Source organism: Actinomadura sp. NBRC 104425 (assembly GCF_030269545.1).
Taxonomy (GTDB): Bacteria; Actinomycetota; Actinomycetes; order Streptosporangiales; family Streptosporangiaceae; genus Spirillospora; species Spirillospora keratinilytica.
In genome coordinates this window covers 1-56,429 of record NZ_BSTN01000005.1, presented here as the reverse complement: position 1 = coordinate 56,429, position 56,429 = coordinate 1, and the positions used below count along the sequence as shown (strand labels likewise).

At 75.0% G+C, this 56,429-nt stretch carries 48 protein-coding genes, 1 rRNA gene and 1 pseudogene (1 of these 50 running past the window's edge); 20 read left to right on the top strand and 30 right to left on the bottom strand.

Annotated features, from left to right (window positions below):
• The 6 genes from QSK22_RS09980 to QSK22_RS09955 all read right to left on the bottom strand — a co-directional run.
• A protein-coding gene (locus tag QSK22_RS09980; RefSeq protein ID WP_285493768.1) for a PQQ-dependent sugar dehydrogenase crosses the window boundary here: on the bottom strand, window positions 1-2,087 show its 5' portion. 451 nt of this gene lie to the left of the window's left edge; 2,087 of the gene's 2,538 nt are visible here — the first part of the coding sequence; it begins with the start codon at window positions 2,085-2,087; its stop codon lies beyond the left edge, outside the window.
• A gap of 193 nt (window positions 2,088-2,280) precedes the next feature.
• A complete protein-coding gene (locus tag QSK22_RS09975) occupies window positions 2,281-3,483 on the bottom strand; it encodes a Gfo/Idh/MocA family protein (RefSeq protein ID WP_285493767.1) in 1,203 nt (400 codons plus the stop codon).
• Between the two features lie 45 nt (window positions 3,484-3,528).
• Window positions 3,529-4,590, bottom strand: a complete 1,062-nt coding sequence (locus QSK22_RS09970) for an ABC transporter substrate-binding protein (protein ID WP_285493766.1) — start codon at window positions 4,588-4,590, stop codon at window positions 3,529-3,531.
• 81 nt (window positions 4,591-4,671) lie between these two features.
• The gene (locus QSK22_RS09965; protein ID WP_285493765.1) at window positions 4,672-5,790 is read right to left on the bottom strand and encodes an ABC transporter permease; all 1,119 of its coding nucleotides are present in this window, start codon (window positions 5,788-5,790) and stop codon (window positions 4,672-4,674) included.
• Window positions 5,787-7,325 carry a sugar ABC transporter ATP-binding protein gene (locus QSK22_RS09960; protein WP_285493764.1) on the bottom strand — a complete coding sequence of 513 codons (1,539 nt, stop codon included), beginning with the start codon at window positions 7,323-7,325 and terminating at the stop codon, window positions 5,787-5,789. Before QSK22_RS09960 ends, QSK22_RS09965 begins: the two co-directional genes overlap by 4 nt.
• Before the next feature lie 245 nt (window positions 7,326-7,570).
• Window positions 7,571-8,758 (bottom strand): ROK family transcriptional regulator, encoded by a 1,188-nt coding sequence (locus QSK22_RS09955; RefSeq protein ID WP_285493763.1) that lies wholly within the window; start codon window positions 8,756-8,758, stop codon window positions 7,571-7,573.
• A 384-nt stretch (window positions 8,759-9,142) separates the two neighbouring features.
• On the opposite strand from QSK22_RS09955, the gene QSK22_RS09950 reads away from it, so the two are divergent.
• Genes QSK22_RS09950 through QSK22_RS09920 form a run of 7 tightly spaced genes read left to right on the top strand, consistent with a single transcriptional unit; the run spans window position 9,143 to window position 16,077 of the window.
• Window positions 9,143-10,291: an inositol-3-phosphate synthase gene (locus tag QSK22_RS09950; RefSeq protein ID WP_285493762.1), complete on the top strand. Its 1,149-nt coding sequence runs from the start codon at window positions 9,143-9,145 to the stop codon at window positions 10,289-10,291.
• The gene (locus QSK22_RS09945; protein ID WP_285493761.1) at window positions 10,288-11,202 is read left to right on the top strand and encodes an SCO3242 family prenyltransferase; all 915 of its coding nucleotides are present in this window, start codon (window positions 10,288-10,290) and stop codon (window positions 11,200-11,202) included. The genes QSK22_RS09950 and QSK22_RS09945 overlap by 4 nt, the downstream gene beginning before the upstream one ends.
• A complete protein-coding gene (locus QSK22_RS09940) occupies window positions 11,199-12,029 on the top strand; it encodes a sugar phosphate isomerase/epimerase family protein (protein ID WP_285493760.1) in 831 nt (276 codons plus the stop codon). Before QSK22_RS09945 ends, QSK22_RS09940 begins: the two co-directional genes overlap by 4 nt.
• Window positions 12,026-12,694 carry an EboA domain-containing protein gene (locus QSK22_RS09935; RefSeq protein ID WP_285493759.1) on the top strand — a complete coding sequence of 223 codons (669 nt, stop codon included), beginning with the start codon at window positions 12,026-12,028 and terminating at the stop codon, window positions 12,692-12,694. The genes QSK22_RS09940 and QSK22_RS09935 overlap by 4 nt, the downstream gene beginning before the upstream one ends.
• Window positions 12,691-13,545: a TatD family hydrolase gene (locus QSK22_RS09930; RefSeq protein WP_285493758.1), complete on the top strand. Its 855-nt coding sequence runs from the start codon at window positions 12,691-12,693 to the stop codon at window positions 13,543-13,545. Before QSK22_RS09935 ends, QSK22_RS09930 begins: the two co-directional genes overlap by 4 nt.
• A gap of 19 nt (window positions 13,546-13,564) precedes the next feature.
• On the top strand, window positions 13,565-14,713 hold the full coding sequence (gene eboE, locus QSK22_RS09925; RefSeq protein WP_285493757.1) for a metabolite traffic protein EboE: 1,149 nt from the start codon (window positions 13,565-13,567) through the stop codon (window positions 14,711-14,713).
• Window positions 14,710-16,077 carry an alkaline phosphatase family protein gene (locus QSK22_RS09920; protein ID WP_285493756.1) on the top strand — a complete coding sequence of 456 codons (1,368 nt, stop codon included), beginning with the start codon at window positions 14,710-14,712 and terminating at the stop codon, window positions 16,075-16,077. The genes eboE and QSK22_RS09920 overlap by 4 nt, the downstream gene beginning before the upstream one ends.
• Window positions 16,078-16,104: 27 nt before the next feature.
• Here QSK22_RS09920 and QSK22_RS09915 read toward each other — a convergent pair whose 3' ends face one another.
• Complete coding sequence (locus QSK22_RS09915; RefSeq protein ID WP_285493755.1) at window positions 16,105-16,725, bottom strand: carboxymuconolactone decarboxylase family protein; 621 nt, start codon at window positions 16,723-16,725, stop codon at window positions 16,105-16,107.
• 163 nt (window positions 16,726-16,888) lie between these two features.
• Between QSK22_RS09915 and QSK22_RS09910 the strand changes: the two genes are divergently transcribed.
• Both QSK22_RS09910 and QSK22_RS09905 read left to right on the top strand, forming a co-directional pair.
• Window positions 16,889-17,890, top strand: coding sequence for an alpha/beta hydrolase (locus QSK22_RS09910; protein ID WP_285493754.1), 1,002 nt, complete (start codon window positions 16,889-16,891; stop codon window positions 17,888-17,890).
• A 112-nt stretch (window positions 17,891-18,002) separates the two neighbouring features.
• Window positions 18,003-18,998 carry a helix-turn-helix domain-containing protein gene (locus tag QSK22_RS09905; RefSeq protein ID WP_285493753.1) on the top strand — a complete coding sequence of 332 codons (996 nt, stop codon included), beginning with the start codon at window positions 18,003-18,005 and terminating at the stop codon, window positions 18,996-18,998.
• A 29-nt stretch (window positions 18,999-19,027) separates the two neighbouring features.
• Here the strand turns inward: QSK22_RS09905 and QSK22_RS09900 are convergent, their stop codons facing one another.
• A complete protein-coding gene (locus QSK22_RS09900) occupies window positions 19,028-20,341 on the bottom strand; it encodes a phosphodiester glycosidase family protein (protein WP_285493752.1) in 1,314 nt (437 codons plus the stop codon).
• A 211-nt stretch (window positions 20,342-20,552) separates the two neighbouring features.
• On the opposite strand from QSK22_RS09900, the gene QSK22_RS09895 reads away from it, so the two are divergent.
• The 4 genes from QSK22_RS09895 (at window position 20,553) to QSK22_RS09880 (ending at window position 24,024) form a co-directional block, all read left to right on the top strand.
• Complete coding sequence (locus QSK22_RS09895) at window positions 20,553-21,191, top strand: AAA family ATPase (protein WP_352231436.1); 639 nt, start codon at window positions 20,553-20,555, stop codon at window positions 21,189-21,191.
• A 201-nt stretch (window positions 21,192-21,392) separates the two neighbouring features.
• Window positions 21,393-22,478 (top strand): S-(hydroxymethyl)mycothiol dehydrogenase, encoded by a 1,086-nt coding sequence (locus tag QSK22_RS09890; protein ID WP_285493751.1) that lies wholly within the window; start codon window positions 21,393-21,395, stop codon window positions 22,476-22,478.
• Complete coding sequence (locus tag QSK22_RS09885; RefSeq protein WP_285493750.1) at window positions 22,478-23,119, top strand: MBL fold metallo-hydrolase; 642 nt, start codon at window positions 22,478-22,480, stop codon at window positions 23,117-23,119. Before QSK22_RS09890 ends, QSK22_RS09885 begins: the two co-directional genes overlap by 1 nt.
• A 122-nt stretch (window positions 23,120-23,241) precedes the next feature.
• On the top strand, window positions 23,242-24,024 hold the full coding sequence (locus QSK22_RS09880) for an RlpA-like double-psi beta-barrel domain-containing protein (protein ID WP_285493749.1): 783 nt from the start codon (window positions 23,242-23,244) through the stop codon (window positions 24,022-24,024).
• Here the strand turns inward: QSK22_RS09880 and QSK22_RS09875 are convergent.
• Window positions 24,021-25,619 (bottom strand): adenylate/guanylate cyclase domain-containing protein, encoded by a 1,599-nt coding sequence (locus tag QSK22_RS09875; protein WP_285493748.1) that lies wholly within the window; start codon window positions 25,617-25,619, stop codon window positions 24,021-24,023. The two genes, QSK22_RS09880 and QSK22_RS09875, sit on opposite strands and share 4 nt — an antisense overlap.
• A gap of 213 nt (window positions 25,620-25,832) precedes the next feature.
• On the opposite strand from QSK22_RS09875, the gene QSK22_RS09870 reads away from it, so the two are divergent.
• Window positions 25,833-26,192 (top strand): SPW repeat domain-containing protein, encoded by a 360-nt coding sequence (locus tag QSK22_RS09870; RefSeq protein ID WP_285493747.1) that lies wholly within the window; start codon window positions 25,833-25,835, stop codon window positions 26,190-26,192.
• A 76-nt stretch (window positions 26,193-26,268) separates the two neighbouring features.
• Window positions 26,269-26,859 carry a TetR/AcrR family transcriptional regulator gene (locus QSK22_RS09865; RefSeq protein WP_285493746.1) on the top strand — a complete coding sequence of 197 codons (591 nt, stop codon included), beginning with the start codon at window positions 26,269-26,271 and terminating at the stop codon, window positions 26,857-26,859.
• Between the two features lie 65 nt (window positions 26,860-26,924).
• On the opposite strand, the gene QSK22_RS09860 is transcribed toward QSK22_RS09865, so the two are convergent.
• Entirely contained in the window at window positions 26,925-27,422 is a 498-nt protein-coding gene (locus QSK22_RS09860) for a winged helix-turn-helix transcriptional regulator (protein ID WP_285493745.1), read from the bottom strand.
• A gap of 100 nt (window positions 27,423-27,522) precedes the next feature.
• On the opposite strand from QSK22_RS09860, the gene QSK22_RS09855 reads away from it, so the two are divergent.
• Window positions 27,523-28,929, top strand: coding sequence for an MFS transporter (locus QSK22_RS09855; RefSeq protein WP_285493744.1), 1,407 nt, complete (start codon window positions 27,523-27,525; stop codon window positions 28,927-28,929).
• A gap of 28 nt (window positions 28,930-28,957) precedes the next feature.
• On the opposite strand, the gene QSK22_RS09850 is transcribed toward QSK22_RS09855, so the two are convergent.
• The 3 genes from QSK22_RS09850 to QSK22_RS09840 are packed head-to-tail and all read right to left on the bottom strand — an operon-like array spanning window position 28,958 to window position 31,664.
• Window positions 28,958-30,349 carry a vWA domain-containing protein gene (locus tag QSK22_RS09850; protein ID WP_285493743.1) on the bottom strand — a complete coding sequence of 464 codons (1,392 nt, stop codon included), beginning with the start codon at window positions 30,347-30,349 and terminating at the stop codon, window positions 28,958-28,960.
• 5 nt (window positions 30,350-30,354) lie between these two features.
• Window positions 30,355-31,248: an AAA family ATPase gene (locus QSK22_RS09845; RefSeq protein WP_285493742.1), complete on the bottom strand. Its 894-nt coding sequence runs from the start codon at window positions 31,246-31,248 to the stop codon at window positions 30,355-30,357.
• Window positions 31,245-31,664 carry a hypothetical protein gene (locus QSK22_RS09840; RefSeq protein WP_285493741.1) on the bottom strand — a complete coding sequence of 140 codons (420 nt, stop codon included), beginning with the start codon at window positions 31,662-31,664 and terminating at the stop codon, window positions 31,245-31,247. Before QSK22_RS09840 ends, QSK22_RS09845 begins: the two co-directional genes overlap by 4 nt.
• Before the next feature lie 137 nt (window positions 31,665-31,801).
• On the opposite strand from QSK22_RS09840, the gene QSK22_RS09835 reads away from it, so the two are divergent.
• Window positions 31,802-32,215: a hypothetical protein gene (locus tag QSK22_RS09835; RefSeq protein WP_285493740.1), complete on the top strand. Its 414-nt coding sequence runs from the start codon at window positions 31,802-31,804 to the stop codon at window positions 32,213-32,215.
• 65 nt (window positions 32,216-32,280) lie between these two features.
• Here the strand turns inward: QSK22_RS09835 and QSK22_RS09830 are convergent, their stop codons facing one another.
• The 11 genes and pseudogenes from QSK22_RS09830 to QSK22_RS09780 form a co-directional block, all read right to left on the bottom strand.
• The gene (locus QSK22_RS09830) at window positions 32,281-34,476 is read right to left on the bottom strand and encodes an acyl-CoA dehydrogenase family protein (RefSeq protein WP_285493739.1); all 2,196 of its coding nucleotides are present in this window, start codon (window positions 34,474-34,476) and stop codon (window positions 32,281-32,283) included.
• A 67-nt stretch (window positions 34,477-34,543) separates the two neighbouring features.
• The gene (locus tag QSK22_RS09825; protein WP_285493738.1) at window positions 34,544-35,566 is read right to left on the bottom strand and encodes a TerC family protein; all 1,023 of its coding nucleotides are present in this window, start codon (window positions 35,564-35,566) and stop codon (window positions 34,544-34,546) included.
• A gap of 309 nt (window positions 35,567-35,875) precedes the next feature.
• Window positions 35,876-37,084: a glycosyltransferase gene (locus QSK22_RS09820; RefSeq protein ID WP_285493737.1), complete on the bottom strand. Its 1,209-nt coding sequence runs from the start codon at window positions 37,082-37,084 to the stop codon at window positions 35,876-35,878.
• The gene (gene murJ, locus QSK22_RS09815) at window positions 37,081-38,691 is read right to left on the bottom strand and encodes a murein biosynthesis integral membrane protein MurJ (RefSeq protein WP_285493736.1); all 1,611 of its coding nucleotides are present in this window, start codon (window positions 38,689-38,691) and stop codon (window positions 37,081-37,083) included. The genes QSK22_RS09820 and murJ overlap by 4 nt, the downstream gene beginning before the upstream one ends.
• Before the next feature lie 145 nt (window positions 38,692-38,836).
• Window positions 38,837-39,805, bottom strand: a complete 969-nt coding sequence (locus tag QSK22_RS09810; RefSeq protein ID WP_285494041.1) for a hypothetical protein — start codon at window positions 39,803-39,805, stop codon at window positions 38,837-38,839.
• A 47-nt stretch (window positions 39,806-39,852) separates the two neighbouring features.
• Entirely contained in the window at window positions 39,853-40,809 is a 957-nt protein-coding gene (locus tag QSK22_RS09805) for a copper transporter (RefSeq protein WP_285493735.1), read from the bottom strand.
• Window positions 40,806-42,041 carry a putative cytokinetic ring protein SteA gene (gene steA, locus QSK22_RS09800; RefSeq protein WP_285493734.1) on the bottom strand — a complete coding sequence of 412 codons (1,236 nt, stop codon included), beginning with the start codon at window positions 42,039-42,041 and terminating at the stop codon, window positions 40,806-40,808. The genes QSK22_RS09805 and steA overlap by 4 nt, the downstream gene beginning before the upstream one ends.
• A gap of 393 nt (window positions 42,042-42,434) precedes the next feature.
• Entirely contained in the window at window positions 42,435-44,144 is a 1,710-nt protein-coding gene (gene recN, locus QSK22_RS09795; protein WP_285494040.1) for a DNA repair protein RecN, read from the bottom strand.
• A gap of 294 nt (window positions 44,145-44,438) precedes the next feature.
• Window positions 44,439-45,305 (bottom strand): annotated as a pseudogene (locus QSK22_RS09790) (NAD kinase); the annotation flags it as partial.
• Between the two features lie 219 nt (window positions 45,306-45,524).
• Entirely contained in the window at window positions 45,525-46,334 is an 810-nt protein-coding gene (locus QSK22_RS09785) for a TlyA family RNA methyltransferase (protein ID WP_285493733.1), read from the bottom strand.
• Entirely contained in the window at window positions 46,331-46,753 is a 423-nt protein-coding gene (locus QSK22_RS09780) for a hypothetical protein (RefSeq protein ID WP_285493732.1), read from the bottom strand. The genes QSK22_RS09785 and QSK22_RS09780 overlap by 4 nt, the downstream gene beginning before the upstream one ends.
• Window positions 46,754-46,868: 115 nt before the next feature.
• Between QSK22_RS09780 and QSK22_RS09775 the strand changes: the two genes are divergently transcribed.
• Window positions 46,869-47,210 carry an SCP2 sterol-binding domain-containing protein gene (locus QSK22_RS09775; RefSeq protein WP_285493731.1) on the top strand — a complete coding sequence of 114 codons (342 nt, stop codon included), beginning with the start codon at window positions 46,869-46,871 and terminating at the stop codon, window positions 47,208-47,210.
• 47 nt (window positions 47,211-47,257) lie between these two features.
• On the opposite strand, the gene QSK22_RS09770 is transcribed toward QSK22_RS09775, so the two are convergent.
• The 3 genes from QSK22_RS09770 to QSK22_RS09760 form a co-directional block, all read right to left on the bottom strand.
• The gene (locus QSK22_RS09770) at window positions 47,258-48,358 is read right to left on the bottom strand and encodes a glycerophosphodiester phosphodiesterase family protein (protein ID WP_285493730.1); all 1,101 of its coding nucleotides are present in this window, start codon (window positions 48,356-48,358) and stop codon (window positions 47,258-47,260) included.
• A gap of 396 nt (window positions 48,359-48,754) precedes the next feature.
• Window positions 48,755-49,759 carry an HAD-IIA family hydrolase gene (locus QSK22_RS09765; RefSeq protein ID WP_285493729.1) on the bottom strand — a complete coding sequence of 335 codons (1,005 nt, stop codon included), beginning with the start codon at window positions 49,757-49,759 and terminating at the stop codon, window positions 48,755-48,757.
• Between the two features lie 47 nt (window positions 49,760-49,806).
• On the bottom strand, window positions 49,807-50,250 hold the full coding sequence (locus tag QSK22_RS09760) for a tetratricopeptide repeat protein (RefSeq protein WP_285493728.1): 444 nt from the start codon (window positions 50,248-50,250) through the stop codon (window positions 49,807-49,809).
• A 73-nt stretch (window positions 50,251-50,323) separates the two neighbouring features.
• Between QSK22_RS09760 and QSK22_RS09755 the strand changes: the two genes are divergently transcribed.
• Window positions 50,324-51,643 carry a DUF1015 family protein gene (locus QSK22_RS09755; protein ID WP_285493727.1) on the top strand — a complete coding sequence of 440 codons (1,320 nt, stop codon included), beginning with the start codon at window positions 50,324-50,326 and terminating at the stop codon, window positions 51,641-51,643.
• A 325-nt stretch (window positions 51,644-51,968) separates the two neighbouring features.
• Entirely contained in the window at window positions 51,969-52,907 is a 939-nt protein-coding gene (locus QSK22_RS09750) for an MBL fold metallo-hydrolase (protein ID WP_285493726.1), read from the top strand.
• Between the two features lie 76 nt (window positions 52,908-52,983).
• Here QSK22_RS09750 and QSK22_RS09745 read toward each other — a convergent pair whose 3' ends face one another.
• The 3 genes from QSK22_RS09745 to rrf form a co-directional block, all read right to left on the bottom strand.
• On the bottom strand, window positions 52,984-54,159 hold the full coding sequence (locus QSK22_RS09745; RefSeq protein WP_285493725.1) for an alkaline phosphatase PhoX: 1,176 nt from the start codon (window positions 54,157-54,159) through the stop codon (window positions 52,984-52,986).
• Between the two features lie 134 nt (window positions 54,160-54,293).
• Window positions 54,294-55,427: a tetratricopeptide repeat protein gene (locus tag QSK22_RS09740; RefSeq protein ID WP_285493724.1), complete on the bottom strand. Its 1,134-nt coding sequence runs from the start codon at window positions 55,425-55,427 to the stop codon at window positions 54,294-54,296.
• 875 nt (window positions 55,428-56,302) lie between these two features.
• Window positions 56,303-56,419 (bottom strand): 5S ribosomal RNA (rrf, locus tag QSK22_RS09735).
• Window positions 56,420-56,429 lie beyond the last annotated feature (10 nt).

The window sequence follows — 56,429 nt, the reverse complement described above, 5'->3', positions numbered from 1 at the left end:
CCGCTGTCGGTGTACTCGGCCGCCCACACCCCGTAGGTGTTCTCGGAGGGGCCGTGGTCGCCGTCGGCCGGGGTCTGGAGCGTGCCGGAGCAGCCGGTGGCCTCGGCCAGCGCATGCGAGTGCGTGGCGTGGCCCAGCAGGTAGGTCAGCTTGACCCTGTCGCAGTCGATGCGCTCGTCGGGGTCCTTCACCCGGATCCGGTACGGGACGGCGTCGCCGAAGTCGGCCAGCTGGCCCTCCCTCGGCAGCTCGATGGTCACCGTGGGCGCGGTGTTGCCGACCGTGACCAGCAGGCTGTCGGTCGCGGTCTTGCCGCTCTCGTCGGTCACCGTCAGCGTGGCGGAGAACTGCCCGCGCTTGGTGTACCGGTGGGTGGGGTCGGGCCGGGTGGACGTGGCGCCGTCGCCGAAGTCCCACCGGTAGGTCAGCGCGGTGCCGTCGGGGTCGTGGGTGCCGGCGGAGGAGAACCGCACCGTCAGCGGTTTGCCTCCGGAGGTGCGGTCGGCGCTGATGCCGACCTCGGGGCGGCGCCCGGTCGTGCCGATGTGCTCGATGCGGAACAGGCCGGCGTGGTCGTCGGTGCCGAAGTAGGACTCCCCGTAGGTCAGGACGTACAGGGCTCCGTCGGGGCCGAACTCCAGGTCCATCACCTTGTAGCCGAGCGGCCAGGGGAACGGCGACACCGTCCCCTTGAAGCCGTCCTCGCCGACCTGGACGGTTTTGATCCAGCGCCGTTCGTACTCGCCCAGGAACAGCAGCCCGTCGTACTCCTGCGGGAACTTGACCTGGGAGGCGGACTCGGGGTCGTAGTGGTAGACGGGGCCCGCCATCGGGGACTCCGACTGCGAGCACCCGTCCGGCGGGTTCATCTCGGCGTTGTCGCAGCCGCTGTAGCGGATCCATGCGGGGACGGGCTTGGGCAGCCGCGTGATGCCGGTGTTGTTCGGCGATGTGTTCTCCGGGCCGTTCTGGCAGTCGAATTTGGGCCCGACGGTCCCGGTGGCGAAGTCGTAGTCGGCGTAGGTGTCGTCGGGGGTGTTGGCGCCGGTGCAGTACGGCCAGCCGTAGAAGCCGGGGCCGGTGACCCGGTTGAACTCGACCTGGCCTTTCGGCCCGCGGGCGGGGTCGTTGTCGTCGCCCTTGTCGGGGCCGTACTCGCCCAGGTAGACCGCGCCGCTCGCCGGATCGACGGAGATCTTGAACGGGTTGCGGAAGCCCATGGCGTAGATCTCCGGGCGGGTCCGGTCGGTGCCCGGCGGGAACATGTTGCCGTCCGGGATCGAATACGTGCCGTCCTCGTTGACCTTGATGCGCAGCAGTTTGCCGCGCAGGTCGTCGGAGTTGGCCGAGGTGCGCTGCGCGTCGAACACCGGGTTGCGGTCCGGCCGCTCGTCGATCGGCGCGTAGCCGTCGGACTGGAACGGGTTGCTGTCGTCGCCGGTGGCCAGCAGCAGGTTGCCCTGGGCGTCGAACTCGATGTCGCCGCCGACGTGGCAGCACATGCCGCGGTCGGTGGGCACCTGCAGGATCTTCTGCTCGCTGGCCAGGTCGAGCTCGCCGGACTCGCTCAGCTTGAAGCGCGACAGCTGGTTGTAGCCCTTGAACGGCTCGAAGTCGGCGGGCGTGCCGGTCTCGGGGGCGTCGCCGAGCGGGGTGTCCAGCCGCGGCGCGTAGTAGAGGTAGACCCACCGGTTCTCGGTGAAGCCTGGGTCGACCGCGACGCCCTGCAGGCCGTCCTCGTCGTGGGTGTAGACGTTCAGCTGGCCCGCGACGGAGGTGCGGCCGTTGGCGTCGGTGAGGCGCAGCACGCCGTCGCGCGAGGTGTGCAGCACCGAGCCGTCCGGCAGGGGCTCGAAGGAGATCGGCTCGCCAACCTCGTCGGGGCCCTTCGCCAGCGTGTACGGGTAGAAGTGGTCGTCGGGCACCGCCGCGGCCGGGGCCGCCGCCGCGACGGGGACGGCCAGTGCCGCGGCGGTCGCGACGGCGGTCGCGACCGCGGTGGCGATGCGTCGCCCGCGCCGGGTGCGGTCACGGTGGGAACGGGGGGAATGGGGGTTCGTGCGGCCTGGAGGGGTGGGGGTCTCCATGCCTTTCCTCCTCGCCGGGGGGAGCAACGGATCGGCAGAAGGTCGGGTACTGGGTCGGTGTCTTCCTCTCGGTGATCCCGGGGACCGGCGCGCCGGTCCCGGACGCACGCGGGACCCGGGGTGTCCGAACCCCGTCCGCGCGTGGGTTCGCAGGGTGAGCGGGGTCTCGGGTGCGGTGTCCGCGTGGCGCGGGTCAGGTCGCGGCGGGCTGGGGCTGCTCGACGGGGGTCCAGCCGCTGCCGGACGCGGCGCTGCGCGCGACGGCCTCCAGCACCCGCTGCACCTGCAGCCCGTCCTCGAACGACGGCGCCGGGTCGGTGCCGTCGGCGATGGCGGTGAGCAGGTCGGCGACCTGGTGGGTGAAGGTGTGCTCGTAGCCCAGGCCGTGCCCGGCGGGCCACCACGCGCCCGCGTAGGGGTGCTCGGGCTCGGTGACCAGGATCCGGCGGAAACCGGCGGTGGCCGGCTCGGCGGTCCGGTCGTGGAACCACAGTTCGTTCATCGCCTCGAAGTCGAACGCCAGGCTGCCGGCCGAGCCGTTGACCTCGATCCGCAACGCGTTCTTGCGCCCGGTGGCGAAGCGGGTGGCCTCGAAGGACGCCAGCGCTCCCCCGGCGGTGCGGCCGATGAACAGCGCCGCGTCGTCGACCGTGACCGGGCCGCGCGCCGCGCCGTCCGCCGCGGCCGCCAGGCCCGCCGCGCCCGCCGCCAGCGGCCGCTCCCTGACGAACGTCTCGGTGAGCGCGCTGACACCGACGAGCAGGTCTCCGGTGATGTACTGCGCGGTGTCGATGATGTGCGCGCCGATGTCGCCGAGCGCGCCGGACCCGGCCCTGCTCCCGTCCAGCCGCCACACCAGCGGGTACTCCGGGTCGACGAGCCAGTCCTGCAGGTACTGGGCGCGCACGTGGCGGATGCGGCCGAGGCGGCCGTCGGCCACCAGCCGCCGCGCGAGCGCGACGGCGGGCACCCGCCGGTAGTTGAACCCGACCATGGCGCGCACGCCGCGGGCCCGGGCGGCCCGTGCCGCCGCCGCCATGGTCTCGGCCTCGGCGACGCTGTTGGCCAGCGGCTTCTCGCACAGGACGTGCTTGCCCGCCGCCAGCGCCGCCACCGCGATCTCGGCGTGCGAGTCGCCGGGGGTGCAGATGTCGACGAGCTGGACGTCGTCGCGGCGCAGCAGGTCCTTCCAGTCGGTCTCCACCGCCGCCCAGCCCAGCGCGGCCGCCGCCGCGGCGGCCCGCTCCCGGGATCGGCCGGCCAGCGCCGCCATCACCGGCGTGTACGGCGGGTCGAAGAACGCCGCGACGCTGCGCCAGGCCTGCGAGTGGGCGCGCCCCATGAAGGCGTGGCCCACCAGGCCGATCCCGAGGACGGGCTTGCGGTCTTCAGTCATCTGTCTTCCCCCTGTCGAAGCGCTGCGGGCGGGCCTGCCCGCCGGTCAGGACTCGAATCCGAGCGGCAGGTACTGGTCGACGTTCTGCCTGGTGATCGTCTCGGAGGCCAGTGTGATGGACTGCGGGACCTGCCGTTCCACCAGGTCGGACATGCCCTTGCCCTGCGCGATCAGCCGTGCGATCCGGATCGCCGAGGACGCCATGGTGGGGCTGTAGGTGACGGTGGCCTCCAGCACCCCGCCGCTTTTGATCTCGCGCATGGCGTTGGCCGAGCCGGCGCCGCCGACCATGAAGAACTCGTTGCGGCCGGCCTGCTTGATGGCGGCGAGCACGCCCACGCCCTGGTCGTCGTCGTGGTTCCACAGCGCGTCGATCTTCTTGTGCGCCTGCAGCAGGTTGCTGGCGACCTGGTTGCCGGTCTCCACGGTGAACTTGGCGTCCTGCTTGGCGGTGACCGTGAAACCGTAGGTCTTCAGCGCGTCGGCGAAGCCCTTGCTGCGCTCCTGGGTGAGGGGCAGGGTGGCGATGCCCTGGATCTCCACGATCACCGGGTTGGCGACGTTCTTCGACTTCAGCTTGCCGCCGATGTAGTGGCCGGCGGCCACGCCCATGCCGTAGTTGTCGCCGCCGATCCAGGTGCGGTACGAGAGCTTGTCGGGGAAGACCCGGTCCAGGTTGATGACGGGGATGCCCGCGTCCATGGCCTTGCGGGCGACCTGGTTGAGCTGCTCGCCGTCGTTGGGCAGCAGCACCAGCGCGTCGACCTTGCGGGAGATCAGCGACTCGACCGCCGAGATCTGCTGGTTGATGTCGTTGGTGGGCTCCACGGGCTGGAAGTCGACGTCGGAGTAGCGCTTGGCCTGCGCCTCGGCGTTCTTGGCGATGGCGGCGATCCAGCCGTGGTCGGCCTGCGGCGCGGAGAACCCGATGGTGACGCGCTTGCCCGGCTTGTCGTTGTCGCCCCCGGCGGCGGCGACGTTCTGCCCGGCGGCGCCCTCGTCGGCCTCGGGGTCGTTGCTGGTGCACGCGGCGGCGAGCGCTCCCGCGCCGACCACCGCTCCGCCGACGAGGAATCCCCTGCGGTCGAGGCGGCTGCTGTCTGCCATTGGTCGCTCCTGGAATGCGGGGAGGTGGGATGGGATGGGGGTGTGCGCGGGGCGCCGGCCCGGTGCGCTCGGCGGACGGCGCTAGGTGCGCGCCTCGAGGCCGCGCCGCTGCAGCAGCACGGCGGCGACGATGATCGCGCCCTTGGCGATGAGCTGGTCGCTGGTGTCCAGCCCGTTGAGGATGAACAGGTTCGTGATCAGGGTGAAGACGAACAGGCCGAGGATCGACCCGACCAGGGTGCCGCGGCCGCCGGTCAGCAGCGTCCCGCCGATGATGACCGCGGCGATGGCGTCCAGCTCGTACAGGTCGCCGTGGGTGCTGGAGCCGGTGGTGGTGCGGGCCATGATGATGATCGCGGCGATGCCGCAGCACAGTCCGGACAGCGCGTACAGCAGCAGGGTGTGCCGCCGGACGTCGATGCCGGCCAGCCGCGCCGCCTCGGGGTTGCCGCCGACGGCGAAGGTGCGCCGGCCGAAGGTGGTGCGGTTGAGCAGCACCCATCCGGCGGCGGCCACCGCGGCGAAGATGAACACCACCAGCGGCAGGCCGAGCACGCGGGTGGTGGACAGCGCCTCGATGGCGTCGTTCTCCGGCCGGACCAGCTGGGTCCTGCGGTCCGACATCCGCTGGGCCAGGCCGCGCGCGGCCACCAGCATGGCCAGGGTGGCGATGAACGGCACCATCCGGCCGTAGGCGATCAGCAGCCCGTTGACCAGGCCGGCGCCGGTGCCGACCAGCACCGCGCACAGCGCCATGACACCGGGTCCGTAGGACTGGGTGGCCACGGTGGTCGCCCACACCGAGGCCAGCGCCATCACCGCGCCCACCGACAGGTCGATGCCCCCGCCGATGATCACGAAGGTCATGCCGACGGTGATGACGCCGATGGTGGCGGCCAGCGACAGGATGCTGACCAGGTTGTCGGAGGTGGCGAAGTTGCCGGGCTTGGTGACCAGGCCGATCACCGCCAGCAGCACCAGCGCGGCGACCAGTCCGGCGTGCCTGCTGTCCACCAGCCGGGCCAGGCCGCCGGGCAGCGGCAGGGGTCCCTTCGCGCGCCGCCCGGCGGTCTTCGCGGCGGCGGCCTCGACCCGGGCCTGCTCGTCGGCCGGCGGCCGGTCGGCGGCGGTGTCCGCCGGGGCGGTGTCGGCCGGGGCGGTGTCGGCCGGGCGGGCGCCGTGCCCCTTGGCCTCGCTCATGGCGTCCCCACCGTGCCCATGGCGCTCCCTTCCGTGATCATGTTGAGTACGGCCTCCTCGTCCAGCTCGGCGCCGGGGGCCTGGTGGATGACCCGTCCCTCGCGCAGCACCAGCACCCGGTCGGCCAGGCCGAGCACCTCCGGCACCTCGCTGGAGACCAGCAGGACGGCGATGCCCTCGTCGGCCAGCCGCCGGATCAGCCCGTACAGCTCGGCGCGGGCGCCGACGTCCACGCCGCGGGTGGGTTCGTCCAGAAGCAGCAGGCGGCGCCGGTTCAGCAGCCAGCGGGCCAGGACGACCTTCTGCTGGTTGCCGCCCGACAGCGTGCGCACCTTGCGGGCGGGGTCGTGCGGCCGCACGTCGAGGGCCTTGAGCTGCTGGGCGACCTCGGCGAGCTCGCGCCGCCGGTCCAGCCAGCCCAGCGAGGAGAAGCGGCGCAGCCCGGCGAGGCTGACGTTGCGCGCCACCGACTCCTCCAGCAGCAGCGCCTGCGCCTTGCGCTCCTCGGGGGCCAGGCCCATGCCGAGCCGCACCGCGTCGGCGGTGCTCGCCCCCTTCACGGGACGGCCGTCCAGCAGCACCCGGCCCGCGGTCGGGCGGCGCGCGCCGTAGACGGCCTCCAGGATCTCCGAGCGGCCCGACCCGACCAGCCCGGCCAGCCCGACGATCTCGCCCGCGCGCACGGTGAACGACACGTCGTGGAAGTGCCCGGGGAGGGTGAGGCCCTCGACGCGCAGCACCTCCGGCGCGTCCTCGCGCGGGCCCGGGCGCGGCGGGAAGACGTACTCGACGGTGCGGCCGGTCATCAGCGTGACGATCTGCGAGGTGGGGGTGCGGTCGGCGGGCAGGCCGACGGCGACGGTGCGGCCGTCCTTGAGCACGGTGACCCGGTCGCCGATCTCGCGGATCTCCTCCAGCCGGTGGGAGATGTAGACGACGGCGACCCCGGCGGCGGTCAGCTCGCGGATGATGCGGAACAGGTTGGCGACCTCGTCGTGGGCGAGGGCGGCCGACGGCTCGTCCATGACGATCAGCCGGGCGTCGTGGGACAGCGCCCGGGCCATGCTGACCACCTGCCGTCCGGCGGCGGGCAGCCGCCCGACCTCGGCGGTGGGCGGGATCTCGCCGTGGCCGAGCCGCTCCAGCAGCCGCCGGGCGGCCCGGTTCATCTGGCCGCGCCGGGTGAAGCCGAACCTGGCCGCCTCGTGCCCGAGGAAGATGTTGTCGGCCACCGACAGCCCGTCCACCAGGTCGAGCTCCTGGTAGATGGTGGCGATGCCGAGCCGCATCGCGTCGGTCGGTCCGGCCGGGCGGACCGGGCGGCCGGCGAAGCGGATCTCGCCGGCGTCGGGCCGGTGCGCCCCGGACAGCACCTTGATCAGGGTGGACTTGCCCGCGCCGTTCTGCCCGAGCAGGCAGTGCACCTCCCCCGCGCGGACCGCCAGGTCGACGCCGTCGAGCGCCCGCACGCCCGGGAACTCCTTGACGATGCCGCTCATGACGAGCAGGGGGCCGCCGTCCGCGGTGGTCTCCATCCGCGCCGCGCTCCTTCCGGGTGCCGGCTGAGGGCCTGGCGCGAAGGTAACCCACTTTCGATGACTTTGAGAAGACCTTTTCTCGGATTACGTGCAGCTTTCGACGCTCAGAGGACAAACTCTGCCGTGGCGGCGGCCGGTGGCGCTGCGCGAGGGGGCCGCCACGGCACGCAGCGGTCGCAGGGCGGCCACGGGCATGGCGCATGGGGGGCGACCGCGGGAGGCGGAAGAGGCGTTCGTGCCGGTCAGGCGGTGGAGAAGACCTGGTCGCTGATCATCCGGGCGGCGCCGATGACGCCGGCCGCGGCCCCCAGCTCCGACAGCACGATGGGCAGGTTGCCGGTGGCCAGCGGGGCGGAGCGGCGGTACACGACGCTGCGGATCTCGGCCAGCAGGGTGTGGCCGAGCCCGGCCACGCCGCCCGCGATGATGACCAGCCCCGGGTTGAAGAAGCTGACCAGGCTGGCCAGCACCTGGCCGACGCGGCGGCCGCCCTCGCGGATCATCTCCACCGCCACCGGGTCGCCGGCCTGGGCGGCGGCGGCCACGTCGGCGGCGGTGACCTCGCCCGCCTGGGCGAGCCGCTCGGCCAGAAACGGCGAACGGGCCGAGCGCGCGGCGACCGTCGCGTCGCGGGCCAGCGCGGCGCCGCCGAAATAGGCCTCCAGGCAGCCGATGTTGCCGCAGGCGCACACCGGCCCGGCGTCGTCGACGCGGATGTGCCCGATGTCGCCCGCGCAGCCGGACACCCCGCGGTAGATGCCGGAGTCGACCACGATGCCGCAGCCGATGCCGGTGCCGATCTTCACCAGCAGGAAGTCCTCGACGGACCGGGCCAGTCCCGCGTGCAGCTCGCCGAGCGCCATGATGTTGACGTCGTTGTCGACCAGCGCGGGGCAGCCCAGCTCGCGGCTGATCACCTCGCGCACCGGGTAGCGGTCCCAGCCGGGCATGATCGGCGGGGCGACGGGCACGCCCTCGCGGAAGCTGACCGGGCCGGGCACGCCGACCCCGGCGCCGTGGATCTCCTCGTACAGTCCCTGCTCGCGCAGCTTGCCGAGCAGGTCCAGGGCGCGTTCGAGCACGACCTCGGGGCCCTGGCGGATGTCGCACGGCTCGGCCAGGTGGCCGAGCACCTCCATCTCGCCGTTGGTCACGGCCACGTCGATGGAGGTGGCGCCGATGTCGATGCCGGCGAAGCGCAGCCGCGACGACAGCCGGACGATGCCCGAGCGGCGCCCGCCCCGGGACGCGGCCAGCCCGGCGGGCTCGACCATGCCCAGCTCGATCAGCCGGTCGAGCTCGACGGCAAGCTTGGACCGCGACAGCCGCACCACGTCGCCGAGCTCGGCGCGCGAACGCGGCCCCTCGTCGCGGAGCAGGCCGAGCAGGCGGGCCTGGTGCCCGTTCTCGGGCCGAGCCATCGTCCGCATCGCCTCGATCCCCCGCGTGACCCCCGTGCTTTCGTTCTTAATGCTAGAACCTTCCGTCCGTGAAAGGCCGAAGCCGTGGCGGGTCGGCGGCCGACGCCCACATCACGCGCCCGGGTGGACCTGTTTCGTTCCGGAGACTAACCACTTTCGCAGAACCCTAAAAGCATTCGGCCGACTCTGTGACTAACTTCTCTCACTCTCTGGACAAAGTCGTTCTCCTGACCGATCGTGAAGGACGCGGGCCCCGCACCGAACCCCCGACAAGCCGACTCCCGACAAGCCGAACCCGACGAGCGGACCAACTCCCGACTGCGTCCCCGACATCGCCGAACCCACCCCCGCGTTCCCTGCCGGAACGCGGCACCGAGCGAGGAGCGGTTGACCATGAGCGGAACCGGCGTCTGGCTGGCGGGCGCCCGCGGATCGGTGGCGACGACGGCCGTCGTCGGCGCGCTGGCCGTCCGCGCCGGGCTCGCCGAGCGCACCGGATTCGTCTGCGAGGCCCCCGGCTTCCCCGGCGCCGGGCTGCCCGCGGTCGGCGACCTGGTGTTCGGCGGCCACGACCTGGCCGACGTCCCCCTGCGGAAACGGGCCGAGCAGCTCGCCGACGCGGGCGTGCTCCCGCCGGGCCTGCCCGCGCGGCTGCGCGGCGAGCTGGCCGCCGTGGAGGCCGACATCGTCACCGGCGGCGCCGACGGCCGCACCCGCGACCCGGCCGGGACGCTGCGCCGCCTGGCCGACGACATCCGCGCCTTCCGCGACCGGCACGGCCTGGACCGGGTGGTCGTGGTGAACGTGACGGCGACCGAGCCGCCGACCGCGCCGCGTCCCGAGCACGCCACCCTGGCCGCCCTGCGGCGCGCCCTCGACGCCGGCACGATGGTGCTGCCCGCCAGCGCCTGCTACGCCTACGCGGCGTTCGAGGCGGGCTGCGGGCACGTCGACTTCACCCCGTCGGTGGGCGCGCGGCTGCCCGCGCTGGCCGAGCTGGCCCGTGAACGCGGCGTCCCCTACGCGGGCAACGACGGCAAGACCGGCGAGACGCTGGTGAAGGCGGCGCTGGCGCCGATGTTCGCCGGCCGGAACCTGCGGGTCGGGTCCTGGGCGGGCACCAACCTGCTGGGCGGCGGCGACGGCGCCAACCTGGCCGACCCGCAGGCCGCCGCCAGCAAGCTGGAGTCCAAGCGGCGCCTGGTGGCCGAGACGCTCGGCTACCCGGTCGACGGGCCGCTGCACATCGACTACGTCGCCGACCTGGGCGAGCAGAAGACCGCCTGGGACCACGTGGCCTTCCGGGGCTTCCTGGGCGCCCGGATGACGCTGCAGTTCACCTGGCAGGGCTACGACTCGGCGCTCGCCGCGCCCCTGGTGCTGGACCTGGCCCGCCTGGTGGCCGCGGCGCACGCGGCCGGGCGCGCCGGGCCGCTGCCGGAGCTGGCCTACTTCTTCAAGGACCCGATCGGCGCGACGACGCACGACCTGGCCGCGCAGTACGACGCGCTGTGCGCCTTCGCCGCCCGGGGCTGCCGATGAGGGCGCTGGCGGAGCTGGTGCGGGCGCCGGCCGCGCTGTCGGTGCCCGGCGACGTGCTGTCCGGCGCGGCCGCCGCCGGCGCCCTGCGGGGCGGACTGCGCGGCGGATGGCGGGGCGGGCGCGGGCCGGCGGGCCTGGCGGCGGCGTCGGTGTGCCTGTACTGGGCCGGGATGGCGCTCAACGACTACGCCGACCGGCGGCTGGACGCGGTGGAGCGCCCCGAGCGGCCGATCCCGTCCGGGCGGGTGCGGCCCGGCACGGCGCTCGCGGTGGCGGCCGGGCTGACCGGCGCGGGCCTCGCGCTGGCCGGAACGGCGGGCGGCCGCCGGTCGCTGCGGGCCGCCGTGCCGCTCGCCGCCGCCGTGTGGGCCTACGACCTGCTGCTCAAGCCGACGCCCGCGGCTGCGGCCGCGATGGCGCTGTGCCGCGGACTGGACGTCCTGCTCGGCGCCACGGCCGGGGGCCGGGGGCGGTGGCGGGCCGCGCTGCCCGCCGCGTGCGCCATCGGCGCGCACACCTTCGCCGTCACGCTGCTCAGCCGCGGCGAGGCGGCCGGGGCGACGCCCCGCCGGGTCGGGCTGGCCGCCGCGGCCGGCGCCCCGGTCGTCCCCCTGGTGCTGGCCGAGATCGCCGGCCGCACCGGCGGGACGCACCGGTCCCGCGCCGCCGGGCGGGCGGTGGCGGCGGGGCTGCTCGGCGCGTACGCCGCCGCGGTCGGCGGCGCGCAGGCGGCGGCGGTGCGGGAGCCGAGCGCCGAGCGCATCCGCCGGGCGGTCGGCGCGGGCGTCCTCGGGCTGATCCCGTTGCAGGCCGCGCTGACCGCCGCGCGCGGGCATCCGCTGGCGGGGCTGGCGCTCGTCCCCGCCCATCCCCTGGCCCGCCGCCTGGCACGGAAGGTGTCGCCGACATGACGCTGCGGTTCGGCTACGGCACCAACGGCTTCCCCGACCACCGGCTCGACGACGCGCTGGCGGTGCTGGCGGACCTGGGCTACGACGGCGTCGCGCTCACCCTCGACGTGCGGCACCTGGACCCGTTCGCCCCCGACCTGCCGCGGGCGGTCGGCCGCCTCGCCGCCCGCCTGGACGAGCTGGGCCTGTCGGTGGTGGTCGAGACGGGCGCGCGGTACCTGCTGGACCCGTGGCGCAAGCACCAGCCGACGCTGCTGTCGCGGGACGGCGCGGACCGCCGCGTCGACCTGCTGCTGCGGGCCGTGCGCGTCGCCGCCGACCTCGGCGCGCAGGCGATGTCGTTCTGGAGCGGCGCGGCCGCCGGATCCGACCCGCCGGAGGTGCTGTGGGATCGGCTGACGCGGGGCTGCGAGCGGGTGCTGCGGCTGGCCGACGAGCGGGACGTGACGCTGGCGTTCGAGCCGGAGCCCGGCATGTTCGTCGACACCATCGGCGGCTACGAGCGGCTCGCCGCCCGGCTCGGCGCCCCGCCGCGCTTGGGGATCATGCTCGACATCGGGCACTGCCGGTGCCTGGAGCCCGAGCCGGTGCCCGACTGCGTCCGCCGGGCCGGGCCGCGGCTGGCGGGCGTGCAGATCGAGGACATGCGGCGAGGCGTGCACGAGCACCTGGAGTTCGGCGCCGGAGAGATCGACTTCCCGCCGGTGCTGAAGGCGCTGGACGAGACGGGATACACGGGGCTGGTGTCGGTGGAGCTGCCCCGCCACGGCCACGACGCCCCCGGCGCCGCCCGCCGCTCACTGGAGTTCCTCAGGGAGGTCTCATGACGCGGGAGGAACTGCGCGTGACACGGGAGGAACTGCGCAAGGAGCTGACGGAGGCGCTGGCGCCGGTGCTGGACGCCGAGGCGTCCACCTGGCTCGCCGGCGCCCGCGAACGCGTCGGAGGCGACGCCGGCGCGGCCGCCGTGCTGCTGCCCGCCGTCGGCCGCCGCTGCGGCCGCGGCCCCCTGCCCGTCAGGGGGACGCTCCGCCGCGGCCGCCCGGCTTCCTGGACCGTGGACGACGCGGCGCGGGTGGTGCTGCTGCTGGAGCTTCCCTGCACCGGCGAAGCGCTCACGGCGCGGCTCGACGACCTCTACCGGCACGGCGACGCGCACGAGCGGCGGGCCGTGCTGCGGTCGCTGGACGCGCTCGGCGCCGAGGTGGGCGGGGCCGCGCTGCCGCTGCTGCACGACGCGCTGCGCACCAACGACACCCGCCTGGTGGCCGCCGCCGTCGGCCCGTACGGGGCCGCGCGGCTGCCCGCCCCGGCGTGGCGGCAGGCCGTGCTCAAGTGCGTGTTCACCGGCGTGCCGCTGTCGGTGGTGGCCGGTCTGGACGACCGCGCCGACGCCGAGCTGACCCGGATGATGACCGACTACGCGCGCGAGCGCACCGCCGCAGGCCGCGACGTCCCCGCGGACGTGGCCCGTTTCCTGGAGGTCCGGTGAGAATCTTCGACCCGCACATCCACATGACCTCGCGCACCACCGACGACTACGAGCGGATGTACCAGGCCGGTGTACGCGCGCTGGTGGAGCCCGCGTTCTGGCTCGGCCAGCCGCGCACGTCGGTCGGCTCGTTCGTCGACTACTTCGACGGGCTGGTGGGCTGGGAGCCGTTCCGCGCCGCGCAGTTCGGCATAAGGCACCACTGCACGATGGCTCTGAACCCGAAGGAGGCCAACGATCCGCGCTGCCGTCCCGTCCTGGACCTGCTCCCCCGCTACCTGGAGAAGGACGGGGTCGTCGCGGTGGGCGAGGTCGGGTACGACTCGATGACACCGGAGGAGGACGAGGTGTTCGCCCGGCAGCTCGCCCTCGCCGCCGAGCACGACCTGCCCGTGCTGGTGCACACCCCGCACCGCGACAAGGCGGCGGGCACGCGCCGGTCTCTGGACGTGGTGCGCGAGTCGGGGCTGCCTCCGGAACGCGTCGTCATCGACCATCTCAACGAGGTCACCGTGGGGCCGGTGGCCGACTCCGGCTGCTGGATGGGGTTCTCCATCTACCCCGACACCAAGATGGACGAGGACCGCATGGTGGCGATCCTGCGCGAGTACGGCACCGAGCGGATGCTGGTGAACTCCGCGGCCGACTGGGGGCGCAGCGACCCGCTCAAGACGCGGCGCACGGGCGAGGCGATGCTCGCCGCCGGCTTCACCGACGACGACGTGGACCAGGTGCTGTGGCGCAACCCCGTGGAGTTCTACGGGCAGAGCGGGCGGCTGGTGCTGGACGTGCCCGCCGACGCCGGGACGCTGTTCGAGGGCAACTCGGTGCTGCGCGGCACGCCCGCCTGACGCCCGCGGAGGACGCGCCATGCGGTTCCGGCATCGCGACGGCACCCTGGTCCATCTCGCCTACTGCGCCAACGTCCATCCCGCCGACGACCTCCCCGGCGTCCTCGACAGCCTGCACCGGTACGCCGTGCCGGTGCGGCGCCGCCTGGGCGTGCCGCGCCTGTCGGTGGGGCTGTGGCTGCCGCGCCCCGTGGCGGCGGAGCTCGCCGCCGATCCCGGTGCGCTGGGCAGGCTGCGCGCCGCCCTGGCCGCGGGCGGCCTGGAGGTGGTGACGCTCAACGGGTTCCCCTACGCGGGCTTCGGCAGGGCCGTCGTCAAGACCGACGTGTACCTGCCCGACTGGAGCGACCCCGACCGGCTCGCCTACACGCTGGACCTGGCCGCGGTGCTCGCCGCGCTGCTCCCCGGCGACGTCGTGCGCGGCAGCGTCTCGACGCTCCCGCTGGGCTGGGCCGCGTGGTGGGACGGCGAGCGGCACGACCGGGCGCGCCGCCACCTCGACGCGCTGTCCGCCGGGCTCGCCGACCTGGAGAGGCGCACCGGCCGGGCGGTACGGGTCGGCCTGGAGCCCGAGCCGGGTTGCGCGGTGGAGACCACGGCCGATGCCGCCCGCCTGCTGTCCGGTGTCGACACCTCGCGGGTGGGCGTCTGTGTGGACATCTGCCACCTTGCGGTCGAGTTCGAGGAGCCGGGCGAGGCGCTGGCCCGGCTGGACGCGGCGGGGCTGCCGGTGGTGAAGACGCAGGCGTCGGCCGCGCTGCACGCCGCCGATCCGCGGGCCGCGCGGCGGCGGCTCGAGGCGTTCGCCGAACCGCGCTACCTGCACCAGACGCGCGCGCACACCGCCGGGGGCGTCCGCCGGGTCGACGACCTGCCGGACGCGCTCGCCGGCGGCCTGCCGGGCGACGGGCCGTGGCGCGTCCACTTCCATCTTCCGCTGCACGCCGATCCGCCCGCCCCGCTCGCCGCCACCCGCGCCGACCTGCGCGCCGCGCTGGCCGCCCTGCTGGGCGGGCCGGCGGCGCGCACCGACCACGTCGAGGTGGAGACCTACACCTGGACGGTGCTGCCGGGCGGCGGTGCGGACCTGGTCGGCGGCATCGCCGCCGAGCTCGCCTGGACGCGCGCCGAACTGGTCCGGCTCGGCCTCATCGAGGAGGACGCATGACAACGCCGCTCGTGGTGCTGGACGTCGTGGGGCTGACCCCGCGGCTGCTGCCGCACATGCCCAACCTCGCCAAGCTCGCCGCCGACGGCTTCCAGGCCGAGCTGGGCACCGTGCTGCCCGCCGTGACGTGCCCGGTGCAGTCCACCTTCCTCACCGGGGAGCCGCCCAGCGGGCACGGGGTGGTCGCCAACGGCTGGTACTTCCGCGATCTGGGCGAGGTGCTGCTGTGGCGGCAGCACAACGCGCTCGTCGGCGGGGAGAAGGTGTGGCACGTCCTTCGGGAACGCCATCCCGGCTACACCGTCGCCAATGTGTGCTGGTGGTACGCCATGGGCGCCGACGTGGACTGGACCGTCACGCCCCGCCCCATCTACTACGCCGACGGGCGCAAGGAGCCCGACTGCTACACCTTCCCGCCGTCGCTGCACGACCGTCTCACCTCGCGCCTGGGCGACTTCCCGCTGTTCACCTACTGGGGGCCGCGTGCCGGGCTGCCGTCGTCGCGGTGGATCTGCCGGGCCGCGCGGATGCTGCTGGAGGAGGAGCGCCCGGACCTGACCCTGGTCTACCTGCCGCACCTGGACTACGACCTGCAGCGGTACGGGCCGGACGATCCGCGCGCCGCCCGGGCTGCGGCCGCCTTGGACGAGCTGCTGGGCCCGTTGCTGGCGGCCGCGCGCGCTCGGGGCGCGACGACGGTGGCGTTGTCGGAGTACGGCATCACGTCCGTGTCGCGCCCGGTGGAGATCAACCGTGTGCTGCGCCGGGCCGGGCTGCTGCACGTGTACACCCAGGACGGGATGGAGTACCTGGACCCGTGGACGTCCCGCGCGTTCGCCGTCGCCGACCACCAGATCGCGCACGTGTACGTCCGCGACCCGTCCGACGCGCCCCGGGTCCGGGCGCTGCTCGACGGCCTGGACGGTGTGGACCGGGTGCTGGACGAGGCGGGCAAGGCCGAGGCGGGCCTGGACCACGAGCGCTCCGGGGAGCTGGTCGCGATCGCCGAGCCCGACGCGTGGTTCGCCTACTACTACTGGCTGGACGACGCCCGCGCCCCCGACTTCGCCCGGCTCGTGGAGATCCACCGCAAACCCGGCTACGACCCCGCCGAGCTGTTCATGGACCCCGGCGACCGCACGGCGCGGCTGCGGGCCGGGCTGGCCCTGGCCCGCAAGCGGCTCGGCATGCGGTACCTGATGAACGTCGTCCCGCTGCACGGGGACCTGGTGCGCGGCAGCCATGGGCGGCTGCCCGACGATCCCGCGGACGGCCCCGTGCTGATCTGCTCCGACGCGTCGGCGGCCCGGGAGCGGTACCACGCCACCGAGGTCAAGCAGCTGTTGATCGACCTGAGCGCCTGAACCGCCGCGAACGCAGCCGTCGGCGCCCTATCCGCGGTCGCGGCCGCGGGCCGGTCCGTCCCCGCGGGGTGCGGCGACGCGGAAGACGCGCAGCTGGAGGGCGAGCGTGGCGTAGTAACCGACGAGCGTGGTCAATTCGAACACCCCGTCGTCGCCGAGGGCGTCGCGGGCCCGGGCGTACTCCTCGTCGGTCAGGTCGCCGCGGTCGGCGAGGGCGCGGGCGGTGTCGGCGACGAGCCGTTCCCGTTCGCCGGCGAGCGCGGCGTGGTCGCCGGCGCGCAGGGCGCGCAGCTCCTCGTCGGCGAGCCCGGCGGCCCGTCCGACCGCCTCGTGGGCGTGGCGTTCGAAGGCGCTGTCCCAGACGGCGGCGACGACGAGGATCGCGATCTCCCGGCAGCGGTCCGGCAGCGCGCCCCGGTAGCGGATGGCCGCGCCGAGCGCCTGCAGGGCGTGTCCCAGCGCGGGGCGCAGCAGCATCGCGTTGAACGGGCCCTCCAGGCCGCCCGCGTCGTCCGTCAGCGCGAACAGGCGCGGCCCCCTGCCGCGCGGGCCGGACACGATCTCCTCGTACAGGGCGCGCTGGTCGGCGTCCAGCTCACCGGGCCGCAGCCTGCGCAACCGGGGGGACGGCGTCTCCTCGCCGGGCATACCGTAACCTCGCTCTCGCATGCCGACCTGCGGTCTTCCGCAGGACCTGGGGGCAGCCTAGGCCGCACCCGCCACATGGCGGGAAGAGTCCGCCTTTCGGCGGTCGAAGTCCGCGGCCAGGGCGCGGATCATGGGGGGCACGCCCCGACGCGAGGAGGCTCGAATGACCACTGCACAGGAGCCCGCCCCGGTGGGCCCGCCCCCGCCGTTCGACCCGGAACTGAGCGCGGCGCTCGGCGTGATACGCGAACAGATCGCCCGCCTGTCGACGCTGGAGTCCATCCCCGAGGTGCGGCAGGCGCGCATCGACGCGACGCCCCCGGTCACCGACGACGACCTGCGGCTGGACGGCGCGTTCGAGGTGGAGGAGCGGGCCGTGCCCGGGCCGCCCGGCGCACCGGACGTGCCCCTGCTGATCTGCCGTCCGGTGGGAGCCGAGGCGCCGTATCCGGCGATCTACAACATCCACGGCGGCGGCATGATCCTTGGCGACCACCGGACGGGCCTGCCGGAGACGCTGCTGCCCTGGGCGAAAGAGCTGGGCGCGGCGGTGGTCTCGGTGGACTACCGGCTGGCGCCCGAGCACCCGCACCCCGCGCCCGTCGAGGACTGCTACGCGGGCCTGGTGTGGACCCACGAGCACGCCGCCGAGCTGGGCGTCGACCCCGAGCGGATCATCGTCGCCGGGGCCAGCGCGGGCGGCGGCCTGGCGGCAGGGGTGGCGCTGATGGCGCGCGACCGCGGCGGCCCGCCGCTTTTGGCGCAGATGCTGCTGTGCCCGATGCTGGACGACCGCAACGACAGCCCGTCGGTGCGGCAGATGGAGGGGCTGGACGTCTGGGACCGCACCGCCAACCACGTGGGCTGGACGGCGCTGCTCGGCGACGCCCGCGGCGGCCCGGACGTGTCCCCGTACGCCGCCCCCGCGCGCGTCACCGACCTCTCCGGGCTGCCACCCGCGTTCATCGACGTCGGCTCGGCCGAGACGTTCCGCGACGAGGACGTGGCCTACGCGGTGCGGATATGGCAGGCCGGCGGGCGGGCCGAGCTGCACGTGTGGCCGGGCGGGTTCCACGGCTTCGACGGTTTCGCACCGCACGCCCCGATCTCCCGGGAGGCCCGCGAGGCCCGGCTGCGCTGGCTGCGCCGCATCCTGAACAGCTGACCGGAGCGCCCTGGCCTGAACGCCTGGCCTGGACACCTGACCTGAACGCCTGACCGGAGCGGCGCGCCCGCACGGGGTGTGAGGGCGCGCCGCACGGTGCCATGATGGCGACGTGAGGGAGCTGGCGGGCAGGCTCGCGGCGCTGGACCCGGACGCGGGCGCGGCCGTCCAGGTGATCGCCTACTTCGACGGGCTGTCGCAGGCCCGCGCCGGCCTGGAGGCGATCGTCCGGGGCGCCGCGGTGCTGGCCGGATGCCCGGCGCGGCTGGTCGACCCGCGGCGGCGGGTGCGCGTGCGGGTCACCGCGACGGGGCACCGCGACGACGCCGGACCGCCGCCGGACCCCGCCTGGCCCCGCACCGCCGTCGAGCCGGACGGCGACGCCGCGCTGTGGCTGGAGCGCCCCGGCCCGGCCGGAACGGTCGAGGCGATCGTGCTGGAACGGGCCGCGACGGCCGCGCGCGACGTGCTGGACCGCACCCGCGGCCGGGCGCCCGCGCACGACCCGGCGCTGGTCGAGCTGCTGTGCGACGCGTCCGCGCCGGAGGACGCGCGGCTGCAGGCCGCGCACCGGCTGGGGCTGCCCGCCGCCGGCGCGGTCCGCGCGGTCGCCGTCGAGGGCGGGCATCCGATGATCGCCGCCGGGTCGGCTCCCCCGGCCACCGGCGGGCGGCGCGCCGGAGTGGGCCCCGCCGTCGCCGTCCGCGACCTGCCGTCGTCGTGGCGGGCGGCGCGCACCGCGCTGCGCCTGACCGCGAGCGGCACCGACCAGGACCCGGGGCCGCGTGTCGTGCACGCCGACGAGATGGGGGGCCTGGCCGTCCTCGCCGAGTCGGTCGGCCCCGGCACGCCCCCGTCGCCCGACGTGGCGGCGCTGGAGCGCGCCGCATCCGCCGCGCCCTGGATACTCGTCACGCTGGACGCCGTGGCCACCGCCACCAGCCTGCGCGCCGCCGCGGCCGCCCTCACGCTGCACCATTCGACGCTGCAGGAGCGCCTCGCGCACGCCGAGCGGCTGCTGGGCTGGAACGTCCGCAGCCCGCACGGCAAGCTCCGCCTGCAACTGGCGCTGGTGCTGCGCCGCCTGCACCGCGCCCCCGGCCCCTGACCGCGCCGCCGGCGGCGCGGCGCGCGGGGTCAGCGGCGGGCGAACAGTCCGATGCCGTTGGCGACGGGGCGTTCGGACCCGTCGGACGGCGTGTTGCGCACGGTCGCGGCCCGGTCGCGCGGGCGGCGGATGGCCAGGGTGGACGAGCCGCCGCCGTCGAGGTTCACCGCGTCGTCGGCGCCCGCCTGCCACATCAGCCGCGCCAGTTCGGCGAGGGTGACGCCGCCGCTGCGCTCCGACCGGCCGTCGACGACCATCAGGTACATGCGGCGGCCGTTGCGGCTGACGCCCGCGGCGGTGCGCGGCGCCGCCTCCGCGTCGGCCAGCCCGGCGGACGGCCGGCCGTCGTGCAGGATGCGGAAGCCGCCGATGGCGAAGCGGTAGCGGTGCCGTCCGGCGAGGCGGTAGCGGACCCGGACGCGGTCGCCGCGGCGCAGCCCGCGCAGCGCGGCGGCGGCCTGCTCGCGCCCCACCAGCACGACCGTTCCCCGGGGGATGGGCCCCCGGCCGACCGTGCCGCGCACGTCCGCGACCACTCCCCGGCGCACCGTCACCTCGGCCACGTCGCTGCTGCACGGCGCGTTGCGCCGCAGGTCGGTGCCGCAGACCGCGCGCAGCCGGGACGCCGTGCCCCACTGGCTGGTGAACACGCCCGCGCCGCCCACCGGCAGGGCGTACTGGTTGAGCCCGCGCACCGGCAGGACGGTGCGGCCGGAGCGGATCGTGCCCGTCAGGCGCAGCCTGGACACGTGCCCCACGCGCTTGCGGTCCACGCCGATGACGTCCTCGCCGGAGCCGGCCGGCGGCAGCGGCGGCCCGAACCGCTGCCCGACCGGCACGGCGCCCTTGCGCGGGCGTCCCCGGTCCACCTCGGCGCCCGACGCCGCACCGGTCGCCTCGACGCCCGCACGTACCTCGCCGATGTTGAAGAAGTCGCCGTTGACCCCGGCCACCGCGCGCTGCGCCCGCACCATCGCCGACACCTTCCTGCGGGCGGCGACCACGGGCGGGTGCAGCAGCCCCACGCCGACGCGCCGATCGGCGAGGTCGACCTCCAGGAGGTGCCCGGCGACCCGGCCGCCGACGCCCCGGGTGTGGAAGCTCCTGGCGAGGATCCCCGGCGACACCCGCCGGGACGCGGTGTAGTGCAGGACGAGCGGCAGGGCCGCGCGGGACGCGGGCGCCGCCGTGCCGGGCCGCTCCCCGGACCCCGCGCCGTCGACGTCCGGCGGCCGCCCGGTAACGGCGTCCCCCGCGCCGGAGGCCCTCGCACTCGCCGGTCTTGATTCCGGTCCCGGTCCGAGAACGCAGACGACCATCACCGCGCCCGCCGTTGCGAGCACCGCAGCAAACCTACTGATCACCGGACGAGCCTTCCCCCGCGACTTCCGGCCGACGTGGTGATCTTCCTACAGCGGCGGCCCCGGAGCCCGTATCCGCGCGCCCGGCGTGGCGCCGCCGTCCCGGCCTTTTCGCCGACGCTTCGGACGCGCGCCGGAACATTCGGTAGCCGACGTTCGTTGACGGCACAACTACTAGGTCCCGGGGGGCGACATCAGGAGAACGGGCATCCACGAACCGGACGAGGCGGACCGGGCGCGCGCGGGGGCGGGCGCCGGCGCACCACGGGCCGAGCTGCGCTTTCCCTCCGGTTCCCTGGTTCTGGTCGCCGGGCTGCCGGGCGCGGGCAAGAGCACCCTGCTGGAGCGGCTGTACGGGCTGCGGGGGGACGAGGCGCTGCCGGTCCCGGTCGGGCGGAGGACACTGGTGATCGACTCCAGGCAGGCGCGGAACTGGTGGGGGCGGTATCTGGGGCCCCTGCCGCCGCGGGCGCGCGTGCCGCTGATCTACACCACCCACGTCTGGCGCATCGCGCGGGCCGTGCTGGAGGGCCGCGACGTGGTGGCGCACACCCGCGGCACCTGGCCGCGCCTGCTGCACGCGTTCGCCTGGCTGGCGCGGCGGCGCGGCGGCGACGTGCACATGATCCTGCTGGACGTGGACCCGGTGACCGCGCGGGCGGGCCAGTTCCGGCGCGGCCGGGTGCTGACCGAGGCGACCTACCGCCGCCACTGCCGCCGTTGGCGCCCCCTCGTCGAACAGGCGCGCAGCGGCACGCACCCCCACGCCGCCACCGTCACCGTGCTGGACCGTTCGGCCGCCGACCTGCTCAAGGCCATCCGCTTCGAGTAGCCGCTTCGAGTAGCCGCTTCGAGTAGCCGCGCCCCGCCGCGCACGCGGCCGCGGCTTCCGCTGGGCGGAAACGCGCGCCGCGTCCCGGCCGGCCCGCTGGTGGACCACCGACAGCGGCCGGGGCGGTTCGGGGCTGGACGCGGCCCCGAACCCGCTGGTTATGGTCGTCTCAGCGGCCACGATCGAGGAAGGGCGGCAGCCATGGCACAGCAGGTACGCGGAGTCGTCGCGCCGGGCAAGGGGGAGCCGGTCCGCATCGAGACGATCACGGTGCCCGACCCGGGGCCGGGCGAGGCCGTGGTGAAGGTGCAGGCGTGCGGGGTGTGCCACACCGACCTGCACTACCGCGAGGGCGGCATCAACGACGAGTTCCCGTTCCTGCTCGGGCACGAGGCCGCCGGGGTCGTGGAGTCGGTCGGCGAGGGGGTCACCGAGGTCGCCCCCGGCGACTACGTGATCCTCAACTGGCGGGCGGTGTGCGGGCAGTGCCGGGCGTGCCTGCGCGGGCGTCCCTGGTACTGCTTCGACACCCACAACGCGAAGCAGAAGATGACCCTTTCCGACGGCACCGAGCTGTCGCCCGCGCTGGGCATCGGCGCGTTCGCCGACAAGACGCTGGTGGCCGCCGGGCAGTGCACCAAGGTCGACCCCGCCGCCAGGCCCGCGGCGGCCGGGCTGCTGGGCTGCGGGGTGATGGCCGGCCTCGGCGCCGCGCTCAACACCGGCGCGGTCGGCCGCGGCGACTCGGTCGCGGTGATCGGCTGCGGCGGCGTGGGCGCGGCCGCGGTGCTGGGCGCCCGGCTGGCCGGAGCCGCGAAGATCATCGCGATCGACCTGGACGAGCGCAAGCTGACCACCGCGGCCTCGCTCGGCGCCACCCACACCGTGCACGCCGCCGGCACCGACGTGGTGGCGGCGGTGCGGGAGCTGACCGGCGGGTTCGGCGCCGACGTGGTGATCGACGCGGTGGGCCGTCCGGAGACCTACGAGCAGGCGTTCTACGCCCGCGACCTGGCGGGCACGGTGGTGCTGGTCGGCGTGCCGACGCCCGAGATGACGCTGGAGCTGCCCCTGCTGGACGTGTTCGGCCGCGGCGGCGCGCTCAAGTCGTCCTGGTACGGCGACTGCCTGCCGTCCCGCGACTTCCCCATGCTCATCGACCTGTACCTGCAGGGGCGGCTGGACCTGGACGCGTTCGTCTCCGAGACGATCGGGCTGGAGGAGGTCGAGGCGGCGTTCGAGAAGATGCACCGCGGCGACGTGCTGCGCTCGGTGGTGGTGCTGTGATGGCCGCGCGCGTCGCTCCGCGCATCGACCGCGTCGTCACCTCCGGCACGTTCTCCCTGGACGGCGGGACGTGGGAGGTCGACAACAACGTCTGGATCGTCGGCGACGACGCCGAGGCGGTCGTCATCGACGCCGCGCACGACGCCGACGCCATCGCCGAGGCGGTCGGCGGCCGGCGGCTGCTGGCGATCGTGTCCACGCACGGGCACGACGACCACATCGACGCCGCCCCCGCGCTGTCGGCGCGCACCGGCGCACCCGTGCTGCTGCACCCCGCCGACCTGATGCTGTGGCAGCAGCGCCACCCGGGCACCGCCCCCCAGGGCGAGCTGTCGGACGGCCAGAGGATCGCGGTCGCCGGGGTGGAGCTGACCGTCCTGCACACGCCGGGGCACAGCCCGGGCGCGGTGTGCCTGTACGCGCCGGACCTCGGCACGGTGTTCTCCGGGGACACGCTGTTCTCCGGCGGCCCGGGCGCGACCGGCCGCTCGTACTCCGACTTCCCCACGATCATCGCCTCGATCCGGGAGCGGCTGCTGCCCCTGCCGCCGGACACCGTGGTGCGCACCGGGCACGGCGACAGCACCACGATCGGAGCGGAGGCCCCGCATCTGGAGGAGTGGGTGGCCCGGGGGTATTGATCGCCTGTCCCCGGCGCGCCGCCCGCGTCGAACGCGGGACGGCGCCCCGGCGCGCGGACTAGGGTCCCCGGTGGCGGCGGGCCGACGTGCGCCCGCGGATCGCCGGTCACCGGGGAGGTGCGATGCGGGGCAGGGCGCCGCGGGCCGTCGTGCTCGCGCTGTGCGCGCTCGTCAGCGGATGCGGAACGGACGCCGAGTCCGCGACACGCGACCGGGGCGTTCCACCGCCCACGGTGCCCGGAGCGCCGGCGTCCGCCTCGCCGCCCGCCGCGCCGCCCGCCGCGCCGCCCGCCGCGCCGACCGCCTCGCCGACCGCTTCGTCGCCCTCACCGTCACCGGTGCGGCCGCTCGGCCGTCCGGGCACGTGGCGCATCACCACCTACTACACCGCCGTGGAGAGCTTCCACGGCGGCAGGCGCAAGGCGGTGCGCGGCTGCCCCGAGCTGCGCTGCGACGACGGCGACACCCCGCTGGGGTCCTACCCCGAGGAGTTCATCAAGGTCGTGCAGACGGAGGGCAGCGGCCGGATCACCAGCGGCCCGCACCGGGGCCGGTACCTCAACTGGTCGCACAGCGTCGGGTTCTGGCTGGACGACACCACCCGCGACTCGGCCGGGCGGCCGCTGCGGCCCTGGCGGTCGGCCGCCGCCGACCGGGACGTGCTGGCGCGCGGCCGCCGGTTCGTCATCGCCGACTGCGGCCGGGACGGCGCCGGGCGGCCCGTCGCGGGCGAGGTGTGCGAGCGGTTCCGCCGGGCGACGTGGACGGTCACCGACGTGTTCCGCCCCGGGTACGGGGGCGAGCACCACGCCGACGTCTACATCGGCGAGGAGACCGGCCCGGACTTCGCCCGCTCCGCCCCCTGGTACACCACGCTCCGCGGCGCGACGCTCCGCCCCGCCTAGGCGGCGTCCTCGGCCGGTGCGGCGTCCACCGGGGCGGCGAGGCGGGTGGGCCGGGTGCGGCCGCGCAGGACGGTCTCGCCGTCGACGCGCCAGTGCCGCGCCTCGCCGGGGTCGGCGGCCTCGACCACCGCGCCGGACGCCAGCACGCGCGCCGGGGTGCCCTTGGCCAGGTCGGTGAGGCGGGCCGCCTCGTTGACCGGGTCGCCGATCACGGTGTACTCGAAGCGCTCCTCGGCGCCGATGTGCCCGGCCACCGCCTCGCCCGCCGACACCCCGATGGCCGCGCTCAGCTCGGGCACCCGGTCGCGCAGCCGACCGGCCAGTTCGCGGGCGGCGGCCAGGGCGCGGCCGGACGCGCCGTCCAGGGCCAGCGGCGCGCCGAACACCGCCAGCGCGGCGTCGCCCTCGAACTTGTTGATCCAGCCGCCGTGCTCGCCGACCACCTCGACCACGACGGCGAAGAAGCCGTTGAGCAGCGCGACCACCTCGGTCGGCGGGCGGTCGGCGGCCAGCCGGGTGGAGCCGATGATGTCGACGAACAGCACGGCGACCTCGCGCAGCTCGCCGCCGAGGTCGATGCCGCGTTCGAGGGCGACGCGGGCGACGTCCTCGCCGACCTGGCGGCCGAACAGGTCCTGCAGGCGGGCGTGCTCGCGCAGCCCGGCGGCCATGTGGTTGAACCCGGCCTGCAGCAGGCCGACCTCGCTGGCGTCGTAGACGGGGACCTCGACGTCCAGGTCGCCGCGCTGCACCCGGGCCAGGCCGAGCCGCACCGACTCCACCGGGTCGGCGATGGCGCGGGCGGCGCCGTAGGTGACGCCGGAGCCGACCAGCAGGGCGGTGCCGCCGAGCACCAGCACGGCGAAGGCGAAGTCGCGCACGTCGACATGGCCGAGCACGAACGACCCGACGGCCAGGACGATCAACCCGAGGATCGGCACGCCGGTGCCGAGGGCCCAGGCCAGCACCGAGCGCGACACCACGCCGGGCAGGCCGGTGCGGCGGGGCGGCCCGGTGCGCAGCGCGGTGGTGACGGCGCGCCGCAGCAGCCGCTCGGTGAGCAGGTACACGACGGTGCAGGTGGTCAGGCCGCCGAGCAGGCTGGTCAGGCCGAGCTTGACGGCCAGCAGCACCGAGAACGGCAGATTGATGATCACCCAGCCGACGGTGCCGACGCTCCACAGCGTCAGGTGCAGGGCCATCATGCGCAGCGGGCCGTACAGCAGCAGGAGCCGTTCGCGCTCGCCGGGCTCGCGGTGCTGCTCGGCCAGGCGGCGCAGGCGGCGGAAGAACCGCTCGCCGAGCAGCAGCCCGCCGGGCACGGCCGCGATGACGTAGCCGGTGAACACCAGCACGTTGATCATCTGCAGCCGGTCCGGCACCGCGCCGTCGGGGTTGGGCACGACGATGGTGAACAGCAGCACCACCAGGGCGCCGCCCAGGTTGGCCAGGCCGGTGGAGACGGTGACCAGGGCGCGGGCGCGCCGGGCGATCTGGGCCCGGGTGTCGTCGGGGCGGCCGTCGATGAACCGCCACAGCAGGGAAAGGGGCCGCCGCGGCCGCGCCCGTGCCGCCCGCGACTGCTCCCTCTCCATGGGGGTGCAGGGTAGCGGCTTTGCCCGCCGCCTCGAAGCCCCGCGGGCCCGCCGCCGGCCGTCCGACCAGGCCGTTACCGGGACGCCAGGGTGACCTGGCTCACGTAAAAGCCCTGCCCTACCGGGCGGACAGGTTTGACCGACCGGTCAATCAGGGAAGTTCTATAAAACGGACAAAGATGTCCAAACTTCTCCCCCCGGTGGAGGTGGCTGATGGGTAAGTTCGCATGGCAGGACGGGGTCGCCTTCCTGGCCGGCCTCGTCGCACTGGTCGCGCCGGAGCTGTGGGCCGACGACGCGGGCAAGCAGCCGCTGATGGTGCTGGGGGCCCTGCTGGCCCTGGCCGGGCTGTACGCGCTGCTGGGCGCCGGCGGTCCGACGCCCTGGACCACCACGGCCTTCGCCCTGCTGGTCTTCGTGTCCCCCTGGGCGTTCAGCTTCGCGGGCGAGGCCGCCGCGGCCTGGACGGCATGGATCGCCGGCGGCATCGCGGCTATCGTCGGCATCTGGGGAGCCACGCAGTCGGGAGGCGGCCTGACCCGCACGGGCGGCGGCCGCACCACGACGGCCTGATCAGACGGTACCGCTCGGCGGCCCCTGGCGCGCGGGCGCCCAGGGGCCGCAGCGGCATTCAGGGGGGAGGCCGCGGATGAGGGCGGTGAGAAGACGGCGGTCTTCACGCGACCCGCAGGGCACCGACGCCCGCACCCGGATCCTGGACGCGGCCGAGGCGCTGTTCGCCGAGCGCGGGTACGACGCCACGTCCACCGCGCGGATCGCCCGCCAGGCCGGGGTGCCCAAGGGCCTGGTGTTCCACTACTTCCCGCAGAAGATCGACGTGCTGGTCGCGCTGGTCGACGAGCGCACCGCGGTGGAGGAGCTGCCCGAGGACGCGGTGGAGGCGCTGCCGGGCGACCCGGCGGGCACGCTGTCGCGGCTGGCGCGGCGGTTCCCGCTGCGCGCCTCCCCCGCCATGCGCCGCATCCTGTTCCGCGAGGCCGGCACGCACCGCTCGGTCGGCGAGCGGCTCGGCCGGCTCAACGGCGAGGTGTTCCGCCGGGCCCGGCGGGCGCTGGAGCTGGCGCTGCCCGGCGCGCGCGGCGACCAGGCGCGGCTGGAGGTCGCCGCCGCCACGTTCGCGGCGGTGCTGATCTACCAGGAGAACCTCGCCCAGCTCAGCGGCCAGCACGTGGACCCGGACGCGGTCGCCGAGCTCATCGCGCACGCCCTCGGCGCCTGACCCCGGCGCCCGACCCCGGCGCCTGACCGCAGCGCACCGGACCGGGCGCCGGCGCGGGCCGCGGGTCAGGTCCGGACGGGCGTGAGCATGCGGTGCGGTTCGCGCAGGGCCACGCTGACGGGGTCGTCGCGGACGGGGGCGCCGGGGCCCGGGCGCAGCTCGACCTCCTCGAGCGGCACGGGGCGGGCGCACTCGGGGCAGGTGCCGTCGGCGGCGAGCCGGGCGCCGCACCCGGCGTGGCAGTACAGGCGGACCGGGGCGCGGTCGCCGAAGTGCCGCTCCCCCCAGCGGGCGAGCGCGTGCACGACCGGCCACAGCTCCTTGCCCGTCTCGGTGATGGCGTACTCGTGGCCCGCCTTCTCCAGCACCCCGGCGTCCACGAGCGACTGCAGCCGCTGCGACAGCACCGCGCGCGGGATGTCCAGGCGGGCCAGGAAGTCGCTGAACCGGCGCACCCCGTAGAGCGCGTCCCGGATGATCAGCATGGTCCAGCGCTCGCCCACCACCTCCAGCGCCCGCGCCACCGCGCAGTCCTGGCGGGCGTAGTCCTTGCCGAGTGCCATGCACGCCACAGTACCCGGCACCGGCGGTTCATTCACCGAACCACAGCGTGCTACCGTCGTCGCATGGCCTGATGGTTCATTGAATGAACTTGGAGTGCGCATGACGTCCCACACCCCCGTCACCCCGGCGCCCGCCCGCGCGGGCGGCCGGGCGGGCGGGCCCGCCGCCGCGCTGGTGCTGCCCGCCGCGGCCACGCTGCTGGCGCTGATGAACTACTGCGCGCCGACGGGCACGCTGGTCGCCACCGCGGCCGGGCTGCACGCGGGCCCCACGGCGCAGATCTGGGTGCTCAGCTCGATCAGCCTGGGCCTGGCCGCCGTGCTGCTGGCGGTCGGCGGGCTGGCCGACGACCACGGCCGCAGGCGCGTGTTCACCGGCGGCGCCGTGCTGCTGGCGCTGTCCAGCGCCGGCTGCGCGCTGGCCCCGAACGCGGCGGTGTTCGTCGCGGGGCGGATCGCCCAGGGCGCGGCCAGCGCGGCGCTGCTCGCCGGCGGCCTGGGCATCGTCGGCCACGCCTTCTCCGGCCCCGCGCGGGCCCGCGCGACCGGCGTGTGGGGCGCCATGATCGGCTTGGGCATCGCGCTCGGCCCGCTCGCCGCGGCCGCGCTGGCCGTGCTGGACTGGCGGCTGTGGTACTGGGCGTGCCTGGCGGCCGCGGCCGGGCTGGCGGTGGCGGCGCGGGCGCTGCCGGAGTCGCGGGCCGAGCGTCGGCGCGGCCTGGACCTGCCCGGCATGGCCACGATGAGCGGCGGGGTCGCGGCGCTGCTCACCGCGATCACCCTGGGCCGCACCGGCTGGACGCGGCCCGCCGTCGCGGTGCTGCTGGCCGCCGGCCTGGTGCTGCTGGGCGCGTTCGTCGCCGTCGAGCGGCGCCGCCGCGAGCCCATGCTGGACCTGGGGCTGCTGCGGCGGCCGCCGTTCCTGGTGGCGACCCTCGGCGCGCTGGTGACCGGCCTGGCCGTGATCGGCGTGATGAACTACCTGGCCACCGTGCTGGACCTGGTCTACGGTCTCGCCCCGCCGACCGCCGCGCTGCTGCTGTCGGTCTGGTCGGTGCTGTCGTTCGCGGCGGCGCTGCAGGCGCGGCGGCTGACGGTCCGGGTGGCGCCGCGGGCGCTGCTGGCGTCCGGGCTGGCGCTCAGCGCGGTGGGCGATGTCGCGATGCTGGGCCTGGCGCCGGGCGGCCACCTGTGGCGGCTGGTGCCCGGCCTGGTGGTGGGGGGCGTCGGCAGCGGGCTGGCCAACGCGATGCTGGCGCGGCTGGCCGTGGAGAGCGTGCCCGCCGACCGCGCGAGCATGGGGTCGGGCGCCAACAACACCGCCCGCTACGTCGGCGCCTCGCTGGGCGTCGCCATGGTCGTTGCGATCGCCACCGGCGGGGGCCACTCGCCGGACGCGATCGCCCGCGGCGCCAACACCGCGCTGCTGGCGTCGGCGGTGCTGGCGGCCGCCGGCGCGGCGGTGGCCGCGGCCATCCGCGAGCGCCCCGCGCCGCGGGCGCGGTGACGCGGCACGCGCCCCCGCTGCGACGCGGCTAGGCCAGCCGTTCGATGAACTCGGCGAGCTGGGCGAGGTTGCGGCACTCGTACATGGGGACGATCTCGCCGTAGCGGGAGGCGGCCGAGTCGCCGGTGTCCCACTGGGCGCGCGGCTCGGGGTTGAGCCAGTACGCGTGCCGGGCCCGCTCGGCCAGGTCGCGCAGCACGGGCAGGGACAGCTCGCCGTGGTTGGAGCGGGCGTCGCCGAGGATCAGCAGCGCGGTGCGCGGGCCGACCGCGTCGCCGTAGCGCTCCTCGAACGCCCGCAGGGCGTGCCCGTAGTTGCTGCGGCCGGTGATCCAGACCAGGTCGGCCTCGCGGGCCATGCGGGCCATCGCGTCCACCACGTCGGCGCCCGGCGCGAAGTACTCGGTGATCTCGTCGACGCCGTCGATGAACGCGAACGCCCGCACCCTGGTGAACTGCTCGCGCAGCGCGAACGTCAGCAGCAGCGTGAAGTGCGCGAACGCCGACACCGAGTCGCTGGCGTCGCACAGGACGACCAGCTCGGGGCGGTGCGGGCGGCGCGGACGGTGCCGGGTGTCCAGCGGCACTCCCCCGGTGGCCAGCGAGGCGCGGACGGTGCGCCGGAAGTCCAGCCGGCCCCGCCGGCCCGTGCGCTGCTTTTGGGCGAGGCGGGTGGCCAGGCGCCGGGCCAGCGGGTGGACCTGGCGGCGCATCGCGGCCAGGTCGGCGCGGCCCGCGCGGCCGAAGTCCAGCTGCTCCAGCGGCGGCCGCACCGACAGGCGGGCGGTGCGCTCGACCCCGGTGTCCTCGGCGATGCGGCGGCGGACCTCGGCGCCGACCAGGGCGCGGAACCGGTCGATGCGGTCGCCGAACGTGCGCCGGGCGACCTGCTCGGCCATACCGCCCCGGTCCCGTCCGGTGAGCACGGCGCTCAGCAGCCGCGCCATCAGCGTCTCGGGCGACATCGCGCTCAGCACGCCGGAGGAGAACCACGACTCCTGGCCGGGGGTGCGGCCGTACTCGGCGACGGCCTCGCGCGCGAACCGCCGCAGCCCCGGCTCGTCGCCGGTCAGCAGCAGCTGGAACAGCTCCTCGCGGCGCTCCTGCACCCGCGGGTCGAGGGCGGGCGGCACGCGGCGCGCACCGGGGGCGCGGGGCTCGGCCGGACGCGGCGGGGCCTTTGCGCCGTCACCGAGCACGGGCGGGAACCACAGGTCGAACAGCAGGTCGAAGGCGGGCCGGTGCGCCGGCCGCTTGACGAGCGTGGCGGCGTAGGCGGCGCGCAGCGCCTCCCGGTCGGCCAGATCGACCAGCCCGGTGGCGCGCACCGCGTCCAGGCCCTCGGCCACCGACACCGGCAGCCCGGCCTCGCGCAGCGCCGCCACGAACCGGGTGTGCCGGTCCAGCAGCGAGGGCGCCATCGTCGTCAGCCTCCCAGGCCCAGTTCCTTGACGGCGCGTTCCTGGTCGGACACGTGCTTGAGGACGACGCCGAGGGTGCGCGCCACGGCGGCGCCGTCCAGCTCGTCCACGCCGAGGGCGAGCAGGGTGCGGGCCCAGTCGACGGTCTCGGCGATGGACGGCGCCTTCTTGATCTCCAGGGCGCGCAGCGCGGCCACGGTCCGCACCAGCTGCTCGGCCAGCCGCTCTCGCACGTCCGGCACCTGGGCCAGGACGATCTGGAGTTCGCGTTCCGGGGACGGGTAGTCCAGGTGCAGGTAGAGGCAGCGCCGTTTGAGGGCCTCCGACAGCTCCCGGGCGGCGTTGGAGGTGATCACCACGAAGGGGCGGCGGACGGCGGTGACGGTGCCCAGCTCGGGGATGGTCACCTGGAAGTCCGACAGGACCTCCAGCAGCAGGCCCTCGACCTCCACGTCGGCCTTGTCGGCCTCGTCGACGAGCAGCACCGTGGGGCCGTCGCGGCGGATCGCCGCCAGCAGCGGCCGCTCCAGCAGGAACTCCTCGGTGAAGATGTCGTCGTGCGTCTCCCGCCAGGTGCGGTCGGCGGGCGCGGCCTGGATCGCCAGCAGCTGCTTTTTGTAGTTGAACTCGTAGAGGGCGCGGGCCTCGTCCAGGCCCTCGTAGCACTGCAGGCGGATCAGCTCGGCGCCGGTGGCGGCGGCGACGGCCTTGGCCAGCTGCGTCTTGCCGACCCCGGCCGGGCCCTCCACCAGCAGCGGCTTGCCGAGCTCCTGCGCCAGGTAGACGGTGGTGGCGATGGCGTCGTCGGCGAGGTAGCCGGTGCCGGCCAGCCGCTCGGCCGCGTCGGCGGGCGAGCCGAACGCCCGGCCGCCGCTGCCCGGCGCGGTGTCGAGTGTCATCCCTTGGCCTTCGTGTAGGTCTGGTTGGTGCCGGCGAACACCAGCGAGCGCCCGTCCTGGGAGAGCCGGACGCCCCAGTACGTGCCGGACTGCGGGTCGCCGCCCTGCCAGGAGAACCGGAACTTGCCGCCGCCCTCGGGGATGGCCTGCCCGCTCCACAGTGTCTGCCCGCCGCGCTTCCAGGCGCCGGTGCCGTCGGCCTTGAAGACGAAGTAGTCCTTGGCGGGCCCGACCCAGCGGCCGACCAGCGGCCGGACCTGCGCGGGCGACACCTTCGGCACGGGGGGCAGGCGGGTCGCCGTCGCGGTGCCGCTCGCGTGCGCACCGTCCTTCCCGCCGCCGCAGGCGGTGAGGGCGAGCGCGGTCGCGGCGGCCAGACCCGCCAGGGGGACGGTCGAGCGAGCCCGGATTCTCACGGGGACCTCCGAAAGATCTCGGGGGTCGGCAGTTTACCGGCTGGTAGCGTCGCGCAGGGCGTCACTCCCGGGGGGTAGGCGGCGTCTGGCACCCACGGGTGACGCGGTCCAGGCGTCCGGCCCCGTATAACCGGAGCATGTCCACTCCTCGCCCGCCGCACGGCGCGCCGACCGCCGCCGGTCCGCCCTGCGGCGGCCCGCCTCGGGACGGCCTGCCGCGCGACGATCTGCCACGTGACGACCTGGCCGCGGCGCTGGCGGCGCGCCGCGAGCTCGGCCCCGACTACGACGCGGCCTTCGCCGAGGCGGTGGTGGACCGCGTCGAGCAGGCCCTCGACGCCCGGCTGGGCCCCCGCCCCGCCGGACGCGCGGCCGGATGGGCGGCGCGCCCGGCCGACATGCCGGGCGTCACGCTGGTCGTGGCGTCCCTGCTGGCCGCGATCCCGCTGAGCGCGATCGGGGTGGCCAATGCGGGAATGCCCGGCCTGCTGACCGTGTGGACGGCGATCGTCCTGATCAACGTCGTGCACGCGCTGCGCCCCCGCCCCTGAGCCCGCGCGCTCACCGCGGGCGCGGCGTGCCGCGAGGGGGCCGGCACGCCGCGCGCGGCGGAAGGTCACTTGCCGGGTTCGGGGTCGCGGGGCAGGCCGAGCAGGCGCTCACCGATGATGTTGAGCTGCACCTCGGTCGTCCCGCCGTAGATCGTCATGGCGCGGCTGAACAGCATGGCCCGGCCCACGATGCCGCTCTCGGTCAGCGGCACCTCGGTGGCGGCGGCGGGGCCCTGCGCCTCCCAGCAGTAGTCGGCGACCTGCTGGTTGAACTGCACGCCCAGCAGCTTGCGCACGCTGGACTCGGCGCCCGGCTCGACCCCGTTGAGCTGCTTGAGGGTGGCGCGCAGGCCGAGCAGGTCGATCGACTGGCCCTGCGCGACCAGCCCGCCGACCTCGGCGCGGGCGACCGGGTCCAGGTCGCGGTCGGCGAAGAACTTCAGCAGCTCCGGCACGCCCATGCCCAGGCCGCCGCCGGTCGACAGCGACACCCGCTCGTTGCTCAGGGTGTTGCGGGCGACCTGCCAGCCCTTGCCGACCTCGCCGACCACGCACTCGTCGGGGACGAACACCTCGTCCAGGAACACCTCGTTGAACAGGGCGTCGCCGGTGAGCTCGCGCAGCGGCCGCACGTCCACGCCCGGGGACTTCATGTCGACGAGGAAGTAGGTGATGCCGTCGTGCTTGGGCGCGTCCGGATCGGTGCGGGCCAGGCAGAAGCCCCACTGCGCGTGCTGCGCCACCGACGTCCAGATCTTCTGGCCGGTCAGCCGCCAGCCGCCCTCGACGCGCTCGGCCCGCATCGACAGCGACGCCAGGTCGGAGCCGGCGCCCGGCTCGCTGAACAGCTGGCACCACACCAGCTCGCCGCGCAGCGTGGGGCGCAGGAAGCGCTGCTTCTGCTCCTCGGTGCCGTAGGCGACCAGCGACGGCACCAGCCACGCGCCGATCACCAGGTTCGGCGGCTTGACGCCGGCGCGGCGCAGCTCCTGCTGGATGAGGATCTGCTCGACCGGGCCGGCGCCGCGGCCCCAGGGGCGGGGCAGGTGCGGGGCGGTCCAGCCCTCGTCGCCCATGCGGCGGTTGCGCTCGTCCCGGTCGGTGACGGCGGCCAGCTCGGCGACCTCGGCGCGGATGCGCTCGCGCAGCGGCCTGGTCTCGTCGTCCAGCTCCAGCTCGACGGGGCGGCGGCCGCCGGCCAGGGCGCGGTCGGCGACGACGGCGGCCCACCGCTTGGCCGGACCCGCCAGCGTCCGCAGCGTCAGGGCGCGGCGCAGGTAGACGTGCGCGTCGTGCTCCCAGGTGAAGCCGATCCCGCCGAGGATCTGGATGGCGTCGCGGGCGGTCTGCACCCCGGCGTCCAGCGCGATGACGCCGGTGACGGCGGCGGCGAAGCCGGCCTCCTCGACCCCCTCGTCCAGGGCGCGGGCGCCGTCCCACACGGCGGCGCGGGCCTGCTCCAGGGCGATCAGCATGCGCGCGGCCTTGTGCTTGACGCCCTGGAACTGCCCGATCGGGCGGCCGAACTGCTCGCGCACCTTGGCGTACTCGGCGGCGGTGGTGACGCACCAGGACGCGACGCCGGCCGCCTCGGCGCCCAGCAGCACGACGGCCAGGTCGCGCACGTGCGCGCCGGTCAGCCCGTCCAGCACCCGGTCGGCGGGCACGGTCACGCCGTCCGCCTCGACCCGGGCGACCCGGCGGACGCGGTCCAGGCTGGGCAGCGGGGTGACGGCCAGCTCGGCGGCGTCCACCGCGACCCACTCCTCGGCGTCGCCGGCGCGCACCGGCAGGACGAGCACGTCGGCCAGCGCGGCGCCCAGCACCGGTTCGGCGGCGCCGCTGACCACCAGCGCATCGCCATCGCGGACGGCGGTCAGCTCCCCGGCCGTCGCCAGCGCGGCCGTGCGGGAGCCGTCGGCCAGGCCGGGCAGCAGCTCGCCGCGGGCCTTGGCGTTGCCGGAGGCGTTGATCGCGGCGGCCGCCAGCACGGTCGGCAGGAACGGGCCGGGCGCGGCGGCGCGGCCCAGTTCCTCCAGGGCGACCGCCAGCTCCAGCAGCCCGTACCCCTGCCCGCCGTGCTCCTCGGGGATGTGCAGGCCGAGCAGGCCCTGTTCGGCCAGGGCCGGCCAGAACGCGGGCCTGGTCTCCTCGTCGGCCTCCAGCGCGGCGCGTACCGCCGCCTGCGGGACGGCGCGTTCGGCGAACCCGCGCACCGACTCGGCGAGTGCCTCATGCTCTTCGGTCAGCCCGATGGCCATGCGTCACCTTCTCTCGGAGCCCTGCCTGACCCCGATTCTAGAACACGATTCGGATGCGGGATCGGTTCTAGCGGATGTCCGTCGCCTCCTGCGGCCTTCCGGCCGCAGGAGGCGCCGCCTCGGCCGCCTCGCCGATCTCGGCCTTCTCGCGGGCGCCGCGGCGCCCGGCCACCAGGCTGGCCGCGGTGGTGACCGCCAGAGCGGCGCCGATGACCGCCAGGGACAGCCAGATCGAGATGTCGGGCGCCCAGTGTGCACCGTACTCGTGCAGCGCGTGCAGGATCAGCTTGACGCCGATGAACCCGAGGATGAACGCCAGCCCGTAGGAGAGGTAGACCAGCCGGTCGGCCAGGCCGCCGATGAGGAAGTACAGCTGCACCAGGCCCATCAGGGCGAAGGCGTTGGCGGTGAACACCAGATACGGCTCGGTGGTCAGCCCGAAGATCGCGGGGATGGAGTCCACCGCGAACAGCACGTCGGTGGTCCCGATCGCGATCATGACGATGAACAGCGGGGTGAACATGCGGCGGCCGTTCCGGCGGGTCAGCATCCGGGCGCCGTCGTACTCGCCGGTGGTCGGCACCACCCGCTTGGCCCAGCGCAGCAGCGCGTTCTCCTTGACCTCCTCCTCGTCACCGCCCCGGACCAGGCCGACCGCGGTCCACAGCAGGAACGCGCCGAACAGGAAGAAGACCCAGGTGAAGGTGTTCAGCGCGGCGGTGCCGGCGGCGATGAAGGCGCCGCGCAGGACCAGCGCGATGACGACCCCGGCCATCAGGACGGTGTGCTGGGCGTGCCGGGGCACGGCGAACCGGGTGAGGATCACCATGAAGACGAACAGGTTGTCGACGCTGAGGCTCTTCTCGGTGACGAACCCGCCGAAGTACTCGCCGGCGTACCGGCCGCCGGCGAAGTACCACACGGCCGCGCCGAACAGCGCGGCCAGACTGATGTAGAAGACGGACCAGAAGGCGGCCCGGCGGGTGGTGAACTCCTTGCCCTCCCCGCGGTTGATCAGAAACAGGTCGACGACGATGATCGCGGACAGCCCGACCACGGTCAGGATCCACACCCATGGGGCGACGTTCAACGCGGTAATCCTCCGGCGTGCGCGACGTCGTGACGGCGCACCGTATGACGGCGCACCGTCCGGCGTCGGTCCTGGGGTGCGGGTCCTTTCCCGCACCAGGGCATGACTCAACGCCGGAGGTCTCTCCCGCCCGTTACATCGAGCGGACCGCGGGTCCCGGGTCGGCGCCTTTGCCGGCCGTGCTGACGGAAAGCCCGCGCGCGGGGATACTCCCCTCCACCAACCGGTTGAACGCAGCGCCCACCCGGGCGGTTCCCACTCAGTCCAACTTTTTTGAGGAAAATCCGAACTCTTCCGCCGGGGCGTGCGTCAAAAGGTGTGCCGGGACTGTGCCAGACGGGTGTAGACGCCCGCGAGCTGGTCCACCGCGTCGTCCTCGGTCGGCAGCGACGTGGCGCGCTGCGCGGCGGCCGCGCCCAGCCGCACGGCGAGCGCCGGGTCGTCCAGCACCCGGGCCACGGCCCGTTCCAGTGCGGCCGCGTCCTGCGGCGGCACCAGGACCGCCGCCTCGCCCTGCCCCCCGGACGACGCGCCCTGCCTTCCGGCTGACGCGCCGACCATCACCGGGATTCCGCCGACGCGCGTGGCGACCAGGGGGCGCCCGGCCCGCAGGATCTCCTGCACGACCAGCGGCTGGCCCTCCCACACGCTCGGCACCACCGCCACGTCGGCCGCCACCAGCAGCTCCGGGACGTCCGACCGCCGGCCCAGCAGCCGCACCGGCAGGTCCTCGGCCTCGATCCGGGCGCGCAGCTCGTCCTCCAGGGGGCCGGCGCCGACGATCGCCACCAGCGGCGGCGGGGTGCGGCGCGCCCATCCGGCGGCCGCGTCCAGCAGCGTGCCCAGGCCCTTCTGCTCGGCCAGCCGCCCGACGGTGACGATCAGCGGCCGCTCCTCCACCCCCAGTTCGGCGCGCAGCTCGGTGCGGGTCTGCGGCCCCGGGCGCCTCCTGGGCGCCGGCGCCGGCACCAGGGCGTGCTCGACGCGGCGCGCCCCGAGCGCGCGCATGCGCTCCACCAGGTCGGGCGACACGCCCAGCACCATCGCCGCGCCCTTGGCGACGACGCGTTCCAGCGCCCCGTACACCGCGGCCGTCTTTCCGCCCGCGGTGACGGCGTTGTGCAGGGTCACCACGACGGGCGGCCCGCCCTGCGCGAACCGCAGCGGCGCCGGGGCGACGCGCGCGCACGCCGCCACGGCCAGGCCGCCGGCGCGCAGCCCGTGCGCGTGCACGACGTCGGCGCCGCGCAGCAGGGTGCGCAGCCGCGCCACGGCACGCGCGTCGTTGACCGGGCGGGGCCGGTCGGCGATGTCGACGGCGGCGAACCGCGCCCCGACCCTGGCGAACCCGAACTGCTCCTCGGTCGAGGCGGGCCCGCACACCGCGACGCGGGCCCCGCGTTCCACCAGCCCGGCGGCCACGTACCGCACGTGCCGTCCCACGCCGCCCGCGCTGGTCGCCAGCACCAGCGCCACGCGCATCCCGTCCACCTTCTCGGCACCCATCTCGTCAGTCATTCTCGCGTGCCCCTCCGGCTGAGGACGGCCCGCAGGTCCCGGCCGTCGACCACGAACGCGATCATCAAGAACACCACCGCGGCGGCGGCCGCGGCGGGCACCGCGACGCCGACGCTGCGCAGCTGCCCGCCCGTGCCGAGCAGCGCGGCCACGGCGTATCCGGCGGCACCCCCGGCGGCGCCCCCCGCGACCCCGGCGGCAACCGCGCGCGGCACACCCCGCACCGCCGCCCGCCCCCGGGCCTTCACCAGCACGCCCAGCAGCAGCGCCCCCGCCACGGTCATTCCGACGGTGTTGCCCAGTCCGAGCGCCGCCACCACCCACTGCCGTTCCACGGACATCACCAACGCCACGTCCGCGGCCATCACCAGCCCCCACCCGGTGACGGTCGCCGCCGCGCCGGCCCGGCCGCGGCGGCAGGCGAACAGCACCCGCCCCAGGTGCGCCACCAGCCCGTACCCCAGCAGACCCGGCGCGAACGCCAGCACCGCCCGGGCCAGCACCTCCTGCTGGTCGGCGCGGCCGGGGTTGAACACCACGGACGCGGGCAGCGCCACGGCCGCCAGCACGGCCGCGCCCGCGCACGACACCAGCACCACCGCGCGCGTGGTGGAGGCGGTGATGCGGTCGAACTCCTCCCGCCGGCCGTCGTGCGCCCGCGCCGACAGCCTCGGGAACGCGCTGGTGGCGATCGGCACCGCGAGGATCGCCCAGGGCAGCAGGTAGACGGCCCAGGCGTACTGGTAGTTCGCCAGGGCGCCGCCGGTGCCCCGGTAGCTCAGCGTCACCACCAGCAGCGCCGACAACTGCTGCGCCACCACCGTCGCCAGGCCCGCCGCCGCCAGCCGCCGCACCTGGGGCGCGACCCCCTCGGGGAACCGCAGCGCGGGGCGCAGGCCGAGCCGCAGCCGCCGCACGGCGACCCCGGCCGTCGCGGCCATGGCCACGCCGCCGCACGCGGTGCCGACCGCCAGCGTCAGCTCCGCCGACGCCGGAAGGTGCGCCAGGTCGTTCTCGTGGCCGCGGCCCAGCGGCGCGTACACCAGGTACGCGCCGATCACCACCAGGCTCGACATCAGCGGCGCCAGCGCGGGCGCGACGAACCGCTTGTGCGACTGCAGCACCCCGTACAGCACCACCGCCAGCCCGTACATCACCATCTGCGACGACATGATCGCCAGCATGTCGCCGCCGACGTCGATGATCCCGGCCCGCGAGCAGCCCTCCAGATTCCCTCCGACCAGCAGGTGCATGATCGGGCGGGACAGCAGCGCCAACGCCAGCGCCAGCGGCACCATGGTCAGCACGATCCAGGTGACCAGCGCCGAGGTGGTGCGGCGCACCCGCTCGCGGTCGCCGCTTTCGGCGGGGCCCGCCAGCACCGGCACCACCATGCTGGCCAGCGCCCCGCCCGCCACGATCTCGTAGACGATGCTGGGCAGCTGAGTGGAGGTGAAGTACGCCTGGCTCAGGCAGGACGTGGTGACGGTCTGGGAGAAGGCGTAGGTGCGGCCGAACCCCGCCAACCGCGACAGCACGGTGATGACACCGATGACGACGGCGGCGCCCGCCAGGCCGCCGGTGAGGCGGCGCAGTGGTGAGGTCACGGTGTCCGGTGCCGGTGGGGTCTGTGTCACGTCTGTCCGGGTGCGCCCGGGGATGCGGTGTGCCGCGGGGGGCGCGCGGGGTCGTCGTCGGGTGGGTGCGGGCGGGCGTGCCGTCGCGTCGGGGCGGGACGGCGGGAGATGCGGGTCAGGGCGCCGGGTCGGCGGTGTGCTCGGAGTCGGCGGGGCCGGGCTGCGCGGGCACCGGGGCGCTCGCCCGCGGGTCCGCGGCCGAGGGTGCGGCGGGGCGGCGGCCGAGCATGTCGAGCCAGTTCAACGCCGGTGTCCGCTGGATGACCTTGGTGAAGCTGACGAACTCGCTGGCGATGTTGAGCCCGGCCACCCCGGCGAGCACGGCCAGGCGGGGGCCGCGGCCCAGGCGGGTGGCGGCCAGGCCGAGCAGCGCGCCCAGCGCGTTGGCGCCGGTGTCGCCGAGCATGGCCCGCTCCCCCAGGTCCTCGGGCAGCAGCGCGACGGCGGCGCCCAGCGGGGCGGCCACCACGGCGCGCGACCCGGTCGCCGCCAGCGGCGCGCCGGTGAGCAGGCCGACCTTGATGGCGCGGCCGGGACGCAGGTCGAACAGGTTCATCAGGTTGGCCGACCCGGCGACGAGCGCGCCGTTGACGAGGGTGTCGAACGCGCGTCCGGTGCGGGTCGGCGCGGGCGAGCCGGCCACCGCGGCGGCGGCCAGGCCGGTGGCGCCGATGCCGAGGATCTTCACCGCTCCGCTGGTGACCTCGCCGCGCGCCAGCGCGCCCAGGTGCCCCTTGAACCCGCGCGAGGACGTCGTGCCCGCCACGTCGTCGTAGCCGCCGAGCACGCCCGAGGCCGTGCCCGCCAGCAGGGCCGCGGCGCGCATCCGGCCGCCGAGCCCGGGGGTGAGCAGCCCGCCGGCGGCGGCGCCCGCCACGAACGCGGGGCCCTCCAGCAGGGTGACCGGTTCGCCGCGGTGGTTGGTGCGGCCCCACACCTCGGCTCCGGGCCTCCCGCCCAGGCCCGGGGGCCGCCGGGTCGCGGCCGCGTACGCGGCGCGTGCGGCGACGGCGCCCAGCGCCGCACCGGCCAGCACGCGCGCCGCGGTGCGCAGCGTCCCGCCCGGCGCGGCGGGGCGGGTCATGGCAGTGGTGATCGTCTCACTGGGGGTCATAGGGGCTCACCCGTTCCTCACCCGCTCTTGCTCGCGGTGGGCACCGGGGAGGGCAGGTAGCCGTTCACGCCCGACCCGGTGCCGTACTGGCCGGACTTGCCGGCGATCTCGTTCTGCAGCGCCAGCACCGCCACCACCCGGCCGGAGGAGGTGTCGACCATGTCGGTGGCCGACACCTGCTTGCGGACGTCGGAGTCGCGCAGCGCGGCGATCAGCCCGCCCTCCTGGGCGGAGGTGGACGGCCCGCCGACCACGACGCCGCGGCCCGCGCCGTCCAGCGCCGCCGCCAGCGACAGCAGCGCCCGGTTGTCGATCTCGCCGCCCTCGTACTGGTACGGGGTGGACGGCGCGATCATGACGGCGAGGGTGGCGTGCTGGCCGGGCCGGCCGGTGGTGGTCAGGTACCCCGCCTGCCGGAACCCGTTGAGCACGGCGCCGCCCCCGGCGTCCTCGCGGCCGCTGCGCGCGGTGTCCCGGGTGACCAGCGCGCCGGCCAGCACGGCGCCCGCGCGGTCGTAGGGGCCGCCGCCCTCGGGCAGGGTCACGTCCTCGGGCCGCAGCTGGCCCGCCAGCTCGTCGACGGTGCCGACCTGGTCGTCGTCCAGGAACTTCTTCTGGATGGTGACCCGGCCGGTGACCGTGGCGCCCGCCGTCTTGGCCAGCTCGCTGAGCTGCTCGATGCTGTCGTTGCTGGCGCCGGGCGTCTCCACGAACACCACCGACTGGCCCTTGAGCCGGCCGGCGACCAGGTCGGCGCCGAGCGTCTTGGCGAACTGCTCCTCGCCGTCGCGCTGGGCCTCCAGCCGGCGCTGCTCCTGGCGCAGCTGCTGGCTGTTGCGGGCCGCGTCGCTCGCCTGCTTCTTCAGCTCGGCGGTCACCGACTGCGACAGCGTGGTCGAGCCCAGGATGATGCCGAGCGCCAGCGCCAGGAACACGGCGACGATGGACACGAGGTGGTAGCGGAAATCGATCACGTGAACAGTCCGGTCAGCCAGAAGAGGAACGCGTGCCAGCGGTCGGCCAGCAGGGGAAGGATGATCTCCCCGGCCGGCGACATGATCACGGCGGTGGTCATGGCGATGAACGCGCCGAGCACCAGGAACAGCAGCGAGGAGGTGGAGATGCGGCTGCGGTACAGGCGGCTGACGCCCTTGGCGTCCACCAGCTTGCTGCCCAGCCGCAGCCGGGTCAAAAACGTGCTGGCCATCCCGGCGCGGCCCTTGTCGAGGAACTCCACCATGTTGGCGTGCGTGCCGACCGCCACGATCAGCGAGGCGCCCTTCTCGTCGGCCAGCAGCATGGCGATGTCCTCGCTGGTGGCGGTGGCGGGGAACACGACCGCGTCGCGGCCGAGCTCGTTGACCCGCTTGAGGCCGGGCGCCCGGCCGTCCCGGTAGGCGTGCACGACGATCTCGGCGCCGCAGGTCAGCGCCTCGTCGGACACCGAGTCCATGTCCCCGACGATCATGTCGGGCCGGTAGCCGGCCTCGATCAGCGCGTCGGCGCCGCCGTCCACCCCGATCAGCACCGGGCGGTACTCGCGGATGTAGGGGCGCAGCGTGGCGATGTCCTCGCGGTAGTGGTAGCCGCGCACCACGACCAGCGCGTGCCGGCCCTCGATCGGGGTCTTGACGTCGGGCACGCCGACCCCGTCGATGAGCAGGTCGCGTTCGCGCCGCATGTACTCCATGGTGTTGGCGGCGAACGCCTCCAGCTGGTGCGCCAGACCCGTCTTGGCCTCGGCCAGCGCCGCCTCGACGGTCTGAGCGGTCTGCTCGGTGCCCTTGGCGACCACCTCGGCGCCCCGGTACACCTGCGCGCCGTCCACCCGCACCCGGTCGCCCTCGCGCAGCCGGGTGAAGATCTCCGGGCCGACGTCGTCGACCAGCGGGATCCCGGCCTCCAGCAGGATCTGCGGCCCCATGTTGGGGTAGCGGCCGGAGATGCTGGGCGCCACGTTGACGACCGCGGCCACCCCGCACGACACCAGCGCCTCGGCGCTGACCCGGTCGAGGTCGACGTGGTCGATGACGGCGATCTCGCCGGCCTGCAGCCGCTTGGTCAGGTTCTTGGTGCGGCGGTCGAGCCGGGCGACGCCGCCGACCCCGGGCAGGCCGTCCTCGCGGCCGCGGCCCAGGGCGAGCACGCGCCGCGGCAGCCGCTGGGACAGCCGGACGCGACGCTCGGTGGTCGGAGAGTCGTTCATCGCATGACATCCTGCCAGAGCACGTGAACCGACACCTGTAACGACAAGCGCCCGGCCGTGTCGGTTCGTTCACCGTCCGCGTTCACCGGCGCGTCGCGCGCCGCACCGCCGACGTCCGCCGGGGCGTCCCGCGGGCCTGCCCGTGTGCGGGCCGCACACGCGACGCGCCGTACGGCAAGGCGCTGCGGCACGTGGACGGCATGCCCGTGTCCTCTGCGCAGACTACTCGATCAACGCGGCGGGTCCGCGCGGATCACCTGCGGACGACCCGGGATTCACCGGACGGCACGCGTGGAACGCTGCATTCGCGCCCGGAACGGTGCCGTCCGCGCGTGTCCCGGACGGACCACAACGCACGGTGCGTCAGGGCGCGGTGCGTCAGGGCGCGGTGCGTCAGGACGCAATGCCGCGTTCCCGGGCGGCCATCTGCAGCAGCTCCTCGGCGTGCGCCCGGCCCAGCTCGGAGTCCTCCAGCCCGGCCAGCATGCGCGACAGCTCCCGCACCCGGCCCTCGCGGTCCAGGACGGTGACGCCGCTGCGGGTGACCGACCCGTCGTCGGCCTTCTCCACCAGCAGGTGCTGGTCGGCGAACGCGGCGACCTGCGGCAGGTGCGTCACCACGATCACCTGGGCGCTGCGGGCCAGCCGCGCCAGCCGCCGCCCGATCTCCACCGCGGCCTTGCCGCCCACGCCCGCGTCCACCTCGTCGAACACGAAGGTCGGCACCGGGTCGGCGCCGGCGAACACCACTTCGATCGCCAGCATCACCCGCGACAGCTCGCCGCCGGAGGCGCCCTTGTGCAGCGGCAGCGCCGGGGCGCCGGGATGCGGGGCCAGCCGCACCTCCACCTCGTCGGCCCCGTACGGCCCGTACTCGCCGGCCGGGCTGACGGCGACCTCGACGCGGGCGTGCGGCATGGCCAGGGCGGCCAGCTCCTCGGTGACCGCCCGGGAGAACCGCTCGGCGGCGCGCGTGCGCACCGCGGTCAGCTCGGCCGCCGCGGCGGCCAGCCGCTCCGACAGCTCGGCGTGCTCGGCGCGCAGCTCCTCGATGCGCTGGTCGTCGCCCTCCAGCTCGGCCAGCCGCGCCGCCGACCGCCGCGCCCACTCCAGCACCTCGTCCAGGTTCTGGCCGTACTTGCGGGTCAGCGCGGTCAGCTCGGCGCGCCGCTCCTGCACGGCGGCCAGCCGGGCCGGGTCGGCGTCCACCGATTCGCCGTAGGCGGCCAGTTCGGTGCCGACGTCCGCCACCAGGTAGCCGGCCTCGGCCAGCCGGTCGGCCAGCCCGGCCAGCGCCGGGTCGTGGTCGCGCACCGCCTCCAGGGCGTGCCGCGCCTGCCCGAGCAGGCCGACCACGTTGGCCGCCTCGATCACCGCGTCCGGGTCGCCGAGCAGCGCCTCGTGCGCGGCGGTGGCGGCGCCGCGCAGCGCGTCGGCGTGCGCCAGCCGCTCCTCCTCGGCGGCCAGCTCGGCGTCCTCGCCCGGCTTGGGATCGACCTTCTCGATCTCCTCCAGGCCGAATCGCAGCACCTCGGCCTCGTTGGCGCGCTCGCGCGCCCGGGTGGTCAGCTCCTCCAGCAGCGCGCCGACCTTGCGGTGCCGCTGGTAGGCGGCGGTGTAGGCGCGCAGCGGCCCGGTCAGCTCCGCGCCCGCGTAGCGGTCGAGCGCGGCGCGCTGCCGCCCGGCCTGCAGCAGCCGCTGCTGGTCGGACTGGCCGTGCACGGCCACCAGGTCGTCGGCCATGGTGATCAGCGTGCTGACCGGCACGGACCGGCCGCCCAGATGCGCCCGGGAGCGGCCCTCGGCGGACACCGAGCGGCTGATGATCAGCACGCCGTCGTCGAGCTCGCCGCCGGCCTCGGCCACCCGGTCGGCCACCCGGCCGGCGGGGTCGACCACGATCCGGCCCTCGATGGCGGCGCGGCCCGCGCCGGGCCGCACCCGCTGCGGGTCGGCCCGTCCGCCGAACAGCAGGCCCAGGCTGGTGACCACCATGGTCTTGCCCGCCCCGGTCTCTCCGGTGACGACGTTGAACCCCGGGGACAGATCGAGCACGGCGTCGTCGATCACGCCGAGGCCCTGGATCCGCACCTCATCGACCATCGGACGCACCAGCGTCACAACCCCTCGCATCCACAGATCCCGGTTTCGGAGCCTCGCCGGTGAGAGTAGCGGGCGCCGCGAACCGCACGCTCCGCGAGCACGCGGAGTTCTCTCACACTACTTTTCCGCCCCTTCGTCCGTGTCGTGGGTCGTCCGTCCGGTATCGGAGGCGGGTGGCGCGGTCCGGCCGCGCGCGTCCGGCGCGGGCGCGGGGGCGCGCATGCGGGTCAGCTCGGTGCCCATGCCGGCGCCCGTACCGGTGTCGGCTTCGGAGGGGGCCGGGGGCTGGTGGGGGCGTCCGCGCCAGCCGGTGACCGGCAGCCCGAACTTGGTGACCAGCCGGTTGGTGAACGGCGTCCGGTGCAGGCGCGCCAGCCGGACCGGCGCCGCGCCCCGGCGGACCTCCACGCGGGCGCCCGGCGGCAGCCCCACCGTGCGGCGCCCGTCGCACCACAGCACCGCCCGCGGCGTGTCCGGCAGCACCTCCACCGCCACCACCGAGCGGGGCGAGACGACCAGCGGCCGGGCGAACAGGGCGTGCGCGCTGATCGGGACGACCAGCATCGCCTCGACCTCCGGCCACACCACCGGGCCGCCCGCGGAGAAGGCGTAGGCGGTGGACCCGGTGGGCGTGGCGCACACCACGCCGTCGCAGCCCCAGTGCGACAGCGGCCGCCCGTCGATCTCGGTGACCACCTCCAGCATCCGCTCCCGCTCGGCCTTCTCGACGGTGGCCTCGTTGAGCGCCCAGGTGGTGTCGGTCACCGTGCCGTTGCGGCGCACGACCACGTCGATGGTCATGCGCTCCTCGACGTCGTAGCGGCGGGCGACGACCCGGTCGACGGTGTTGGTGAGGTCCTCGCGTTCGGCCTCGGCCAGAAAGCCCACGTGGCCGAGGTTGACGCCGAGCAGCGGCGTCCCGGCCTCGCGGGCCAGGTCGGCGGCGCGCAGCAGCGTCCCGTCGCCGCCGAGCACGATCACCACCTCGGCGTCCTCGGCCGCCGCGGCGGCGCGCGGCATGACCTGCACGCCGACGCAGCCGATGTCCTCGGCCTCGCCGTCCAGCACCCGCACCGCGATCCCGGCCTCGCTGAGTCGGGTGATGACCAGCTGGGCGCTGCGGACCGCCTCCGGCCGCCCGGTGTGCGCCACCACCAGCACCGATCTCTTGCTCAAACGCCCTCCCCGGGTCGCGTCACCGCACCGCGGCCGTCGTCGCCCGCGCCACCTGCCTTGCCCGCGTCGCCCCAGTTTGCCGGTATTTCGCCCCTCCTCGCGGCCCTTCCCGTGTTCCTCCGGTTCCACGCCCGGTAGTACGGAACGCCGGCCGGGCGCGCTCGAACACGCCGCGGCGCGGCTTCGCCTGGGCGGCGGGCGCGGTCACTGCGGCCCCTCCGCGATCGCCTTCTCCAGGGCGGCCTCGTCCAGCGGGGGCTCCCCGGCGCGCAGCCACAGGAAGTACTCCACGTTGCCCGACGGACCCGGCAGCGGGCTGGCGACGACGCCCGCCGCGCCCAGCCCCAGCTCGGCGGCGTGCCCGGCGACGCCCCGCACCGCCTCGGCGCGCAGCGCCGGGTCGCGCACCACACCGCCCGCGCCCACGCGCTCCCTGCCCACCTCGAACTGCGGCTTGACCATCAGCGCGTAGTCGGCGCCGGGCGCCACGCACCGCTTGATCGGCTCCAGCACCAGCCGCAGCGAGATGAACGACAGGTCGGCCACCACCAGGTCGGGCGGCGGAACGTCCGGCGCGCCCAGCATCTCGGGCGTCAGGTTGCGGATGTTCACCTGCTCCAGGACGGTGACGCGGTCGTCGGTGCGCAGGGACCACGCCAGCTGCCCGTACCCGACGTCCACCGCGTGCACGTGCGCCGCGCCCGCCCGCAGCAGCACGTCGGTGAACCCGCCCGTGGACGCGCCCGCGTCCAGGCAGCGGCGCCCCTCCACCTTCAGCCCGGTGAACGCCGCCAGCGCCCCCGCCAGCTTGTGCCCGCCGCGCGAGACGTACTCGGGGCCGCCGTCGGCGGTGTCCACCACCACGGCGGCGGCGGGATCGACCTGCGTGGCCGCCTTCCCGGCGACCTGCCCGCCGACCCGCACCCGCCCCTCGGCGATGAGCCGGCCGGCGTGCTCGCGCGACCGCGCCAGGCCCCGGCGCACCAGCTCGGCGTCCAGCCTGCGCCGCTTCACGGCCGCCCGCCCCGAGCCGGCGCACCCCCGCGCGGCGGGACGGCCCCCGCCCCCGGCGGCCGGGGCATCGGCGGACGCGGCCCCGGGGGGCGCGGCACCGGCGGCCCGGCGTCCTCCGGCTCGTCGGCCGACGCGAGCAGGTCCTGCAGCCGCTGGTGGACGTCCTCGAACACCGCCACATGCCGCGACACCGGCGCGCCGCCCAGCTCCGTCAGGCGCTGCAGCACCAGGTCGACGCGCGGATCGCCGGTCGGCTCCGGCGGCGGCCCGGCGGGCACGACCGCCTCGGCCACGCCCGTGCGCGCCTCGGCCTCCCCGCCCTGGGGCGGCGCGCCGGGCGGGGCGGGCGCGTGCTCCGGCGCGGCATGAACGGCCCGCTCCGACGGCTCCACGGGCTCCTCCACGGCCTCGCCAGACATCACCTGCAACCTCCAAGAAGACCCCGACCGCGCACCGCGGGTCGCCTCCGGCTCCGTCAGAACGCTACCGTCCCTTCACGACATCGTTGTCGACCGAACGGGGAACGGCCTGACCATGGCGAACGAGGAGGACTGCCGCGCGGCCCTGGGGCGGATCACCGAGCGGCTGGCCGAGGTGGACGAGGAGCGGCTCGCCGAGCACGTCGTCGAACGCACGATCAGCTGCCGCATTCCCGACCTGAGGCTCGCCTACCGCTCCCGGATCCACGCCGGCGGCCTGGATCCGTTCGAGCCCACCGACGACCCCAAGGCCGCCCAGGTGCGGATCACGGTGCGCAGCGACGACCTCGTGGCGCTCGCCAACGACGAACTGCACCCCGCCCGCGCGTTCACCAGCGGGCGGCTGAAGGTGGAGGCGAGCCTGCTCGACCTGCTGCGCCTGCGCAAACTGCTGTGAGGCCCCGCCGCCGGGCGCGGCGGGGCCCCGGGGGGCTTACGGCACCCCTACGAGACTCGCGACGGCTCCGTGCGCTCGCCGCGGCTCTTGTGCTCCTTGTACGCCCGCGGCAGCTTGAAGCCGCGCTCGGCCATGACGGCGCGCAGCCGGTCGGGGTAGTCGGTGATGATGCCGTCCACGCCGTCGTCGATGAGCTTGTTCATGGTGGCCCGGTCGTCCACGGTCCAGGGGATCACCTTCAGGCCCAGCCGGTGCGCCTCGTCCACCATCGTCCGGGTGACGTACGGCCGGTAGTCCGGGTCGGTGACCTTGCCGTTCTGCGGGAAGCCGTGCACGGGCGAGAACGCCGACGCGCCGAACGACTTCACCGCCCGCAGCGGGTCGCCGCCGAAGTCGTCGATGTCGATGCCGCCCAGCCACGGCGACTTGCCGGGCTGCCCCACCTGCAGGAAGTCGTAGTTGGTCAGCGCGACCAGCGGCAGCCTGGGCTCCACCTGGCGCATCCGCATCAGCGCGCCCCAGTCGAAGCTCTGGATCGTCACCTGCCGCACCATCCGCGCCCGCCGCACCTCACGCGCGGTGACCTGCACGAACTGCTCGCGCGGCGCCGTCTCGCTGGGCGCCCCCGCCTCCACCTTGGTCTCCACGTTCAGCTTCACGCCGTATGCGCGGTACCGGTGGACGAGCCCGAACACCTCGCTCAGCAGCGGCATCCGCTCCCCGGGCTCGGCGCGCTGCCCCGGGAACTCCGGCAGCGTCTGCGAACCGCAGTCCAGGGTGCGGACCTGCTTGAGCGTCAGCGTGTTGACGTACTTGCCGACGTAGGGGTACTCCGGGTCGCCCGGTACGGCCGGCCCCGTGTCCCGGCACTTGCGCCCGTCGACCCGGCGGTCGTGGGTCACCACGGCCTGCCCGTCCTCGGTGATCTGCACGTCGAGTTCCAGCGTGCTGACCCCGAGCCGCAGGGCGTTGGCGAAGGCGGGCAGCGTGCTCTCCACCACCAGCCCCAGCCCGCCCCGGTGGGCCTGCAGATCGAATGTCCGCTGCTTCGGCCCCGCCTCGGCGGCGGCCTGCGCGGTCCCTGCCGCCGTCACCGCGAGCGCGCCCGTCAGCGTCGCTGCGAGGACGACACGGCGCCATCTGGTCATGGTTGTCTCGCAATCCCTTCCGTTCCGGCGGGCCGCACGGCCCGTGGGACACGGTGCGCCGCCCCAGGGTGCACCGAGTGATCCCGAGACAAACGATCAGTAGCCCCCACGCGAACAAACCCACCCCCTCCCAGCACAACAACCACGTTCACCCAGCCACCTACTCACCGCCCCCTCCCCCGGCAGTCCCTGTTGCCCCAGGAGTCAGTCTTGAGGCAAACGGCCGGGCGCGGCACCCCCGATCAGCGCGAACAAGGGGAGGCGCTCAGGCCGGCAGCGGCCACAGATCAGCCGCCGAGGTTTGCTTGCCCCGGACCTTCCGAAGCGGACGGGATGATCGGCAGATCCGTATGACCGCCGACCGGGTGCGGGCGGATCACAAGGCGCTGTGGGCGATCAGGCCAGGGACAGGTGCTCGAGGGCGGCGGCGACGGACTTCGGGGCGGCCGGTTGCTCGTCGCGCCAGGCGGCGGCCGCCAGGGCGCGCAGGCCGTCGTACGGGTCGCCGTCGCCGGTCAGTTCGATGACGTCGCCCGCCCACCGGGCCGTCCACCCGGCGCACTCGAAGCGATCGCCGGAACTGCGCACGTGCGGGTGGGGGACGAGCAGGCCGGTCAGGTCCGGCGCCAGATAGGTGGGGCGATGCCGCGGCGGCGCGGTAAGCGCCGTCAGCGGGTCCGTCACCCCGGTCAGAACCAGCAGACTGTCGGCGCCGCCGTTGTGTGCGCCCTCGATGTCGGTGTCGAGCCGGTCGCCCACCACCAGGGGCCGCTGCGCGCGGGTGCGCAGGATCGACTCGCGGTGCAGGGGACGCTCCGGCTTCCCCGTCACGATGGGGTCCACCCCGGTCGCGGCCCTGATGACCTGCATCAGCGCGCCGTTCCCGGGCTGCTGCCCACCGGCGCCCGCCGGGATGGTGAGGTCGCCGTTGGACGCGACGAACAGCGCGCCGTCGCGCACGGCGCGGGCGCCCTCGGCCATCAGGTCGTACGACAACCGCGGGTCGTAGCCCTGCACGACCGCGACCGGCCGCTCGGACGCCGACGACACCGGGCGGAGCCCCTGGGCGTACAGCGCGTGCCTCAGGCCCATGCCGCCGACGACGAGCACCGCCGAACCGCTCGGCAGCCGTTCGGCCAGCAGTCGCGCCGCCGCCTGCGCCGACGTCACCACGTCCGCCGCCTCGGCCGGAACCCCCACCTCGGTCAGCAGCGCGGCGACCGCCGAGGGGGTACGGGAGGCGTTGTTGGTGACGAACGCCAGCCGCTGCCCGGCCGCACGCGCCTTGGCCAGAGACTCCGCGGCGGCGGGCACCGGGCGGTGCCCGATGTAGACCACGCCGTCGAGGTCGAGCAGCGCGACGTCGTACGCCTCGCACAGCGGCCTGTCACAGCCCTTCATCGCGTCCCTTCCGCTTTGGACGGTTCCAGCCCGATCGTAGGGGCCGGTCATCTGCGGGACGCGAGGGTGGCCCGGGCATGCCGCAGCGCGTTGGCGTAGTCCCTGTTGTCGGGCCGCATGGCGACCGCGAGCGCGAGGTACTCCACCGCGCCCTCGAAGTCTCCGAGGCGGCTGAGCGACAGCCCCAGGCCGAACAGCGCGTAGTCCTCGGCGGGGTCGGCCTCGACGATGCAGCGGAAGCTGTCGGCGGCGTCGCCGTACCGCCGCGCCCCGAACTGGGCGCGGGCCAGCGCCTCCCGGATGCTGCGCGAGGACGGCTCGGCCTCCGCGGCCCGCGACAGCAGCTGCAGGGCCGCCGCCGCGCTCCCCGACTTCAGCAGCCTCAGCCCACGCGTGTACCACTCGTACACGCCGCCGTCCGGGCCGCCGGGATCATCACCGGGAGCGTCCTGCGGGGAATCGTCCGGCCGTCCCGGTCCTTCAACACTCATGTGGACCTCCCCTCGGACTCCGGTTTCTATCGACCGTACCCGGGCACGGACGATGCGGCGATCGCGGATTAGCATGCCCACGGTGGACGACGACCTCCCCCTCGGACTGGACGCCGAGGAGTTCAGCGCCCGCGTCTTCGGCGCCGCGGAGCCGCCCTCCGGCGGCGGCCTGGAGCTGGCGCCGTTCCGCGGGGTGCGGTTCGCCCCGGAGGTCGTCGGCGACCTGGCGGCGGTGACCACCCCGCCGTACGACCTGATCGACGACGCGCAGGTGCGGCGGCTGCTGGCCGCCGGCGGGCACAACATCGTCCGGCTGATCCTGCCGCCGACCCCGCAGCAGGCCCGCGACACGCTGCACGAATGGCTCGCCCGAGGCGTGCTGGCGGCCGACCCCGAGCCGTCCCTGTACGTCTACGAGGTCGCGGACGCCCGCAACGTCCTGCAGCGGGGGCTCATCGGCGCCCTCGCCCTCCGCGCGGAGGCGGACCGGGTGGTGCTGCCGCATGAGAACGTCTACCCGGGCCCGGTGCGCAACCGCCTGGCCCTGATGACCGCCGTCCAGGCCGACCTGGAACCGATCTTCCTGGTGTACGAGGGCGACGGCGACACCGCCGACATCGTCGACGAGACCGCCGGCGGCGCTCCCCTGCTGTCCGTCCGCACCGACGACGGCCTCGAACACCGCCTGTGGCGCGTCACCGATCCGCGCCTGCACGCCCGGGTCGCCGCCGACCTGCGGCCCCGCCGCGCACTGATCGCCGACGGCCACCACCGGTACGCCGCGTACCGCACCCTGCAGGCCCGCCACCACGCCGCGGGAGACGGCCCCGGCCCGTGGGACCACGGCCTCGCGCTACTGGTCGACTCGACGCGCTACCCCCCGTACCTGGGCGCCATCCACCGCGTCCTGCCCGGCCTGCCGCCGCACGTCGCCGTGGACCGCGCCGCGCGGTTCTTCCGGGTCACGCCCATGCCGCCCGACCTCGGCGCGGCCGTCGCCCGCCTGGCCGGCGCACCGCGCCCGGCCTTCCTGCTGGCCGGAGGGGACCGGCCGCACCTGCTCACCGACCCCGACCCGCACCGCCTCGGCGAGGCGATGTCCTGCGGCCGCTCCCCGCGGTGGCGCGCTCTCGACACCGCCGTCCTCGACCGCCTCCTCATCGAAAAGGCCTGGAACGTTCCGGAGGACGAACGCAGCGTCGAAGTGGTGCACCACGACCCTGGGGCCGCCCTCGACCGTGCCCGCCGCACCGGCGGCACCGCCGTGATCCTCAACCCGCTCAAGGTCGAGGACGTCCTCGCCGTGGCCGGCGACGGCGAACGCGTCCCCCGCAAATCGACCTCCTTCGGCCCCAAGCCCCGTACCGGCCTCGTCCTGCGCCTCCTCCGCTGACGGACCGCCGAACCGACCGGTTCGATGCCCCCGGCAGCCGGCGGCGGCTGAACACTCCCCTTTGCGCAGCCGGGCGCGGACGGGTGCGGGTGCTGCGGCCGGTGCGCGCGATCCGGTGCCCGGACCACACGCCGAGGACGGCCCGGCCCGAGCCGCGGGACCCGTTCGCGGCCATCACGACGGTGAACCGGGGTGCAGTCACCCGCGTTGCCGCTGCTCACGGCCGCCTCCTTCCGTCCCTGCAACGATCCGGCATCGGGGAAGGCGGGCGAAAGACCACGCCGGAACTGTGGATAACCGGGCGGCACGGAGTGATGATCGTCCAATGGACACCACGATCACGCCGCTGGGCGGCGATGTGTACGAGATCGACACGCGGATGGCGGGGTACACGGGCATCACCGCGGGTTACCTGATCCTGTCCGACCGGCCCTGCCTGGTGGAGCCGGGCACCGCCGGGTCGGCGCCGGTGGTGCGGCGGGCGCTGGACGAACTCGGGGTCGGCCCGTCCGACCTGGCGACCGTGGTCGTCACGCACATCCATCTCGACCACGCGGGCGGGGTCGGGGACATCGCGAAGATGTACCCCGACGCCGAAGTCGTCGTCCACGAGAAGGGCGCGCGGCACCTGGCGTCGCCGGAGCGGCTGATGCGCAGCGCGCGCATGGTGTACGGGGACCGGCTCGACACGCTGTTCGGGGAGCTCAAGCCCACGGAGGCCGCGCGCATCCGCGCCGTCGAGGACACCGGGGTGATCGACCTCGGGGGCGGGCGGAGGCTGGAATCGCACTACTCCCCCGGGCACGCCAAGCACCATGTGGGGCTGTTCGACTCGCAGACCGGCGACCTCTACGTGGGGGACGCGGCCGGCGTCTACGTGCCCGAGACGAAGGACGTGCGGCCCGCCACGCCGCCCCCGGACTTCGACCTGGACACGGCGCTGGCCTCACTGCGCAAGTTCCAGGCCCTGGGGCCGCAGCGGCTGCTGTTCGCCCACTACGGCCCCGTCTCGGACGTGACGGAAACGCTGGAGCGCTCCGCCGAAGAACTCCGCGTCTGGGTCGACACGGTGCGGGAGGCGCGCGACCGGGGAATGGACCTCGACCACGCCGTCGCCATGGTCCGCGACCGCACCAACGAGCGTTACGCCCTCACCCGGTCCGAGGCCGACCCCGAGCTCGTCGCCAAGTACGAGGTGCTCAGCGGGATCGAGAGCAACGTCGCGGGCATCATGCACTCCCTCGGCAGGTCCGAGAAGAGGTGAGGCGTCAAGGCGAGCACCTTGACGTTGTAAGGTTCCGCTTGATCGCCGGCGGAGGGACCGGCGGCCCCCGGCGGAGTCAGCGGCGGAACGGGCCGGTGACCTCGTAGGTGCAACCGTCCGTCCCCGCCGCGAAGCCGCTGGTCCCCCGCTGGGACGAGAAGTACAGGCGGCTGCCGTCGGGCGAGAACGCCGGCCCGGTGATCTCGGACTCGTCATGGCCGAGGACGCGCAGGAACGGTGCCACCACACCGTCGGGTGTGATCACGTTGATCTCCATGTTGTCGCCGTCCTCGGCGACGTACAGGTCTCCGGAGCGCGTCCCGGTGATGTTGTCCACGCCCGCGAGCGGGGGTTCACCGGTGGTGACGAGGTCGTCGTCGTAGGCCAGGTCCAGCCGTCCGGCGGCCGCGTCATACGCCCATACCCGGTTGTCCCCCTTCGTGGTGAAGTAGCAGACGCCGCCGGTGTAGTAGCAGCCCTCGCCCCCGTTGAAGCGCATGGCGCCCGGCACCTGATCCCGGGTCGGCGTCAGCCAGACCTCCGGGTCGGGCACCCGCGCCCACGTCACCTCACCCGTACCGGAACCGACGAGGACCTCCAGTGCGCCCGCGGACAGGTCCCCCCACGTCGAGGGCCGGAACCGGTAGAAGCAGCCGTCCGGCTGGTCCTCGGTGAGGTACACGACCTGGCGGTCGGGGTCGCACGCGGCGGCCTCGTGCTTGAAACGCCCCATGGCCGCGCGTGCTCGGGCGGAACGCTCTCCCCGGGGATCGGTCTCGTACACCAGGCCGAAATCGTGTTCCTCGCACGACAGCCACGTCCCCCAGGGGGTCGCTCCGCCGGCGCAGTTCAGCGACGTGCCGTTGAGGATGCGGTACGCCGAGACGACCTTCCCCGTCGCGTCGAACCGTACGGCCGACACTCCCCCGACGAGGGGCACCTCGGAGTTGCTCACGTAGATCCACCCGTCGCCGTCCGGGAAGCACGCCCCGCCGTCCGGTGCGGGATGCCACGTGTACCGGGTGCCCTCCACGCGCCGCAGCGACCGGGCGATGACACGGCTGGTGAACCCCTGGGGCAGCTGGATGCCGTTACCGTCCGCCGCCAGCAGGGGCCCGTACGGGCCGGGCCCCGGCTGCGCGGGCCCTGCGGCGAAAGCCTGCTGCCACAGGGCCCCGGAGAACGCGGCCGTGCCACCGGCGACGGCGGTCGTGCGGAGGAAGGTGCGTCGGCTCGGCCCTGTCGTCGGCATGGCGCTCCTCACACGCTCGTCAACGATCACGTGGAGTCGACCACCGGCATATGGCACCGGCGCCCCCGAACGACCACGGTTTCGTGAACATCGCGCGAAGCGCGGCACCCGTCAAGATTCCGGACGGGGTCCGCTCAGTCGGCGGACCCGTTCCGCTCCTCTCCGCGGTCCTCCGCCGGGGCCTCGCCGTCCTCGGCGGCCCCCGCGCCGCTCACAGGGCCCTCTGGGGCCGCTGAGGCCTCGTCGCGGCCCTCAGACCGGGCGACCGGCTCCCGGAACACCACGGAGATCTCAGGCGCCTCGTCGCCCGCCCCGGCCGGTGCCGGACGATCGCGGTCGTGCCTGGCGTCATCGGCGGCGGATGCGTCCGCCGGTGCCGCGGGCATCGGCTCGGCGGCCGCAGGCTCCCGGAACACCACGGAGATCTCCGGAGCGTCCCTGACGGTGCCGCGGGGCTCGGCGGCCGCTTCGGCTTCACCGGCCGTCGCCTGTGCGCCGTCGGTCCGGGGTGTTTCGGGTGCCTCCGCCGGCGCCTCGCCGGTCGCCGACGGCGGCGCCTCATCGGAGTCCAGGGGGATCGCGTACGCCTCGTCCTCCTCGGTGTCGATGATGTGGAGGCCCTCGAGCTCCGCGTAGCGCTCGGCGGCGTCGGTCTCCCCGTCGCGGTCGGCCGCCGCGGCGCGGGCGAACCAGTCGCTCGCCTCGTCGCGCCGCCCCGCGGCCTCGAGCGCGTCGGCGTAGGCGTAGAACAGCCGCGCCGACCAAGGGCGCAACCGGCGGTCCTTCAACTCGGGCACCTGGAGGGCGACGACCGCCGCCTCGTACTGCTGCAGGTCCCGCCGCGCCCCCGACTCCACGATGCGCAGCTCGATCCTGTCGGCCTGGTCGAGCCGTGCGGTCTCGGCGGACTTGATGAGGTCGAGCGCGCGCTCGGGCCGCCCCAGGCCCCGCTCGCAGTCGGCCATGACGGGCAGGTAGGCGTCGCCCCCCGTCCCCAACCGGCGCGCCGCACGCAACTCCGCGAGCGCATCGGACCACTCTCCCGCACGGTAGGCGGAGAGCCCTGCGGCCTCCCGGACGATGCCGAGGCGGGAGGCCAGCCGCCGGGCCGCCTTGGCGTGGGCGTAGGAGGCCTGCGGGTCCTCTTCGGAGAGACGTCCCGCCATCACCAGGTGCCGGGACACCCGTCCGGCGAGGTCCTTCGGCAGGGCGCGCAGCTCCTCGCGCACCTCGGCGTCCAGTTCGCCGCCCGTGACGTTCTCCGGCACCGTCGGCTCGTCGTACTTGGGCGTGTGCTCTTCGCGTCCCTGTCCGGCCTTGCGGCGGGCGAGCTTGTCACGGGACGGGCCGTAGGGGCGTTCCCCGGCCTTCTTCTGCCCTCGCGTGCCCGGTGCGCCGCGCCGCCTGTCGGCGATGCGCCCGCGGTCCTGGTACCGGTCGCGTCCGTGCTCGCGCTCCCTGCCGTGGCCGCGGTCTCGGTCACGGGCCTCGTCGCGGGCCCGGTCGCGATCGCGGTCGCCGAAGCGGCCCTTAGCGCGCTGGGCCTCGAATCGCCTGGACGCAGGGCCTGCTGTGCGCCGCTCCCCCTGCTCCTTGCCCGGGCCGGCGGCGAAGGGACGTCCTGGACGCTTGTCCGCACCGCGCGGGCCCCGGCGGGCGTCGGTGCGCTGCTCGTCGCGCCTGTCACCCGTGGGTCGAGCACGATCCGACGATTTCCCGAACGGACGATCGCCCGAGCGTTCGTCTCGTCGGTCCTTGCGGTTCCGTGCTGGACGATCTTTCCAGCCGCCCTCCGAGCCAGATCGGCCCGAACGGGATCCCGTAGCCGGACGGCCGCCCGCGGCACCTCGACCACCCCGCCCAGATTCTTTGCGTGACGCGAAACCGCCGCCTTTGCGTTGCCCCGGTCCCCCGGTGCCGCGAGGCTTTCCCCCACGACCGGCAGGCGTTCCCCGTCCCCCATTCCTGCGCTGCCGCTCGTCGCGCCGCCGGCGGTCGTCGCCGCCGCGGCCGTCCTCTTCCGCGCTCATCCCGTCCGTCACAGTTTCTCGATGTTCGGTGGACCCTCGCACTCTATTTTGGCAGGGCCAGACATGCGTCGAGGGCCGACCTCGTTACCGAGGCGGCCCTCGACCAAAAGAATGTCCGGCGGCGTCCTACTCTCCCACACAGTCACCCATGCAGTACCATCGGCGCTGAAGAGCTTAACTACCGGGTTCGGAATGGGACCGGGTGTTTCCCCTTCGCCAAAACCACCGAACAACCAACAC

Coding starts and splice junctions, on each gene's coding strand:
- QSK22_RS09975 (WP_285493767.1), bottom strand. CDS start 3,483: ATGACTGAAGACCGCAAGCCCGTCCTCGGGATCGGCCTGGTGGGCCAC.
- QSK22_RS09970 (WP_285493766.1), bottom strand. CDS start 4,590: ATGGCAGACAGCAGCCGCCTCGACCGCAGGGGATTCCTCGTCGGCGGA.
- QSK22_RS09965 (WP_285493765.1), bottom strand. CDS start 5,790: ATGAGCGAGGCCAAGGGGCACGGCGCCCGCCCGGCCGACACCGCCCCG.
- QSK22_RS09960 (WP_285493764.1), bottom strand. CDS start 7,325: ATGGAGACCACCGCGGACGGCGGCCCCCTGCTCGTCATGAGCGGCATC.
- QSK22_RS09955 (WP_285493763.1), bottom strand. CDS start 8,758: ATGCGGACGATGGCTCGGCCCGAGAACGGGCACCAGGCCCGCCTGCTC.
- QSK22_RS09950 (WP_285493762.1), top strand. CDS start 9,143: ATGAGCGGAACCGGCGTCTGGCTGGCGGGCGCCCGCGGATCGGTGGCG.
- QSK22_RS09945 (WP_285493761.1), top strand. CDS start 10,288: ATGAGGGCGCTGGCGGAGCTGGTGCGGGCGCCGGCCGCGCTGTCGGTG.
- QSK22_RS09940 (WP_285493760.1), top strand. CDS start 11,199: ATGACGCTGCGGTTCGGCTACGGCACCAACGGCTTCCCCGACCACCGG.
- QSK22_RS09935 (WP_285493759.1), top strand. CDS start 12,026: ATGACGCGGGAGGAACTGCGCGTGACACGGGAGGAACTGCGCAAGGAG.
- eboE (WP_285493757.1), top strand. CDS start 13,565: ATGCGGTTCCGGCATCGCGACGGCACCCTGGTCCATCTCGCCTACTGC.
- QSK22_RS09920 (WP_285493756.1), top strand. CDS start 14,710: ATGACAACGCCGCTCGTGGTGCTGGACGTCGTGGGGCTGACCCCGCGG.
- QSK22_RS09915 (WP_285493755.1), bottom strand. CDS start 16,725: ATGCCCGGCGAGGAGACGCCGTCCCCCCGGTTGCGCAGGCTGCGGCCC.
- QSK22_RS09910 (WP_285493754.1), top strand. CDS start 16,889: ATGACCACTGCACAGGAGCCCGCCCCGGTGGGCCCGCCCCCGCCGTTC.
- QSK22_RS09890 (WP_285493751.1), top strand. CDS start 21,393: ATGGCACAGCAGGTACGCGGAGTCGTCGCGCCGGGCAAGGGGGAGCCG.
- QSK22_RS09885 (WP_285493750.1), top strand. CDS start 22,478: ATGGCCGCGCGCGTCGCTCCGCGCATCGACCGCGTCGTCACCTCCGGC.
- QSK22_RS09880 (WP_285493749.1), top strand. CDS start 23,242: ATGCGGGGCAGGGCGCCGCGGGCCGTCGTGCTCGCGCTGTGCGCGCTC.
- QSK22_RS09875 (WP_285493748.1), bottom strand. CDS start 25,619: ATGGAGAGGGAGCAGTCGCGGGCGGCACGGGCGCGGCCGCGGCGGCCC.
- QSK22_RS09870 (WP_285493747.1), top strand. CDS start 25,833: ATGGGTAAGTTCGCATGGCAGGACGGGGTCGCCTTCCTGGCCGGCCTC.
- QSK22_RS09865 (WP_285493746.1), top strand. CDS start 26,269: ATGAGGGCGGTGAGAAGACGGCGGTCTTCACGCGACCCGCAGGGCACC.
- QSK22_RS09860 (WP_285493745.1), bottom strand. CDS start 27,422: ATGGCACTCGGCAAGGACTACGCCCGCCAGGACTGCGCGGTGGCGCGG.
- QSK22_RS09855 (WP_285493744.1), top strand. CDS start 27,523: ATGACGTCCCACACCCCCGTCACCCCGGCGCCCGCCCGCGCGGGCGGC.
- QSK22_RS09850 (WP_285493743.1), bottom strand. CDS start 30,349: ATGGCGCCCTCGCTGCTGGACCGGCACACCCGGTTCGTGGCGGCGCTG.
- QSK22_RS09845 (WP_285493742.1), bottom strand. CDS start 31,248: ATGACACTCGACACCGCGCCGGGCAGCGGCGGCCGGGCGTTCGGCTCG.
- QSK22_RS09835 (WP_285493740.1), top strand. CDS start 31,802: ATGTCCACTCCTCGCCCGCCGCACGGCGCGCCGACCGCCGCCGGTCCG.
- QSK22_RS09830 (WP_285493739.1), bottom strand. CDS start 34,476: ATGGCCATCGGGCTGACCGAAGAGCATGAGGCACTCGCCGAGTCGGTG.
- QSK22_RS09820 (WP_285493737.1), bottom strand. CDS start 37,084: ATGACTGACGAGATGGGTGCCGAGAAGGTGGACGGGATGCGCGTGGCG.
- QSK22_RS09810 (WP_285494041.1), bottom strand. CDS start 39,805: ATGACCCGCCCCGCCGCGCCGGGCGGGACGCTGCGCACCGCGGCGCGC.
- steA (WP_285493734.1), bottom strand. CDS start 42,041: ATGAACGACTCTCCGACCACCGAGCGTCGCGTCCGGCTGTCCCAGCGG.
- recN (WP_285494040.1), bottom strand. CDS start 44,144: ATGGTCGATGAGGTGCGGATCCAGGGCCTCGGCGTGATCGACGACGCC.
- QSK22_RS09780 (WP_285493732.1), bottom strand. CDS start 46,753: ATGTCTGGCGAGGCCGTGGAGGAGCCCGTGGAGCCGTCGGAGCGGGCC.
- QSK22_RS09775 (WP_285493731.1), top strand. CDS start 46,869: ATGGCGAACGAGGAGGACTGCCGCGCGGCCCTGGGGCGGATCACCGAG.
- QSK22_RS09770 (WP_285493730.1), bottom strand. CDS start 48,358: ATGACCAGATGGCGCCGTGTCGTCCTCGCAGCGACGCTGACGGGCGCG.
- QSK22_RS09765 (WP_285493729.1), bottom strand. CDS start 49,759: ATGAAGGGCTGTGACAGGCCGCTGTGCGAGGCGTACGACGTCGCGCTG.
- QSK22_RS09760 (WP_285493728.1), bottom strand. CDS start 50,250: ATGAGTGTTGAAGGACCGGGACGGCCGGACGATTCCCCGCAGGACGCT.
- QSK22_RS09755 (WP_285493727.1), top strand. CDS start 50,324: ATGCCCACGGTGGACGACGACCTCCCCCTCGGACTGGACGCCGAGGAG.
- QSK22_RS09750 (WP_285493726.1), top strand. CDS start 51,969: ATGGACACCACGATCACGCCGCTGGGCGGCGATGTGTACGAGATCGAC.
- QSK22_RS09745 (WP_285493725.1), bottom strand. CDS start 54,159: ATGCCGACGACAGGGCCGAGCCGACGCACCTTCCTCCGCACGACCGCC.